The sequence below is a fragment of the Hanstruepera neustonica genome, from assembly GCF_002895005.1.
In the GTDB taxonomy this organism is placed as follows: domain Bacteria; phylum Bacteroidota; class Bacteroidia; order Flavobacteriales; family Flavobacteriaceae; genus Hanstruepera; species Hanstruepera neustonica.
The window spans coordinates 1-57671 of record NZ_POWF01000005.1 but is presented as its reverse complement, the minus strand read 5'-3'; the positions used below and the strand labels follow the sequence as shown (position 1 = coordinate 57671).

General features: G+C 35.1%; 56 protein-coding genes (1 of these 56 running past the window's edge). 33 read left to right on the top strand and 23 right to left on the bottom strand.

Annotated features, from left to right (window positions below; all coding sequences use genetic code 11):
• The 3 genes from C1T31_RS14075 to C1T31_RS09505 form a co-directional block, all read left to right on the top strand.
• The coding region annotated (locus tag C1T31_RS14075; RefSeq protein ID WP_207764275.1) for a T9SS type A sorting domain-containing protein crosses the window boundary (this coding region is incomplete at its 5' end): on the top strand, positions 1-331 show 331 of its 4537 nt. 4206 nt of the annotated region lie to the left of the window's left edge.
• A 168-nt stretch (positions 332-499) separates the two neighbouring features.
• Entirely contained in the window at positions 500-1447 is a 948-nt protein-coding gene (locus C1T31_RS09510; RefSeq protein WP_103052269.1) for an NAD(P)H-dependent flavin oxidoreductase, read from the top strand.
• A 160-nt stretch (positions 1448-1607) separates the two neighbouring features.
• The gene (locus C1T31_RS09505; RefSeq protein ID WP_165780098.1) at positions 1608-2600 is read left to right on the top strand and encodes a fasciclin domain-containing protein; all 993 of its coding nucleotides are present in this window, start codon (positions 1608-1610) and stop codon (positions 2598-2600) included.
• Positions 2601-2652: 52 nt separating this feature from the next.
• Here the strand turns inward: C1T31_RS09505 and C1T31_RS09500 are convergent, their stop codons facing one another.
• Positions 2653-3228 (bottom strand): GNAT family N-acetyltransferase, encoded by a 576-nt coding sequence (locus tag C1T31_RS09500; RefSeq protein ID WP_103052267.1) that lies wholly within the window; start codon positions 3226-3228, stop codon positions 2653-2655.
• A complete protein-coding gene (locus tag C1T31_RS09495; RefSeq protein WP_103052266.1) occupies positions 3228-3881 on the bottom strand; it encodes an alpha/beta hydrolase in 654 nt (217 codons plus the stop codon). Before C1T31_RS09495 ends, C1T31_RS09500 begins: the two co-directional genes overlap by 1 nt.
• Before the next feature lie 53 nt (positions 3882-3934).
• Here C1T31_RS09495 and C1T31_RS09490 point away from each other — a divergent pair, with 53 nt between their 5' ends.
• The 7 genes from C1T31_RS09490 (at position 3935) to C1T31_RS09460 (ending at position 10814) form a co-directional block, all read left to right on the top strand.
• Positions 3935-4360 (top strand): PaaI family thioesterase, encoded by a 426-nt coding sequence (locus C1T31_RS09490; protein WP_103052272.1) that lies wholly within the window; start codon positions 3935-3937, stop codon positions 4358-4360.
• 2 nt (positions 4361-4362) lie between these two features.
• Complete coding sequence (locus C1T31_RS09485) at positions 4363-5481, top strand: chorismate-binding protein (protein WP_103052265.1); 1119 nt, start codon at positions 4363-4365, stop codon at positions 5479-5481.
• Between the two features lie 51 nt (positions 5482-5532).
• A complete protein-coding gene (gene menD / locus C1T31_RS09480) occupies positions 5533-7293 on the top strand; it encodes a 2-succinyl-5-enolpyruvyl-6-hydroxy-3-cyclohexene-1-carboxylate synthase (protein ID WP_103052264.1) in 1761 nt (586 codons plus the stop codon).
• 35 nt (positions 7294-7328) lie between these two features.
• Positions 7329-8159: a CvfB family protein gene (locus C1T31_RS09475; RefSeq protein ID WP_103052263.1), complete on the top strand. Its 831-nt coding sequence runs from the start codon at positions 7329-7331 to the stop codon at positions 8157-8159.
• A 28-nt stretch (positions 8160-8187) separates the two neighbouring features.
• The gene (locus tag C1T31_RS09470; protein ID WP_103052262.1) at positions 8188-9027 is read left to right on the top strand and encodes a 1,4-dihydroxy-2-naphthoyl-CoA synthase; all 840 of its coding nucleotides are present in this window, start codon (positions 8188-8190) and stop codon (positions 9025-9027) included.
• Between the two features lie 9 nt (positions 9028-9036).
• On the top strand, positions 9037-9939 hold the full coding sequence (menA, locus tag C1T31_RS09465; protein WP_103052261.1) for a 1,4-dihydroxy-2-naphthoate octaprenyltransferase: 903 nt from the start codon (positions 9037-9039) through the stop codon (positions 9937-9939).
• Positions 9940-10136: 197 nt separating this feature from the next.
• Entirely contained in the window at positions 10137-10814 is a 678-nt protein-coding gene (locus tag C1T31_RS09460; protein WP_103052260.1) for a metal-dependent hydrolase, read from the top strand.
• On the opposite strand, the gene C1T31_RS09455 is transcribed toward C1T31_RS09460, so the two are convergent.
• Entirely contained in the window at positions 10815-11606 is a 792-nt protein-coding gene (locus C1T31_RS09455) for an SDR family oxidoreductase (protein WP_103052259.1), read from the bottom strand.
• A complete protein-coding gene (locus C1T31_RS09450) occupies positions 11596-12504 on the bottom strand; it encodes a sterol desaturase family protein (protein ID WP_103052258.1) in 909 nt (302 codons plus the stop codon). The genes C1T31_RS09455 and C1T31_RS09450 overlap by 11 nt, the downstream gene beginning before the upstream one ends.
• 87 nt (positions 12505-12591) lie before the next feature.
• On the opposite strand from C1T31_RS09450, the gene C1T31_RS09445 reads away from it, so the two are divergent.
• The 7 genes from C1T31_RS09445 to C1T31_RS09415 all read left to right on the top strand — a co-directional run bounded on the left by C1T31_RS09445 (position 12592) and on the right by C1T31_RS09415 (position 20841).
• The gene (locus tag C1T31_RS09445; protein ID WP_103052257.1) at positions 12592-13293 is read left to right on the top strand and encodes a DUF2490 domain-containing protein; all 702 of its coding nucleotides are present in this window, start codon (positions 12592-12594) and stop codon (positions 13291-13293) included.
• 6 nt (positions 13294-13299) lie between these two features.
• On the top strand, positions 13300-14337 hold the full coding sequence (locus tag C1T31_RS09440) for an o-succinylbenzoate synthase (RefSeq protein ID WP_103052256.1): 1038 nt from the start codon (positions 13300-13302) through the stop codon (positions 14335-14337).
• Position 14338: 1 nt separating this feature from the next.
• Complete coding sequence (locus C1T31_RS09435) at positions 14339-15295, top strand: CPBP family intramembrane glutamic endopeptidase (RefSeq protein ID WP_103052255.1); 957 nt, start codon at positions 14339-14341, stop codon at positions 15293-15295.
• Between the two features lie 6 nt (positions 15296-15301).
• A complete protein-coding gene (locus C1T31_RS09430) occupies positions 15302-16369 on the top strand; it encodes an AMP-binding protein (protein ID WP_103052254.1) in 1068 nt (355 codons plus the stop codon).
• Positions 16370-16514: 145 nt separating this feature from the next.
• Positions 16515-18128 carry a YfaP family protein gene (locus C1T31_RS09425; protein WP_103052253.1) on the top strand — a complete coding sequence of 538 codons (1614 nt, stop codon included), beginning with the start codon at positions 16515-16517 and terminating at the stop codon, positions 18126-18128.
• Positions 18129-18277: 149 nt separating this feature from the next.
• The gene (locus C1T31_RS09420; RefSeq protein ID WP_103052252.1) at positions 18278-18925 is read left to right on the top strand and encodes a vWA domain-containing protein; all 648 of its coding nucleotides are present in this window, start codon (positions 18278-18280) and stop codon (positions 18923-18925) included.
• A gap of 20 nt (positions 18926-18945) precedes the next feature.
• The gene (locus C1T31_RS09415) at positions 18946-20841 is read left to right on the top strand and encodes a vWA domain-containing protein (RefSeq protein WP_103052251.1); all 1896 of its coding nucleotides are present in this window, start codon (positions 18946-18948) and stop codon (positions 20839-20841) included.
• A 56-nt stretch (positions 20842-20897) separates the two neighbouring features.
• Here the strand turns inward: C1T31_RS09415 and C1T31_RS09410 are convergent, their stop codons facing one another.
• Entirely contained in the window at positions 20898-22541 is a 1644-nt protein-coding gene (locus tag C1T31_RS09410; protein WP_103052250.1) for an acyl-CoA carboxylase subunit beta, read from the bottom strand.
• A 262-nt stretch (positions 22542-22803) separates the two neighbouring features.
• Here C1T31_RS09410 and C1T31_RS09405 point away from each other — a divergent pair, with 262 nt between their 5' ends.
• From C1T31_RS09405 to ettA, 6 genes are all read left to right on the top strand, one after another.
• Positions 22804-23337 (top strand): NADPH-dependent FMN reductase, encoded by a 534-nt coding sequence (locus C1T31_RS09405; RefSeq protein WP_103052249.1) that lies wholly within the window; start codon positions 22804-22806, stop codon positions 23335-23337.
• A 2-nt stretch (positions 23338-23339) separates the two neighbouring features.
• A complete protein-coding gene (locus tag C1T31_RS09400) occupies positions 23340-23621 on the top strand; it encodes a GNAT family N-acetyltransferase (protein WP_103052248.1) in 282 nt (93 codons plus the stop codon).
• Positions 23622-23633: 12 nt separating this feature from the next.
• Positions 23634-24071 carry a MarR family winged helix-turn-helix transcriptional regulator gene (locus C1T31_RS09395; protein WP_103052247.1) on the top strand — a complete coding sequence of 146 codons (438 nt, stop codon included), beginning with the start codon at positions 23634-23636 and terminating at the stop codon, positions 24069-24071.
• A gap of 26 nt (positions 24072-24097) precedes the next feature.
• Positions 24098-24823: a pirin family protein gene (locus tag C1T31_RS09390; RefSeq protein ID WP_103052246.1), complete on the top strand. Its 726-nt coding sequence runs from the start codon at positions 24098-24100 to the stop codon at positions 24821-24823.
• A gap of 107 nt (positions 24824-24930) precedes the next feature.
• Positions 24931-25113, top strand: a complete 183-nt coding sequence (locus C1T31_RS09385; RefSeq protein WP_103052245.1) for a CAL67264 family membrane protein — start codon at positions 24931-24933, stop codon at positions 25111-25113.
• 2 nt (positions 25114-25115) lie between these two features.
• Entirely contained in the window at positions 25116-26807 is a 1692-nt protein-coding gene (gene ettA / locus C1T31_RS09380; RefSeq protein WP_103052244.1) for an energy-dependent translational throttle protein EttA, read from the top strand.
• Positions 26808-26835: 28 nt separating this feature from the next.
• On the opposite strand, the gene C1T31_RS09375 is transcribed toward ettA, so the two are convergent.
• The 4 genes from C1T31_RS09375 to C1T31_RS09360 all read right to left on the bottom strand — a co-directional run bounded on the left by C1T31_RS09375 (position 26836) and on the right by C1T31_RS09360 (position 29657).
• Positions 26836-27057, bottom strand: a complete 222-nt coding sequence (locus tag C1T31_RS09375) for a hypothetical protein (protein ID WP_243398922.1) — start codon at positions 27055-27057, stop codon at positions 26836-26838.
• A gap of 125 nt (positions 27058-27182) precedes the next feature.
• Entirely contained in the window at positions 27183-28106 is a 924-nt protein-coding gene (locus C1T31_RS09370; protein WP_243398921.1) for an MBL fold metallo-hydrolase, read from the bottom strand.
• Positions 28107-28183: 77 nt separating this feature from the next.
• Positions 28184-28648 (bottom strand): GNAT family N-acetyltransferase, encoded by a 465-nt coding sequence (locus C1T31_RS09365; protein ID WP_103052242.1) that lies wholly within the window; start codon positions 28646-28648, stop codon positions 28184-28186.
• Positions 28638-29657, bottom strand: coding sequence for a formimidoylglutamase (locus C1T31_RS09360; protein WP_103052241.1), 1020 nt, complete (start codon positions 29655-29657; stop codon positions 28638-28640). Before C1T31_RS09360 ends, C1T31_RS09365 begins: the two co-directional genes overlap by 11 nt.
• Before the next feature lie 109 nt (positions 29658-29766).
• On the opposite strand from C1T31_RS09360, the gene C1T31_RS09355 reads away from it, so the two are divergent.
• On the top strand, positions 29767-30651 hold the full coding sequence (locus C1T31_RS09355; RefSeq protein WP_103052240.1) for a chromosome partitioning protein ParA: 885 nt from the start codon (positions 29767-29769) through the stop codon (positions 30649-30651).
• Positions 30652-30755: 104 nt separating this feature from the next.
• On the opposite strand, the gene hutI is transcribed toward C1T31_RS09355, so the two are convergent.
• From hutI to fumC, 3 genes are all read right to left on the bottom strand, one after another.
• Positions 30756-31991, bottom strand: coding sequence for an imidazolonepropionase (gene hutI / locus C1T31_RS09350; protein WP_103052239.1), 1236 nt, complete (start codon positions 31989-31991; stop codon positions 30756-30758).
• Positions 31992-32083: 92 nt separating this feature from the next.
• On the bottom strand, positions 32084-33520 hold the full coding sequence (locus tag C1T31_RS09345; RefSeq protein WP_103052238.1) for a T9SS type A sorting domain-containing protein: 1437 nt from the start codon (positions 33518-33520) through the stop codon (positions 32084-32086).
• 79 nt (positions 33521-33599) lie between these two features.
• Positions 33600-34997 (bottom strand): class II fumarate hydratase, encoded by a 1398-nt coding sequence (fumC, locus tag C1T31_RS09340; protein WP_103052237.1) that lies wholly within the window; start codon positions 34995-34997, stop codon positions 33600-33602.
• Between the two features lie 181 nt (positions 34998-35178).
• On the opposite strand from fumC, the gene C1T31_RS14070 reads away from it, so the two are divergent.
• Entirely contained in the window at positions 35179-35346 is a 168-nt protein-coding gene (locus C1T31_RS14070) for a hypothetical protein (RefSeq protein WP_165780097.1), read from the top strand.
• Positions 35347-35414: 68 nt separating this feature from the next.
• On the opposite strand, the gene C1T31_RS09335 is transcribed toward C1T31_RS14070, so the two are convergent.
• The 3 genes from C1T31_RS09335 to prfB all read right to left on the bottom strand — a co-directional run bounded on the left by C1T31_RS09335 (position 35415) and on the right by prfB (position 39451).
• Entirely contained in the window at positions 35415-37874 is a 2460-nt protein-coding gene (locus C1T31_RS09335) for a TonB-dependent receptor domain-containing protein (protein ID WP_103052236.1), read from the bottom strand.
• Between the two features lie 112 nt (positions 37875-37986).
• Positions 37987-38328, bottom strand: coding sequence for an arsenate reductase (glutaredoxin) (gene arsC, locus C1T31_RS09330; RefSeq protein WP_103052235.1), 342 nt, complete (start codon positions 38326-38328; stop codon positions 37987-37989).
• A 12-nt stretch (positions 38329-38340) separates the two neighbouring features.
• Positions 38341-39451 (bottom strand): peptide chain release factor 2 gene (gene prfB / locus C1T31_RS09325; RefSeq protein ID WP_123912656.1). Its coding sequence is split into 2 segments (ribosomal slippage): positions 38341-39387 and positions 39389-39451, totalling 1110 coding nucleotides; the frame shifts between segments, so codons are not numbered across the junction.
• A gap of 99 nt (positions 39452-39550) precedes the next feature.
• Between prfB and C1T31_RS09320 the strand changes: the two genes are divergently transcribed.
• Positions 39551-40573 (top strand): threonine aldolase family protein, encoded by a 1023-nt coding sequence (locus C1T31_RS09320; protein WP_103052233.1) that lies wholly within the window; start codon positions 39551-39553, stop codon positions 40571-40573.
• Positions 40574-40624: 51 nt separating this feature from the next.
• Here the strand turns inward: C1T31_RS09320 and C1T31_RS09315 are convergent, their stop codons facing one another.
• Together C1T31_RS09315 and C1T31_RS09310 are read right to left on the bottom strand one after the other, a co-directional pair.
• Positions 40625-40954: a YegP family protein gene (locus C1T31_RS09315; protein WP_103052232.1), complete on the bottom strand. Its 330-nt coding sequence runs from the start codon at positions 40952-40954 to the stop codon at positions 40625-40627.
• Positions 40955-41052: 98 nt separating this feature from the next.
• The gene (locus tag C1T31_RS09310; RefSeq protein WP_103052231.1) at positions 41053-41376 is read right to left on the bottom strand and encodes a YbaB/EbfC family nucleoid-associated protein; all 324 of its coding nucleotides are present in this window, start codon (positions 41374-41376) and stop codon (positions 41053-41055) included.
• 70 nt (positions 41377-41446) lie between these two features.
• Here C1T31_RS09310 and C1T31_RS09305 point away from each other — a divergent pair, with 70 nt between their 5' ends.
• From C1T31_RS09305 to C1T31_RS09295, 3 genes are all read left to right on the top strand, one after another.
• The gene (locus C1T31_RS09305) at positions 41447-43504 is read left to right on the top strand and encodes a S9 family peptidase (RefSeq protein WP_103052230.1); all 2058 of its coding nucleotides are present in this window, start codon (positions 41447-41449) and stop codon (positions 43502-43504) included.
• 77 nt (positions 43505-43581) lie between these two features.
• Positions 43582-44622: a PLP-dependent cysteine synthase family protein gene (locus C1T31_RS09300; protein WP_103052229.1), complete on the top strand. Its 1041-nt coding sequence runs from the start codon at positions 43582-43584 to the stop codon at positions 44620-44622.
• A gap of 137 nt (positions 44623-44759) precedes the next feature.
• The gene (locus C1T31_RS09295) at positions 44760-46019 is read left to right on the top strand and encodes an aminotransferase class I/II-fold pyridoxal phosphate-dependent enzyme (protein WP_103052228.1); all 1260 of its coding nucleotides are present in this window, start codon (positions 44760-44762) and stop codon (positions 46017-46019) included.
• A 53-nt stretch (positions 46020-46072) separates the two neighbouring features.
• Here C1T31_RS09295 and C1T31_RS09290 read toward each other — a convergent pair whose 3' ends face one another.
• Positions 46073-47191 carry a GTP cyclohydrolase gene (locus C1T31_RS09290; protein ID WP_103052227.1) on the bottom strand — a complete coding sequence of 373 codons (1119 nt, stop codon included), beginning with the start codon at positions 47189-47191 and terminating at the stop codon, positions 46073-46075.
• Positions 47192-47206: 15 nt separating this feature from the next.
• Positions 47207-48208 carry a transporter gene (locus C1T31_RS09285; RefSeq protein WP_103052226.1) on the bottom strand — a complete coding sequence of 334 codons (1002 nt, stop codon included), beginning with the start codon at positions 48206-48208 and terminating at the stop codon, positions 47207-47209.
• A gap of 102 nt (positions 48209-48310) precedes the next feature.
• Here C1T31_RS09285 and C1T31_RS09280 point away from each other — a divergent pair, with 102 nt between their 5' ends.
• Genes C1T31_RS09280 through C1T31_RS09265 form a run of 4 tightly spaced genes read left to right on the top strand, consistent with a single transcriptional unit; the run spans position 48311 to position 53773 of the window.
• Positions 48311-48586 (top strand): DUF4834 family protein, encoded by a 276-nt coding sequence (locus tag C1T31_RS09280; protein WP_103052225.1) that lies wholly within the window; start codon positions 48311-48313, stop codon positions 48584-48586.
• A 29-nt stretch (positions 48587-48615) separates the two neighbouring features.
• Entirely contained in the window at positions 48616-51048 is a 2433-nt protein-coding gene (locus C1T31_RS09275) for a YfhO family protein (protein ID WP_103052224.1), read from the top strand.
• The gene (locus C1T31_RS09270) at positions 51038-52318 is read left to right on the top strand and encodes a glycosyltransferase (RefSeq protein WP_103052270.1); all 1281 of its coding nucleotides are present in this window, start codon (positions 51038-51040) and stop codon (positions 52316-52318) included. The genes C1T31_RS09275 and C1T31_RS09270 overlap by 11 nt, the downstream gene beginning before the upstream one ends.
• Positions 52319-53773 carry a lipopolysaccharide biosynthesis protein gene (locus C1T31_RS09265; RefSeq protein WP_103052223.1) on the top strand — a complete coding sequence of 485 codons (1455 nt, stop codon included), beginning with the start codon at positions 52319-52321 and terminating at the stop codon, positions 53771-53773.
• 74 nt (positions 53774-53847) lie between these two features.
• On the opposite strand, the gene C1T31_RS09260 is transcribed toward C1T31_RS09265, so the two are convergent.
• The 4 genes from C1T31_RS09260 to C1T31_RS09245 form a co-directional block, all read right to left on the bottom strand.
• On the bottom strand, positions 53848-54981 hold the full coding sequence (locus tag C1T31_RS09260) for a hypothetical protein (RefSeq protein ID WP_103052222.1): 1134 nt from the start codon (positions 54979-54981) through the stop codon (positions 53848-53850).
• A gap of 532 nt (positions 54982-55513) precedes the next feature.
• A complete protein-coding gene (locus C1T31_RS09255; RefSeq protein WP_103052221.1) occupies positions 55514-55705 on the bottom strand; it encodes a hypothetical protein in 192 nt (63 codons plus the stop codon).
• A gap of 261 nt (positions 55706-55966) precedes the next feature.
• Positions 55967-56605 carry a hypothetical protein gene (locus C1T31_RS09250; protein WP_123912655.1) on the bottom strand — a complete coding sequence of 213 codons (639 nt, stop codon included), beginning with the start codon at positions 56603-56605 and terminating at the stop codon, positions 55967-55969.
• Between the two features lie 212 nt (positions 56606-56817).
• Positions 56818-57384 carry a hypothetical protein gene (locus C1T31_RS09245; RefSeq protein WP_103052219.1) on the bottom strand — a complete coding sequence of 189 codons (567 nt, stop codon included), beginning with the start codon at positions 57382-57384 and terminating at the stop codon, positions 56818-56820.
• Positions 57385-57671 lie beyond the last annotated feature (287 nt).

The following is a 57671-nucleotide window of genomic DNA, read 5'->3' as shown; positions in this document are numbered from 1 at the left end:
TGTAGAATGCAGTGATCAAGACCCTTCAAGTAATGGCGGATTTACTGGTGCATACACATCATTCTCTAACTTTGGATTTAGAACATACCAAACAGTAAATACTAATACATTGAACGTTAATTACGAATTAGATATTGACAGTGATGTAACAGTAGAAGTCTTGAATATGCGTGGCATAATCTTGAAAAGAGAGATTAAACAGAATTATAAAGCTGGTACTGATGAGACTATGCAAATTGACATGTCTGAAGAATCAGATCATATTCTCTTCGTTAGAATGACAACCAAAAGTGGTGTCGATATTAAGAAGATTATTATGAAGAAAAACTAATTTAGATAGTTCATAAATTTAAAAAAGGTGGTCTTTGGACCACCTTTTTATTTTTAAGAATTTTCGAATTTATTAGTCATCCGATTCATTATTTTATCTTTTGTCATTTCGTTATTTTAATTATGCACGCATAATAAATTAGTTATATTTGCTGTAAATATTTCTTCTATGAAAACGAAACTCACCCAAATATTGAATATTAATTATCCCATTATTCAGGCTCCTATGTTTTTGGTTTCTAACACATCCATGGTTATTGAAGCTATGGAATCAGGGATTGCGGGTTGCATACCAGCATTAAATTATAGAACCTTACCTGAATTAAGAAATGCCATTAAGGAACTAAAGTCTGCAAAGGTTACAGGTGGGGCGTTTGGCTTTAATTTAATAGTCAATAAGTCAAATATTAAATATAAAGAACAATTGCAGGTTCTCTGTGAAGAAGGTTGTGATTTTATTATTACCTCATTAGGTAGTCCTGAAGAAACCATTAGGGAAGCTCATGCGGTAGGCATTAAAGTGTTTTGTGATGTTACTGATTTACACTTTGCAAGAAAAGTAGAACAATTGGGTGCAGATGCTGCCATTGCTGTCAATAATCAAGCTGGCGGACATCGAGGTAATTTGTCCCCAGAAGATTTAATAAAGCAATTAAAAAAGGAATTAACCATTCCAATAATTTCAGCTGGTGGTGTCGGATGTAAAGCAGATATAGACAAAATACTTGGTTACGGTGCTGATGGGGTTTCAGTTGGTAGTCCTTTCATTGCGTCAGTAGAGGCCAATGTTACTCAAGAATATAAGCAGGCATGTGTTGATTATGGAGAAAACGATATTGTTGTCACTGAACGTATTTCGGGAACGCCCTGTACAGTCATTAATACGCCTTATGTTCAAAAAATTGGTACAAAATCTCCTTGGATAGAAAGACTTTTAAACAAAAACCGAAAATTAAAAAAGTGGGTTAAAATGCTTCGTTTTTATATAGGTATGAAAGCAACAGAAAAAGCCGCCCTAAAAGCTACCTATAAAACGGTATGGGTTGCTGGCCCAAGTATTGAACATACTACTTCAATTTTACCAGTCAAAGACATCATAAAAAAACTAACGAACTAATTATTCGGCATTTTTGGAATTTATCATTCATAAAAATTATTCTTAAAATAAAATAATAAATTTTAGTTATGTTATTATAAGAATAAAATGTCTAACAAATATTTTATTTAGTTAGACAAAATTAGTATCTTGAGGAATATTAATAAAAATGCTAGATACTATGAAACCAATTAAGCTTTTCAAATTCCCCAATCTAAATTTATTTATTCCATTTTCTTTACTCACTCTTCTTCTGACTTTAAGTATAGTTTCATGTAGTACTGAAGAAACCGATGCAATAGAATTAAATACAACGGAACCGTCTATTGTAGAAGTACTAAAAAGTTATGATACGCCGGAAACAACCGACAGAAGAAATTCAAGACCTACTTTCAAGACCTTAAATGTTGCTTTGGCCAGAACCGGTTTAGCAGGAGTTGTTTCTTCTAATCGATTGACTGTTTTTGCTCCAACTGATGAAGCTTTTGAAGCTTTGGGTCTCAACCAAAGAAATATCACTACTGTTCCCAATTTGGAAGAAATACTGCTATATCATGTTTTGGGAGATATAGTATTCAGTAGTGATTTGATGAATGGGTTTGTTCCAACACTCAATGGAGCAGCCGTTCAAGTAAATTTAGAAAATGGCGTTATGATTAATGAATCAAATGTCATTGCTGCTGATGTTCAGGTAAGAAACGGTGTTATTCATGTTATAGATCAAGTTTTGTTGCCACCTTCTGATAATTTGTTGGAATTAGCTGAAAGTTTTGATCCAGAGTTTTCAATACTTGTTGATGTTTTAGAATTAACAGGTTTGGATACAGTTATAGCTAATAATGGACCTTACACGGTTTTTGCACCAACTAATGATGCCTTTGTTGCTGTGTTATCTGAATTAGATGGCTACGATAGTCTGGAGGATTTTGACACACCTGAAGATATTGAACTTTTGGCAAATGTATTGCTTTATCATGTTGTAGGCGGTCGTGTTTACTCAAGTGATTTATCTAGTGGTCCAGTAACGACTCTTAATGGAGACTTTCAACTAGATTTAATTACATTAACTTTAACCGATGCCAATAATCGAGAAGTTGGACTAGTTCCAGAATTACTTAATGTGCAAGCCACAAATGGTGTTGTACATGTTATTGATCGTGTCCTATTACCATAATACTTACGATGAAAAAGAAAAATTTAAGGCTATCTGAAAAAGATAGCCTTTTTTAATGTATATCTATAAATACCGTTGCTTTTAAATATTCCCATTCCTCTTTCAAGATACCATAACAACAGGTACTGCGCCTAAATCCATCGAGCATTAAGGTGTCTTTACGCAGAATACCTTCCAATGTGGCGCCAATTTTTTCTACAGCTTTACGTGATTTGATGTTGCGTTCATCAATTCTAAACTCTACTTTTTCAAACTTCATGGATTCAAACGCATATTGCAGCATTAAAAATTTCATGTGTTTATTCAAATCCGTTCCTTGAAAATCATGACCAATCCACGTCCAGCCAATGTGGAGTACTTTATTTTTCCAGTTTATTAATCCGTAACGGGTACTGCCAGCATGAGCCTGTTTGATTTTGTCATAAATCAAAAATGGAATGGTTGTCTGTTGGTAAAAACCATCCACAGCAATGGCTACATAGTCCTTTAGTTTTTCAGGAGTTGAAATATCAGAAGGCGAATAAAATATCAAATCCTTTTCATTGGCAATAGCAATCAAGTGTTTATAATTGCTCAAATCTAACAGCGATAGTTTCACGCGTTCGTTTTCTAACGTTATATCTTTCATTAGTTCGTTGAAAGTTGATTTGAAATGGATTTAATGAGGTTTGTATTCACAATATGTCCACCTTCAAATGGCATAATAGCTACCTTATCTCCAAAAAGTAATTTAGATTTTTCAATTTCTTGATCTATACGGTCTTGATTCAAATATTCATCACTATCCCCATAAACCAAATAAACGTCACCCTTAAAGTAACTAAAATCTTCAGATGTCAATTCAATGGGAATACCTCCTGAATGTAAAATTAATTGATCAGGTTGTAATTTTCTTTTGGCCATATAGCGCATAGCCACACTAACGCCTTGCGAATAACCTAAAATAATGAATTTTTTGTCGGATGGAATATTTTCAGATTCAAAAACAGCATCGAAATAGCGCATGACATTGTCAGTTTCTTTAGATGTATTTTCCTTGGTCAACCAACTGGCACCAACATGTCTGAATTTTGGGCCAATATAATATTTACTTGGAGCTTGAGGTGCAATAATATAATTTTCATCTGCGTTTAAGCTTTCAAAATACCGCAAAAAGTAGCGACTTAAATAGCCCATACCATGACAAACAAACCAGACTGTTTTGGTTTTTTTGGTAAGAGAATTTAGCGTGCTAAAACTGTTTGTGGTTTGATAGGATATTTCTTTTTCTGATAGGTGCATTCTTGGGTCTGGTTTCGTATTTTTACAATTCGTTTTAAAAATACATGAATTTTATGCAATTATCTAAAGAAGATAAATTAAAACAAATTAACGAAGTATGTAAGCATACCCTTATGGAAACGCTTGAAATATCCATTACAGATTTTGGTGATGATTATTTAGTAGCAAAAATGCCTGTCAATGAAAGAGTTTATCAGCCTGATGGTGTTTTACATGGTGGAGCCACTGCGGCTTTAGCTGAAAGTGTTGGTAGTTTTGCGTCACATCTATTTTCCAATTTGGAAGAAGTCTTTGTTCGCGGTATTGAAATTACAGCTAACCACCTGAAAAGTGTTAAAAACGGTCATGTATACGCCAAAGCTACTTTTTTACATAAAGGAAGAACCACCCAATTATTGGATATTCGAGTAACTGATGATCATGATAATTTAATTTCGGTTTGTAGGCTTTCAACGATATCCTTGCCACGCAATAAATAGCTATGGATTCAAACCTTTTCTTTAAGAAGTTAGAAAACCAATTTACAAATAAGTTACCGTTTGTTGCCTATAAAAAACCCAACGAGAATACACTTTTCAGTTTACTACAAAACACAGAGGCACTTCATATTTTAAGGGATTTTACTTCTAGTGGATTTGTATTGGCTCCTTTTGACAGTTCAAATGATACCGTTATTATTCCTTTGGAAGATTCTGAATGTATTCAAAGTGACTATCATAAATCAAATAATGTAGATGTTAATTCCCTAGAAAAAGGTGAATTATATGATAGCAACCAAAGAGACCATCACATTCAATTAGTTAGTAAAGGTATAAATACCATTAAGGAAGGTCATTTTGAAAAGGTGGTTTTGTCTCGAGTTGATATGGTGAAACTCCAAGAAAATAATCCCATTGAACTATTTAAACGCTTACTTGACAATTATTCTCAAGCTTTTGTTTATTGCTGGTTCCATCCCAAAGTAGGGTTGTGGTTGGGTGCCACACCGGAAACCTTAATAAAAATATCTAACAATTATTTTGAGACGATGTCATTGGCTGGAACTTTACAATCTCAAGTTAATTTGGCTCAATGGTCGGTTAAAGAAAAAAATGAACAACAAATTGTAACGGATTATATTGTATCTCAATTGCAGGACTCAACAGCAGCTTTACATGTGTCGGATCCAAAAACCGTACAAGCTGGCAATTTGGTACATTTAAAATCCTTAATTTATGGTACGCTTAAATCGAACAATTTGGAACACATAGTTAATGCCTTACATCCAACTCCAGCGGTTTGTGGTTTTCCTAAAGAACCAGCCAAGCAATTTATTTTAAAGGAGGAAGGTTATGATAGAGAATTTTACACGGGGTATTTAGGAGAGCTCAATTTTAAGGAACAGATTTCAAGAAATAGAAATAGGCAGAACATAGAAAACAATGCCTATTCAGCAATCCGAAACGTTTCTAACTTATTTGTCAATTTACGCTGTATGCAATTGAAAAATAATGAAGCACTCATTTATGTAGGAGGAGGAATCACTGGAGATTCTGAACCAGAACGAGAATGGCAGGAAACTGTCTCGAAGTCCATGACCATAAAAAAGGCACTTTACTAGTTTTAAATACTACTACTAATTAGTACCTTTACACAGAGAATTTAACTCTTTATGTTATACCCAAAAATCCCTCTTGCGCAATCGGTAATTCAGCTTTGTAAAGCCAAAAATATCAAGCATATAGTAATTTCTCCTGGTAGTCGTAATGCACCGCTTACTATTGGGTTTTCCAATGATGATTTTTTTACTTGTTATAGTATTGTTGATGAACGTTGTGCCGCATTTTTTGCTTTGGGAATGGCTCAACAATTGCAGCATCCAACAGCCTTGGTTTGTACTTCCGGAAGTGCTTTATTGAATTATTACCCTGCTATCGCTGAAGCTTTTTATAGTGGGATTCCTTTGGTGGTCCTTTCTGCAGATAGACCAAAGCATCTCATTGGAATTGGTGATGGACAAACAATCAATCAAAAAGATGTCTTTAAAAATCATATTCTTTATTCGGCCAATTTAAAATTAAATGTCGATGATGAATTTAATCCCAATGAAGAGGATGAACCTGCAATCTTTAAAAGTTTAGAAAATAAACTGGAACGGTTTTTAGGGATTAAACAGGAGTTACAACAAGATAATGAAACTGAAATAAACAAAGCCCTAAACAAAGCAATACAGAAAAACGGTCCGGTACATATTAATATTCCCTTTGATGAACCCTTGTATGAAGTGGTAGAAACCTTATCAGTAAAACCCAAAAATATACAACCTGAATTAAAACAGTCAAAAATTGACGATTATATTTTTAATGGCTGTTTGGATGATTGGAATCAAGCTACAAAAAAAATGATCTTGGTTGGTGTTAATCAACCTAATGATATTGATCAAAAATGGTTAGATGAATTGGCAAAGGATAATAGCGTAATTGTCTTTACTGAAACGACTTCAAATTTACATCATCAGGGCTTTTTTCCTAGTATAGATAAGATTATAGCACCTCTTGATGAAACAGATTTTAAGGAATTGCAGCCTGATATTTTAGTGACATTTGGTGGATTAATTGTTTCCAAAAAAATCAAAGCTTTCTTAAGAAAATATCAGCCAAAGCAACATTGGCATATTGATGAACATGATGCCAACGACACGTTTTTTTGTTTGGAAAAACATTTGCAAATCCATCCAAATCAGTTTTTTGAGAATTTTTTACCAAAAATCACCCATTTTGTAAAGAGTGATTATAAAACCAATTGGGAAGTAGTTAAGGATAAAAGGATAGAAAGACATAGTGACTATTTGAAACAAATACCATTTTGTGATTTTAAATTTTTTGAGAATACCCTAAAGGCTTTACCAAATAATTCTGTTTTACAATTGGGAAATAGTTCAACAGTTCGGTATGCGCAATTATTTGATATGAATAAAACCATTCAAGTTTTTTGTAATCGTGGAACTAGTGGAATAGACGGTAGTACATCCACAGCAATTGGATACTCGGTGGTTTCAGATAGGCAAACGACCCTAATTACGGGCGATTTAAGCTTCTTTTACGATAGTAATGCATTATGGAATAACTACATTCCCAATAATTTTAGGATTATAGTCATTAATAATCAAGGAGGCGGTATATTCAGAATTCTTCCAGGAAACAAAAATTCGGATTATTTTGACACCTATTTTGAAACGAGTCATAACTTAACTGCGAAACACCTTTGCAAAATGTTTGGTTTTGAGTATGACATGGCTTCAACGGAAAAACAACTCAAATTACAGCTTAAAACTTTTTTCGAGGCTTCTGAAACACCAAAATTGTTGGAGGTTTTTACACCCAGAACCGTAAATGATGAAGTACTTCTGGAATATTTCAAATTCATTAAATAAACACAAAGCTTATAGATTATCTTTACCTTTACCACATGATACAAATTGGAGAATATAATACACTCACCATTTTAAGAGACACAGAACCAGGTTTGTTTTTAGGTGATAATGAAGAAAACGAAGTGCTGTTGCCTAATCGTTATGTGCCAGCGTCGTTTGAAATTGGTGATTCACTGGAGGTTTTTGTGTATCTGGATAATGAAGAGCGTTTGGTTGCTGTAACCGACAAACCCTATATTAAAAGAGGTGATTTTGCCTTGCTGCGCTGCAATGCGGTTACTAAAATGGGGGCTTTTTTGGATTGGGGAATGGTTAAGGAATTATTCTGTCCGTTTAAGGAGCAAGCCTTTAAAATGAAAAAGGGCGGTTGGTATTTGGTGTATTGTTATTTGGATGAAAAAACCGATAGATTGGTAGCTTCAAGTAAAACCAATCGATTTTTGGATAACAAGGAATTGACTGTTAATCAGTTCGATGAAGTCGATTTAATCGTTTCGCATCCTTCAGAAATTGGCATGAATGTTATTGTTAACAAAAAACATTTAGGACTCATTTATAACGATAATATTTTTCAGGATATAAGTGTAGGAGATCGACTAAAAGGGGTTGTCAAAAAAATCCGATCTGGCAATAAATTGGATATTGCACTTGGTCAAGTTGGGTATAGAAACATCGAGCCGAACGCTGAATTAATCATGAAGGAACTTGAAGATAATAGTGGTTATTTAAACCTTTCTGACAAATCAGATCCTGATGACATAAAGCGTATGTTGCAGATGAGTAAAAAAAGTTTTAAAAAAGCTATTGGCTCATTATATAAACAAAAACTTATAGTCATTAAGGATGACGGAATTTATTTAAATTAAGATATTTACATTTGAAAAAAACAAAATAATGAGTGTTGCTAATTGGAAAACTGCTAAAGAATATCAAGATATCACATACATGAAGTGTGATGGTGTAGCTAGAATTGCTTTCAATAGACCAGACGTAAGAAATGCTTTTAGGCCAAAAACCACAAGCGAACTTTACGATGCCTTTTATGATGCTAACGAAGATACCAGTATTGGTGTGGTATTGCTTTCAGCTGAAGGTCCTTCAACTAAAGATGGTATCTGGAGTTTCTGTTCTGGTGGTGATCAAAAGGCTAGAGGTCATCAAGGTTATGTTGGTGACGATGGTTACCATCGATTGAATATTTTAGAAGTACAACGTCTTATTCGGTTTATGCCTAAAGCGGTTATAGCAGTTGTGCCTGGTTGGGCAGTTGGTGGCGGTCATAGTTTACATGTTGTTTGCGATTTAACGCTTGCCAGTAAAGAACATGCAATTTTTAAACAAACCGATGCTGACGTAACCAGTTTTGATGGTGGTTACGGATCTGCTTATCTAGCCAAAATGGTAGGTCAGAAAAAGGCTCGGGAAATTTTCTTTTTAGGAAGAAATTATTCTGCACAGGAAGCTTTTGAAATGGGTATGGTAAACGCCGTAATACCACATGCTGAATTAGAAGCTACGGCCTATGAATGGGCTCAAGAAATACTAGCTAAATCTCCGACGTCCATTAAAATGTTGAAGTTTGCTATGAATCTGACCGATGATGGTATGGTAGGCCAACAAGTATTTGCAGGAGAAGCAACCCGATTAGCCTATATGACAGATGAAGCTAAAGAAGGACGTGATGCATTTTTGGAAAAACGCAAACCAAACTTTCCTAAAAAGTGGATTCCATAATTTCGCACTATGAGCAATTTTAAGCATTGGGTTTCGGCAGCCAGACTACGAACCTTACCCTTATCGGTTTCTGGAATCATTCTCGCAGGTTGTTTTGCAGAATATAATGGTTTTTTTAATTGGATCGTATTTGCGTTGGCGATATTGACAACTTTGAGTTTACAAATACTATCCAATTTTGCTAACGATTATGGCGATGGTGTAAAAGGCACCGATAATAATCAGCGCATTGGTCCAGAACGTGCAATTCAAAGTGGTAAAATTTCTCCTTCAAGTATGTACAATGCCATAAAAATTAATATTCTCATTACTATCGCATTGGCTTTCTTTTTGATTTTAGCTGCATTTGGAGTGACTCATTTTTGGTATGCTGTGCTGTTTTTTGTTTTGGGAGGTATTTCAATTTATGCTTCAATCAAGTACACTATAGGCGATGATGCATATGGTTATAAGGGATTGGGGGATTTATATGTTTTTGTATTTTTTGGTTTGGTTAGCGTGCTAGGAGGTTACTTTTTATTTTCACGGCAAATTGACCATGTCGTTATACTACCGGCTGCCATCATTGGGCTTTTAAGTGTTGCAGTATTGAACTTAAATAATTTAAGGGATATTGAATCTGATTTGAAATCCAATAAAATTACGATAGCAGTAAGACTGGGATTTGAAAAAGCTAAAAAATATCATTACTTTCTCATTTTCAGCGCCATGGTCTTGTCGTTGGTTTTTGCAATTTTATACTATACCAATCCTTTCAATTTTATTTTCTTACTGGTTTTTATTCCATTAATCAAACATTTGAAAACAGTAAATACTGTCGATGAACCCGCATTATTAGATCCAGAATTGAAAAAAGTGGCACTTTCTACGTTTTTCATGGCTGTTTTAATGAGTATAGGTTATTTGATATAAAATGACTCTTAATCGATAAAGTTGGGTTTTTAACTACAAATATTTGAATTTCAATATAATAGCTGTAATTTAATGTTGTTGAAGAGAATATTCAACATCAAGAAGCTATTAACCAGTTTCAATTATCGGGATAGAAAACTCAAGTAAATTTTAAAATTTACTTGAGTTTTTTTGTATTTTGAATCAAAATTTAATTTATGAAAATCACGTTTTATGGGCATGCCAGTCTAGGCATAGAAGTTAATGATGTTCACATATTGGTTGATCCCTTTATTAGTGCCAATGAGAAAGCTTCTCATATAGATATCCATTCATTAAAAGCAGATTATATTTTATTGACTCATGCGCATCAAGATCATATTTTGGATGTTGAAAGTATTGCAAAACGAACAGACGCCGTTATTATTTCAAATTTTGAAATTGTGACCCATTTCCAGAATAAAGGCCTTGAAGGACATCCTATGAACCACGGTGGAAACTGGGATTTTGAGTTTGGTAATGTAAAGTATGTTAATGCCATTCACACATCATCATTTCCAGATGGTAGCTATGGTGGTCAACCTGGGGGTTTTGTCATTGAAGGGGAGCACAAAAACATATATATAGCTGGTGATACTGCGTTGACCATGGATATGAAGTTAATACCATTGCAGACTCAATTGGATTTAGCAATTCTACCTATAGGTGATAATTTTACCATGGGAATTGATGATGCCATATTAGCAAGTGATTTTGTGCAATGCGATAAGGTTTTGGGTTACCACTATGATACCTTTGGGTACATTGAAATTGACCACGAAGAAGCCAAACGCAAGTTTTTTGATAAAAATAAGGACTTGATGCTTTTGGAAATAGGAGAGAGCCTAGAACTATAATTACCTAACACGGCTTTTCAGCACCAATTTATGTAATAATTTAGGAGAAAGCCGTTTTACAAACACGCCAAATTTTTCAAACTTTCCAATATAGGCTTCGTATTTTTCTTTTTCAATGGCTCTAACCATGCGTTTTACAAATACGTTAACAGGTAAACCATTCTCTGTCATGTTATCCTGATAGCCTTGTTTACTACCGTCTGCTGTTAAAGCATTTCTAGCTACATTGGTATTTACAAATCCAGGACAAATCATCGTGACTTTTATATTGTCTTTGTCATGCTCCAATCTTAAGGCATCAAAAAAACCATGTAGGGCATGCTTGGCTCCGCAATAAGCAGACCTAAAAGGCGAACTAAACTTGCCCATTAGACTCGATACTACAACATAATGACCAGATTGGTTTTCAATAAAATGCGTTAGTAGTGCTTTAGATAATGCCACGGTTCCTAAATAGTCAACTTCCATAAGTTTTTTATCAACTTCAATAGTCGTATCGATAATTGGCGATCGCTGACTGATACCGCCATTATTAATTAAAAGGTCTATTTTGCCAAAAGCTTTAACAGCATCTTCAACAATAGTTTTCATATTGGCATAATGGCTTAAATCAAAAGCTAAAACCTTTATGTTTTCAGTATTATTACATGCAGATTTTACCCGCTCTAATTCGTCCTTTCGCCTTGATGAAAGAATCAAGTTGCAATTAGTTTTTGATAATGTCAAAGCTAATTCCTTGCCAATACCACTACTAGCTCCTGTAATCCAAACAACTTTATTTTCAAACGTCATAATGTTGTTGTTTTAACCATTCATTACGTAAATCATCACTTACTTTTCCGGTACCATCGTGTTTCCAGCCTGGAGGTTTAGTAATATAATTCCAACGATCTTTAAACGATTTTTTCCCAGAGAGCGCATCTTTAAACATATTATACCATTCAATAAATGCAATTTTTACCGGGTTATAGGTGTTAATGTTTTTGACCAATCCGTATTGCACGCTCTCATTTTCAAGTTCTGGTTGAAAAGTACCAAATAACTTATCCCAAATAATTAAAATACCAGCGTGATTTCTATCCAAATAAATAGGGTTACTACCATGATGCACTCTGTGATGTGATGGCGTGTTAAAGACAGCCTCAAACCATTTAGGCATTTTATCAATAGCCTCCGTATGAATCCAGAATTGATAGAGTAGGCTAATTGACATCTGCAACAAAATCATGGCAGGGTGAAACCCAACCAATGGCATCCATAACCAAAAAATGAACGAATAGAATCCACCAGACCAAGTTTGACGTAAAGCGGTACTTAAATTGTAGTACTGCGAAGAATGATGCACCACATGCGATGCCCAAAACAAGCGACACTCATGCGATATTCTATGGAACCAGTAATATGATATGTCATCTGCAAAGAAAATTAATATGAAACTCCACCATGCAATAGGAATCGTAAAAATCCTGAAATTTTCATAAATCAATACAAAAGCCCCAAGTACTAAAGCTTTACTTAAAAAACCCAAAAAGACATTGCCCAAACCCATAGCAATGGAAGCAAAGGCGTCTTTGGTTTCATAGCCTTTGGTTTCTTTAAATTTGTCGCGAGTCGTTACATATAATTCCAATAACATGGATAGTATAAAAAAGGGAATGGCGAAGTGTATGATATTTGGAAATTCAGGCATTAAATAGGATATTTGTGCTTTTAAAAATAATGCTTTTTTTTAAAATCCAACTTCTGGATTTAAATCATTCAAAAGAAAAATTCAACTATGTCAAAAACGGTACGTTTTTTATTTATTTTCATTTTTTTTACCATTTTTTCATTTCAGAGGGCTCAAGCGCAAAACCCTAATCAAATGGGAGCTTGGTATATGTATTTTTTTGACACCAACTTTGGAGAAAGCCAATTTGGAATACAAGGAGATATGCAATATCGTAATTGGAACATCATGGGAGACTTGGAACAGTTGCTTTTGCGTTCGGGATTTACCTTTAGCCCCAAGAATGCAAACATAAAACTAACGCTCGGTTATGCCCATATTACCTCTGGTGCTTTGGGAGAAAGTAATGATACATCTTTTGAAAACAGAATTTATCAAGAAGCATTGCTGCCTCAAAAAGTTGGAGGACGTATTTATTTAACCCATCGTTTTAGATATGAGCAACGGTTCGTGGAAGATCAAGATTTTAGAACTCGTTACCGTTACAACTTGTTTATGAATATTCCTTTCAATAAAAAAACTTTCAAAAAAAACACGTTTTATGCAGCATTGTATAACGAACTTTTTATAAATGGGGAGCAAAATATTGGTGGAGGTCAGTCAGTTGAGTTTTTTGATAGAAACCGAACCTATTTAGGGGTTGGTTATGTATTAAATCCAAAAATAAAATTTCAACTGGGTTGGATGAATCAAAAGACTAATTCACAAGGAAAGGGACAATTACAAGTCAGTATGCATCATAATTTTTAGCGTGCTATGAAAGCCACCTATCACAAATACATTCTTCATTTCAAACAGCCAAGCGGGACCTCAAGAGGGATACTTAAAACAAAGGAAACCTGGTTTATCATTCTTGAATCTAATGGAAAAAAGGGAATTGGAGAATGTGGCATTTTGAGAGGCTTAAGTGCTGATGACAGACCAGATTATGAAGCCAAACTACAGTGGACTTGTGACAATATTCATCTAGGTTTAGAAGTTCTTTACGCAAAAAATATTGAGTTTCCGAGTATTCAGTTCGGACTAGAAGTGGCATTTAAATCTTTGGAAAGCAATAATCCCTTCCAATTATTTCCATCTGATTTCACTAGGGGCAATGACAGTATTCTTATCAATGGTTTGATTTGGATGGGAAGTGAAGCCTTTATGAAACAACAGATTAAAGAAAAAATTCAATCAGGTTTTTCTTGTATTAAAATGAAAATTGGTGCCATCGATTTTCAAACGGAATTAAATTTATTAAAATCCATTAGAAAAGAATTCTCGGTCAACGATATTGAATTACGCGTAGATGCCAATGGTGCTTTTTTACCCAATGAAGTTCTGGAAAAATTAAAGCGTTTGTCTGAACTGGATTTGCATTCCATAGAGCAACCCATTAAACCAGGACAACCACAGGAAATGGCCAGGTTATGCGAGGAAACTTATTTACCTATTGCTTTGGATGAAGAATTAATAGGTGTTTTTGATGTAACAAAAAAACAGGAATTACTACAAACTATCAAACCACAATTTATTATTTTGAAGCCTAGTTTTATAGGCGGTTGGCATGGAAGTGCGGAATGGATAAATATTTCACAAAAAGAAAATATAGGATGGTGGATTACCAGTGCCTTGGAGAGTAATGTCGGGTTGAATGCCATTGCCCAATGGACATATACATTAAACACCGAAATGCCACAAGGATTGGGAACAGGAGGCTTATTTGAAAATAATTTTGATAGTCCCTTACTGGTTAAAAGAGGTACTTTGCAATATGATATAAATAATGATTGGAAATTTAATTTAGAATAATATGTATATAGCGCAAGCTTTTAATGTGTTGCACGATTGGTGGCGATATCTAGTCGGAGTTCTTTTAATTGTTTTTGCTGTCATTATTGGGCAAATACCGTTTACTGTGGCCGTAATGATGAAGGCAGTTAAAGATGATATGAATGTTTTTGAAATGGATGAAACAGCTATGATGTCTATTTTGGAACCTAATTTAAATTTATTTTTAATGCTCTTATCCTTTGCTGTGGGATTGGTCGGTGTTTTTTTGGCGGTAAAATTTTTCCACAAACAAACCATTGTTTCGATTACAACATCTAGACCAAAAATTGATTGGAGCCGCATATGGTTTGCCTTTATTTTTTGGGGCATTATCTCTTCTGGTTTTATAGCTTTGGATTATTACATGGCACCAGAAGATTATGTCTATAATTTTAAACTGATGCCGTTTTTAATCTTGTGCCTCATTGCCGTGATTTTTGTTCCATTACAGACTAGCTTTGAAGAATATTTGTTCCGAGGTTATTTGATGCAAGGAATAGGTGTGGTAACCAAATATAAATGGATTCCTTTAATATCTACATCTTTAGTTTTTGGATTGTTACATATAGCTAATCCTGAAATTGAACAATTAGGCTATGTACTAATGGTCTATTATATTGGAACAGGCTTGTTTTTGGGAATAATAACCCTTATGGATGAAGGCATGGAGTTGGCTTTAGGCTTTCATGCGGCAAATAATTTATTTACAGCACTTTTGGTAACGGCCGATTGGACAGCCTTTCAAACACATTCCATTTTGAAGGATATATCAAAACCTGAAACCGCTGGTTTTTTTGATGTATTTATGCCTGTTTTTATTGTGTTCCCTATCGTCCTATATATTTTTGCAAAAAAATATAAATGGACTAATTGGAAGGATAAGTTATTTGGTCGGGTGATTGAACCACCAAAAGAAGATTACAAAATATTAGAATAGTGTTTCATGATTCCATCTTTTGATAAAGTACATAATAGGTTTAAGTTAAACGGTATTTCTTTTGATAGAAATGGCCTCAAGGAATTGGCCTATAGTTTTATAAAAGAAGGTGAACCATTTGAAAGGGTAATTGGTAATTTCATTTCCGATTGGTTAGATTCCAATGATTACGTATTAAGTAAAACGTCTGGTTCAACAGGAAAGCCCAAAACCATTAAAATAAAAAAACAGGCTATGGTACATTCGGCTATAGCTACAGGGGATTTTTTTAAATTGAAGCCTACTGATAGTGCATTGTCGTGTTTACCAGCGCAGGCCATTTCAGGTAGAATGATGCTGGTTAGAGCCATGATTCTTGGTTTGGAGCTCGATGCCATTAAACCTTCTAAAACCTTGGATATTGACCAAGAAAAAAGATACACCTTTACGGCATTCACGCCTATGCAACTTGCGAATAATCTGGACAAAATTAAAAACATCAAAACCATCATTGTTGGTGGTGCGCCTGTTTCTTATAGTTTAAAGGAAAATATAAAGGATTTTAAAGTTCAGATTTTTGAAACCTATGGCATGACAGAAACCGTGAGTCATATTGCTGTAAAAAAATTGAATGGCTTTAAGGCATCTAAACCTGATGCTGTTTTTAAAGTGTTACCTGGAATTAACATTTCAAAAGATGACAGGGATTGCCTTGTGATAGATGCCCCAAATATAACTTCTGAAAAAGTAGTAACAAACGATATTGTCAGATTAACTGGAGAAGGTTGTTTTGAATGGTTAGGACGATTTGATAATGTTATTAATTCGGGCGGAATTAAATTAAATCCAGAAATCATTGAGTCAAAACTTCAAGGTTTAATATCTGACCGGTTTTTTGTATCTTCTATACCTGACGAAGAGCTAGGAGAGAAGGTTGTGTTGGTTCTGGAAAATTCAAAAGTAAATGTTGATTTTTCAGTTTTCAAGGTATTGGATAAATATGAAGCACCAAAAGAGGTATTAGCTGTTCCAAAATTTAAGGAGACGCAATCTGGCAAAATCCAACGGCATAAAACATTGGAATTATTGAAATAGACCTTTCCTAATTAAGAGGATGGTCTTACTCATCCAAAAGGACTGTTTACTCAAAGTAATATTACGAAACACAATGTTATTAATACCTTTATAAGAGATGCCAAAAAAGCAGGCATTGTAAGTATTAATCTAAAAACCAATAGTTATGAAAAAGATTTTACCATTAATTGTTATTTTTTTGATGAGTATGTCATCGTGGTCTCAAAATGATTCAGATAAGGTCATCGGAACGGTCTATGATAGCGATAAACAAGCTCTTCCTAATGTCAGTATTGCTAAAATGGGATCAAAAAAAAGTTATAAAACTGACAAAAACGGAAATTTTTCAATCCGTGCTAAAGCCAACGATACCCTTATTTTTACACATGATGGTTATATGCAAAGCATAACACCTATTTCAGGAAGTGAGGAAATTGTTGTTGTGATGAATGAGAATTTGCTCGGAAGTAAAAATAAAATAGAAGGTGCATTGGGATTAAAAAAGAATAAAGATGAAGTCACAACGGCCTATGGAGTTATAGAAGCAGATGATTTAAACATTGCCAATAGTAATAATAATATTCAAGGTTTTCAAGGCAAAGTTAGTGGTTTAAATGTCAACAATGATAAGGTATACTTGAGAGGTATTCGATCAATTCAAGCCAACAATTCAGCTTTAGTTGTTATTGATGGTGTGATTTCAACATACGAATATTTGCAAACAATTGATTACAACTTGATAGAATCTGTGACTGTTCATAAAGGTGCTAATGGCGCAGCTTTGTATGGTAGCCAAGCAGCAAATGGTGCTATTATTGTAAAAACCAAAAAATCACTGTCCAATGTGAAAAGTAATAATGTTGGTGCTTCTAAAGAAGATGTTTATAAATATAACAAAAGGTTAAAAGTTAAAGTTAGTAATACGACTCCAGAATACATCTCTGAATTTGAAAAAATGGATTCTAATACAGCTGTTCTAGAGAACTATCGATTAATGATGGAAAAATATGCATCTTCACCATCATACCATTTGGATGTTTACGATTTTTTTGAAAATACAAATGATTCTGAAAATAGTAAAGCAGTATTGAATGATGTCATTAGTTCTGAAACAATTTCTGGTGAGCAATTACGTGCATTCGCTTATAGACTAACTGAACAAGGTAAAATAGAAGAAGCCAATGTGTTAAATAATAAAATTCTAAAAAAACTACCTAATGATGTAAAATCATATAGAGATCTGGCATTAGGTTACACTCAAGTGGGCAAGGGTCAAATTGCTTTTAATACATTGAGCACTTTTTTAGATACGGATTTGGGTGAGACTAACGGGTCTAGTTTTAAAACAATCACATTACATGAAGTTAACCATATGATTCAAAAAGAGCCTTCAATTCGAACAAATGATTTGGCTTCTCATAATATTATTGAAACGGAATATGATTTGAGAATTGTAGTGGATTGGAATCGAGACGATATCAATTTGAACGTAAAAATAGTTGATCCGTTTACAGAGTTTGCCTCTGCTGAAAATCCAATAACAAGAATTGGTGGCGAGTTTTCAGGTATTTTGGGGCTTAATGAATATGTTATAAGACATGCCAAAAAAGGAGATTATTACGTTGTTGTCAATAATGACAGTGATGTACCTGAATCTATAACCTATGTTAAGGTGACTACCTATAAAAACTATGGACGTTCCAATGAAGAAAAAGAAGTCACAACCTTTAAATTAGAACCTCAAAAAAAGGATCAGGTTATAGCACAAGTAAAGATTTAATTTAATTTTTTTCAATTAAGAAGCTGGGCAGAAATGTCCAGCTTTTTTTTGTTCAATTCTCCCTCATTCAGAGTGTTAGTTAACTCATTGGTGGTTTTTTGTAAGGTATTTAGGTATTAGGTTTATATCAAACTTAAAATCTATGAATTATGAAATCACTAACAATCATTTTAGTAATTAGTCTATTCCATTTAAAAGGCTATACACAAGAGCAACAGGTAGAAACAAAGTCTGTGCTATTAGACGATTTTATCTCATTTATTGCAGAGAATTATGAACTGCCCAGCATGAAATCTGAAGAGGATTTGGATGAAGAGGAAGACGTTGAACCGATTCCTCACAATATTGTATTCCTCATTGAAACTACCAATAAAAATCCATCACAAGAGGATATTATTTTATTAAAACAAGCTTTTCGATTTTTGGCTAAAAGACTTTCCAAAAATGATCATGTATCTATTATCGCTTATTCTGGAATGAACGGTTTGGTATTAGATAAAACAGATCCAACAGATACAAAAAAAACATTATATGCCTTGGATGACATCAAAGGGCAGATTGATAAAAGTTGTAGAGATGGGATAGCATTCGCCTATGAATACGTAAAAAAAGCATTCGAATCAGATTCAAATAACTCGGTAGTCATGATTCGTAATCCCAATGCGGCCAATCAACATTATAAATCATCGGTAACCTCGGTGAGTCAAGACAATATAAAACCAAAAGGCAATGGAACAGCCATTGTTTTAACGGCCATTACACTGTTACCAGAATTAATAGCCGTGATAAAAGATTAACAAATTAAAAACTATAAATCATGAAAAATCTATTACAAATTATTTTAGTTATGTTATTAACTCTTCAAACTAATGCTCAAGAAAAAACGATTTCAGGAAAGATTTCTGATGAAAATGGATTACCGCTTCCTGGCGTTAACATTATTGTTAAAGGAACTACTATTGGAACTCAAACTGATTTTGATGGTATTTATGAAATTAAAGCCCAAATAGGTGATATATTAACTTTTTCATATATAGGTTATATTACCGAAGAAAAAGTAATTGGAGGTAGCATTAACATTAGTTTCGCCATGCAAATTGATTCTTCGGCATTAGAAGAGGTTGTGATTACGGCATATGGTATCAAAAGAAGAAAAGCAGAAATCACAACAGCTGTACAGCAAGTTAGGAGTGAGCAACTATTGAATCAAAATCCGAACGTAGTTCAAAGTTTAGCAGGCAGAGTAAGTGGTTTGCAAATAAATCATTCAAAAAAATCATCAATTAAAAACCTTCACAAAACAAGCAATAAAACACGTGAATCGTACAAGGGAATAGTCGAAAACCAATTCAAAAATGTCATGACTTCTCCGTATTCCACGTTCTCTATTGATGTTGATAAAGCATCATATAGTAATATTCGACGTATGATAAATAATGGGCAAGAAATTCCAATTGATGCCGTAAAAATAGAAGAAATGATTAATTATTTCAGCTATCAATATCCACAACCTACAGATAATCACCCATTTTCAATTAATACTGAATTTATTCAAACTCCTTGGAATTCAGATACCCAATTGTTAAGAATAGGGCTGCAGGGAAAAACATATTTGAATGAGGATTTACCACCATCAAATTTAACTTTTCTAATTGATGTATCGGGCTCGATGTCTTCACCAAATAAATTGCCATTACTGAAATCAGCGTTCAAATTATTGGTAAATCAGTTAAGACAGCAAGACAAAGTTTCCATTGTTGTGTATGCTGGTGCGGCAGGTGTCGTAATAGAGCCAACGTCAGGTAATAATAAAGAAAAAATCATGAATGCCTTAAATCAATTAGAGTCTGGAGGTTCAACAGCTGGTGGCGCAGGCATAGAATTAGCCTATAAATTAGCCGAAAAGAATTATAAAAAGAACGGTAATAATCGTGTTATTCTTGCTACTGATGGAGACTTTAATGTTGGTGCATCAAGTGATATAGCTATGAAAGATTTAATTGAACAGAAGCGAAAATCTGGTGTATTTTTGTCGGTTTTAGGATTTGGATACGGAAATTATAAAGATTCAAAATTAGAAATACTTGCTGATAAAGGCAATGGCAACCATGCTTATATTGACACCATGCAGGAAGCTCAAAAAGTGTTTGGCAAAGAATTTGGCGGAACATTGTACACTATTGCTAAAGATGTAAAAATACAGGTAGAGTTTAATCCGCAAAAAGTTCAAGCATATCGATTGATAGGTTATGAAAATAGATTATTGGCTGATGAAGATTTTAAAGATGATACTATAGATGCCGGAGAATTGGGAAGTGGCCATACCGTTACTGCTTTATATGAAGTAATACCAGTGGGTGCAAAAAGCAAGTATTTAAAGGATATTGATGATTTAAAATACTCTATTACTTCTTTGAGTTCCAATTATTCTGATGAACTACTAACCGTAAAATTTCGATATAAAAAACCTGATGGTAAAAAAAGTATTGAAATGATACATATACAAGAGGATGTTGTTCAGTTGCCAACTCCAGACATGAATTTTGCTTCGGCAGTTGCTTTATTTGGTATGCAGTTACGGGATTCAAAATATCACAATGATTCAAAAATCAAGGATGTTTTAGAATTGGCAGATTTAGGACGCGGTCAAGATATTGATGGCTATAGGTCAGAGTTTATAAGATTGGTAGACTCTTCGAGAAGTTTACAGTAAGCACTAAATTAAAAAAGCGACCAAATAGGTCGCTTTTTTGTATCATATTTTATTATTTATACCTGTAAAACACCCAAGTTAAATGGTTTTTCAATAGGAGCGTGGTTGGCAGCTTCAATTCCCATACTAATCCAAGTTCGAGTATCTAAGGGATCGATTACGGCATCTGTCCATAACCTAGCTGCCGCATAATAGGGAGATACTTGATTGTCGTAGCGTGCTTTAATTTTATTGTATAACTCATCTTCTTTTTCCTTGGTGAATTTTTCACCTTGCTTTTCCAATGATGCTTTTTCGATTTGTAATAAAACTTTGGCAGCAGAATTACCACTCATAACCGCAAGTTCGGCACTTGGCCAGGCAAAAATAAGTCTAGGGTCGTAAGCTTTACCACACATAGCATAATTACCAGCTCCATAACTGTTACCAATGACAACAGTAAATTTAGGCACCACACTATTACTCACGGCATTAACCATTTTAGCGCCATCTTTTATAATTCCCGAATGCTCACTTTTACTTCCTACCATAAAACCAGTCACATCCTGAAGGAAAACTAAAGGAATTTTCTTTTGATTACAATTGGCAATAAAACGAGTGGCCTTATCCGCTGAATCGTTATAAATAACGCCGCCAAATTGCATTTCAGCAGGTTTGGTCTTGGCTCCGGTAGTTTTCACGATATGACGTTGATTGGCCACAATACCAACTGCCCAACCATCTATTCTGGCATAACAGGTAATAATGGTTTTTCCATACCCCGCTTTATATTCTTCAAATTCACTATTATCAACAAGTCGCTTTATAATTTCATACACGTCATATTGATCAGCTCGACTTTTTGGTAAAATACCATAAATATCTTCCGGGTTTTCTTTTGGTTTTTTGGCATCAACCCGGTTAAAGCCAGCTTTATCAAAATCACCTATTTTGTCAACGATATTTTTGATTTTATCCAAAGCATCTTTGTCATCTTTAGCTTTATAATCCGTAACACCACTGATTTCACTATGTGTGGTAGCACCACCAAGTGTTTCGTTGTCAATACTTTCTCCAATGGCAGCTTTTACCAAATAGCTACCCGCTAGAAAAATGCTTCCTGTTTTATCAACAATAAGAGCTTCGTCGCTCATAATGGGTAAATAAGCACCACCAGCTACGCAACTTCCCATAACTGCCGCAATTTGCGTAATGCCCATACTACTCATAACCGCATTATTTCTAAAAATACGCCCAAAATGCTCCTTGTCTGGAAAAATCTCATCTTGCATAGGTAAATAAACACCAGCACTGTCAACCAAATAGATAATAGGTAATCGGTTTTCAATGGCTATTTCTTGGGCTCTTAAATTCTTTTTTCCTGTTATAGGGAACCAGGCGCCAGCTTTTACGGTTGCATCATTGGCAACAACAATGCATTGCTTACCTTTAATGTAGCCTATTTTAACCACAACACCACCAGATGGACAACCACCATGTTCTTTGTACATATCATCACCGGCAAAGGCTCCAATCTCAATACTTTTGGCTTTACTATCCAGTAAATAATTAATGCGTTCTCTGGCTGTCATTTTACCTTTGGCATGATGCTTTTCAATGCCTTTTTCGCCACCACCAAGTTTTACTTTGGCTAGTCGTTTCTTGAGGTCTGAAACCAATAATTTATTATGATCTTCGTTTTTGTTGAAGTTTAAATCCATTTGGTATGTATTGTTTAATTAGTGCGTTTCCACGCAATGACATGGTCAGGTTTTTCACTTTATCTCCCTAGAATAGGAGGATGTCACTGCAACCCCTAACGCAACTTGTTATTGCAGGCTAAAAATACAAAACTTAACCTTGTCACGAAAACGTTGTAATGTAAAAGCTATGTTAAAAAAATAACCATGTAAATAGTTTCCTTGGAAAATAAAATTATTTATCATATATTTGCCATGGAAAATAAATATAGAGGAATAAAGTATGAAACATATCATCGCGTTCGCGGGAAGCAATAGTAAAATATCCATAAACAAACAACTTGTTACGTATACAGTAAATTTGATTGAAGATACCAAAGCTGAAATTTTAGATTTAAACGATTTTGATGTACCAATGTTTGGTGTTGATCTTGAGAAAAGTATGGATGGACAACCTGAAAATGCCCATAAGTTATTGAATAAATTAAAGAAAGCTGATGGCGTCGTGATTTCATTGGCAGAGCATAATGGCGCCTATACCGCAGTCTTTAAAAACCTATTTGATTGGATGTCTAGAATAGAGGGTAAGACTTTTTATGGAAAACCGATGCTACTCATGGCAACATCACCTGGAGCAAGAGGTGGACAATCGGTTTTAACGATTGCCCAAGACCGTTTTCCAAGACACGACGCCCATGTGGTTGCCGTGTTTTCTTTGCCAAAATTTGGTGATAATTTTTCAGAAGGAAAGATAATCAACAAAGAATTGAACAACCAACTTCTAGCTGAAGTTGATAAATTTCAAAATGCATTATAACAATGAATATTCAACAGGAAGACAATACCAAAAAAGGCGTGTTTTATATTGAGCAAGATGGTAGCCGGATAGCTCAAATGACCTACACTTATGCTGGTCCAAATAAAATAATCATTGACCATACAGAGGTAGATGAATCTTTAAAAGGTCAGGGTGTTGGCTATAAATTAGTAGACGCAGCTGTTAGTTTTATGAGAGAAAATGATTTAAAGGTTATACCGCTTTGTCCTTTTGCAGCTTCAGTTTTCAAGAAAAAGACGGAATATTCAGATAGGTTATTTTAAATACATAGGATCATGGGAGATATAGCTAAAGATGTCAATTCTAAATTTGCCAACAATAAAGTTAAAGCCTTGGTTAACATTCTCTACACGGCCAATTGGATAACAAGTTATCAGAACACTTTTTTCAAGGCCTATGGTATTTCGCCACAACAGTATAATATTTTGCGAATTTTAAGAGGAGCCCAAGAGGCATTAACCATGCAAACCGTTAAATCGAGAATGATTGATCGTTCACCAAATGCCACTCGTTTAACGGATAAACTTTGTGCTAAAGACTTAATAAAACGGATACCTTGCCCAGATGACAGGCGTGTAGTCAAGGTTACCATTACAAAAACAGGAATATCACTTTTGGAGTCCATTTCAGATAATTTTAATGAAGATCTTTTAGAAAATATTACTGATAATGAAGCAAGACAATTAAGTGATTTACTGGATAAAATGAGATAATAATAAAAGGAGAAAGGATTTTTAAAATGAAAACAATAATTCATAAAGCAGAAGATAGAGGATTTGCTAACCATGGATGGTTGCAAGCCAATCATTCATTTAGTTTTGCTGGTTGGTATAATCCAGAAAAGGTACATTTTGGTGCTTTAAGGGTATTGAATGATGATGTTATTGCCCCTAAAATGGGTTTTGGTACGCATCCTCATGATAATATGGAAATCATCACCATACCCTTAAAAGGTGTTTTGAAACATCGAGACAATATGCATGACGAATGGCAGCCTGTTTTACCAGGTGAAGTCCAGGTTATGAGCGCTGGAACAGGTGTCCAACATTCTGAAATTAATGGTTCGGTGGATGAATATTTAAGTTTGTTTCAAATTTGGATTATACCAGAAAAGCAAGGTGTAGCGCCTCGTTACGATCAAAAACAATTTGATGCCGAAGCGCGCAAAGGTAAATTACAGCTTTTGGTAAGTTCGTTTGACGATAGCGATTCTGAAAGCTTGAAAATTCATCAAGACGCCAGGTTATCACGAATTGATTTAAGCAACGGCGAAACATTTACCTATAAGCTGAAAAGCAATGAACACGGAGTTTATGTTATGAATATTTCTGGTAATGCTGATATTGATGATAATATATTGGAAACTCGAGATGCTATTGGTATTTCAGAAACTGAATCTTTTGAAATTCATGCTAAAGATGACCTGGAATTGTTATTTATTGAAGTTCCCATGATGAACCTTTAGATATCAAATACGCTTAAAACTAAAGCATCACATTTGTGATGCTTTTTTGTTTTAAAAACACGATATTTGTATGGACTAACTATCTAATAAAAAATTAAGAACAAATTATGGCAATGAATAAAAACACAGTGTTGGCCTGGGCCACATGGATAATGATTTTTGTAGGATTAGGTTTAATAGGATTAGGAGCTTTCCGCTATGACGATGTTGCGGGTTGGGGATTTGCTGCTGTTGGATTTGGATTTTTCTGTATTGCATGGGTGTTTAATGCATTAAAAGGACGAGTATAATTATGAGCGACGATAAAAAAGTAATTTTTTCAATGTCTGGTGTAACCAAGACATTCCAATCGGCAAATACGCCAGTACTAAAAAATATTTATTTAAGCTTTTTTTACGGAGCCAAAATAGGCATTTTAGGTCTGAATGGTTCTGGTAAGTCTACTTTGTTAAAGATTATCGCCGGAGTTGATAAAAATTATCAGGGCGATGTGGTTTTTTCACCGGGATATACCGTTGGTTATCTGGAACAAGAACCTGAATTAGATGATGAAAAAACCGTGATGGAAGTTGTTCGTGAGGGTGCTGCTGAAACGGTAGCAATTCTTGATGAATACAACAAAATCAACGATATGTTTGGTTTGGAAGAAGTTTATAGTAATCCTGATAAAATGGAAAAACTAATGAACCGTCAGGCCGAACTTCAAGACCAAATAGATGCGTCCAATGCATGGGAATTAGATACCAAATTAGAAATCGCAATGGATGCGTTGCGTACCCCAGAAGGCGATAAGAAAATTGGCGTATTGTCTGGTGGTGAGCGTCGTCGGGTAGCTTTATGCCGTTTGTTACTGAAAGAGCCAGATGTGTTACTTCTTGATGAACCTACCAACCATTTGGATGCCGAATCGGTTCATTGGTTAGAGCATCATTTGGCACAATACAAAGGAACTGTTATTGCTGTTACCCACGATAGATATTTCTTGGATAACGTAGCTGGTTGGATTTTAGAATTGGATCGAGGTGAAGGTATTCCGTGGAAAGGAAATTATTCATCATGGTTAGATCAAAAGTCTAAACGTATGGCTCAAGAAGGAAAAGCAGCTTCAAAGCGTCAAAAAACTTTGGAACGTGAGTTGGAATGGGTGAGACAAGGCGCCAAGGGTCGTCAAACAAAGCAAAAGGCACGTTTGAAGAATTACGACAAGCTTATGAGTCAAGACCAAAAACAATTAGATGAAAAGCTTGAAATATACATTCCAAATGGACCTAGGTTGGGAACCAATGTTATTGAAGCAAAAGGGGTTAGCAAGGGTTATGGCGATAAATTATTATATGAAGATTTAAACTTTAATTTGCCCCAAGCAGGAATTGTTGGTGTTATTGGTCCTAATGGTGCGGGTAAAACCACAATTTTCAGAATGATCATGGGTGAAGAAACACCTGATAAGGGTGAGTTTATTGTAGGAGATACAGCCAAGATTGCCTACGTCGACCAAAGTCACTCCAATATTGATCCCAATAAAACCATTTGGCAAAACTTTAGTGATGGACAAGAATTAATCATGATGGGAGGTAAGCAGGTGAATTCTAGAGCGTATTTAAGCCGTTTTAATTTTTCTGGAAGTGAACAAAATAAGAAAGTTTCATTGCTATCAGGTGGGGAACGTAACCGTTTACATTTAGCCATGACACTGAAAGAAGAAGGAAACGTATTGCTTTTGGATGAGCCAACAAACGACCTTGATGTAAACACTTTAAGAGCGCTTGAAGAAGGTCTGGAGAATTTTGCAGGTTGTGCTGTGGTCATTTCTCACGACCGTTGGTTTTTAGATAGAATCTGCACCCATATATTAGCTTTTGAAGGTGATAGTCAAGTGTATTTCTTTGAAGGTAGCTTTAGTGATTATGAAGAAAATAAAAAGAAACGCTTGGGTGGCGATTTAATGCCAAAACGAATTAAGTATAAAAAATTAGTACGATAAAAATAAATCCCGCTAGATGCGGGATTTTTTATTCTTTAGAAGTGCTACTGTTATTATTTTGATAAAGATGCCCTTCAGTAAAATCGGTATAGGGCTTATTATCATCATCTTCAAATGATGTATTTAATGCGTTTAGCCGATCGTTTTCCTTTTTGAGTTTATATGATTTTCTGATTCCCAAAATAAGCAATATTAAGAAGAAAACAACGGTAATCGCCAGCATGGTTACTATGCTCGATTGTTCAATCAAAAAGTGTGATTTAAAAGACACAATGTTAAAATTCAGAAACATAGTAGGTAAATCATTTGGGTTTATAGTACAGTAAATATAGCTTATTTTTTATTATGGATGTTAAAATAAATTTTTAAAAACTATTAATACCACTGTAATTGCACAACTTTAATTCTACTATTGCCATTATTTACAAGCTGTTTAAAACGTTTTACATCGCTTAAACCATTGGTGCCTCTATAATGATAAGGCAACACTTTTTTAGGTTTAAAATCCAAAACAGCACTAGCGGCACTTTCAACGGTCATGGTATAGGGTAAATTCATACAGACTAAAGCAACATCAATGTTCTTCAAATGTCTCATTTCAAACGTATCTTCCGTATCTCCAGATATGTATATACGCTTACCATTTAAGTTTAGAATATATCCTAGTCCGCGTCCTTTAGGATGATACTGTTTGGCTTCCTCTCGGAGATTGTACATAGCAACACCTTCAATATCCAATGACATTTTGGAAGTTGAAAAGCCGCGACTCAGCCCACTAAATAGGGTTGTGAAATTTCCTTGTAATGATGATGGTAGCTTTTCCTTAACGGCTTTTGGTCCAATAATGATGGTATTTGCAGTATTAATAGCCTCCAGAGTCTCAACATTTAAGTGGTCACCATGTATATCGGTTATCAGAATAAAATTTGGCGGTCCAAACCCTTTAAAAGCTTCAGGGCCACCAACAGGATCGACATAAATATTGTAACCATTGTACGATATCACCAAAGTTCCATGTTCTACAGGTGCAATCTTTATATCCGATTCCATTAGATAATTCTCAACAATTTTCGGTTCCTTTGGTTTAGAAACAGGTTTTTTTGCAGGTGGCTTAACTTCCTGAATTTCTTCAACCACCGGAATGGTATCTTCAATTATTTCAGGAATGCTATCTATTTCAATTTCAGGAATAGAATCTTCAACAATGACAGGTTCCGGTTCCACAACAGGTTGTTTCTTGTCTGATTTGCAACTATATAAGCAGATGAGTACTAAAAATACGATAAGATTGGATTTCATATTATAAATGTTTTGTTGCTATAAATATAGTCTGCATTTACAACAAAACATAATTTATAACGACTTATCAATTTACACTATAATTTTAATTCCATTTTAATATCACTACGTTTGTATGGAGAGTCTATTTCCAGTGGTAATTCAACAAACCCATACTTTCTATATATATAAATAGCATTCTTTAGCTTGGTATTGGAGTAGAGCATGAGTGCTCTAAAGTTATTTTGTTTTGCAAAGTCTATACAATGCTGCATCAGTTTTTGACCAGTTTGTTGTCCTCTAAATCTAGGAGATATAGCCATTTTTGTCAACTCAAAGACCAAAGCTTCATGAGTAGGCATGAGTGCTACAGTCCCTATTACCATACCATTAAATTTAGCGAAGAAAATATGGCCACCTTTATTAATGATGTAAGCCTCTGGTTTACTCAAAACTTCCCTGTCAAAATCTTCGACATAAAAATAGGTTTCCAACCATTCAATGTTTAAATCATAGAAGTTTTGAACATACTGGTTTTCAAATGGAATAATTTCAATGCTCATGTGCACGTATAAAATCAGTAATGAGGTATGTAATTAATTTACCAATTTGTGATTCATTTTCTTGAGTTGGAGCCGCTTCACATATATGAAGATAGGTAGCCCCACTTTGTCTAGCAAAATAATCAACAAACATTCGAGCCTTAACAACCTGAAAACCACTTGGCGTCATGGCACTACTGGAAATATTTTGAATGGCATCACAATCTATTTCTATACCAAAGGGTCTGGATTCCACATGAAAATAAGCACGCTTTAGTTCAGCCTTATATTTCAACTGTTTTCTGACAGCTAGAGATTCATAGGTGTTATATTCTAAATTCGAGTTTGTGTCAAGTGTTTTAAATATTTGGCTCGATGTGTAATTTTCGTGAAGACCAAACATAAAATACTTATCTAAAAATCCTTCAGAATAAGCATATGAAAAACCATTCCCACTATGCCTACCTTCCTCTTTTCTAAAATCGGTGTGGGCATCAAAATTCACAGCATTTATTGGTTTTTTTAGCGCCAAAGAGGAACCTTTTATATTGCCATAGGCATTATTGTGTCCTCCACCAATGATAATAGGCTTTTTACCAGCTTTTACAATATTGTAAACAAGTTCTGTGACATGCACATCTATTTTTGAAACCAGTTTTCTGGCTTTAGTAATGTCTTTTTTATTGGTTTGTTTTAAAGCTGCCAGTTTCTCTAGATAAGAGCCAAAGTCTAAATAGCCTAAAATTAAAACCTTATTTGCTCGGGTAAAGTCATTACTCTGTATGTTTAACAAAATTTTAATGGCTGCTTGCCAAGCATGTGAAGTGCCTGATTTACCGTAGTTTGCAAACACACCAATATCTTCAGGAATACCAAAAATGACATAGTCGACATCTAAATTATTAAGTTGTGCGTATATATCTGTAACTTGGGGTAACAGCTTAACGTGTTCTCCAAATTTGGATTCACCAGTGCGTTTATTTAAAAGCGTTTTTAAATGTGATTCGGTAAAAAGAACTAGTTTATCCATTAAAATAAGTATCGTTATATGAGAATATAAAAATACTTTTAATTATTGAAAACATTAAAAAATTAAAAAACAAAAATTAGTTTATACTTAAACCTTAAAACAAGCAAACATGGAAAATAACAAAAGTAGCATCGGTTTAAAAGTTGCCCTAGGAATTGCTTTGGCACTTTTTATTGGAACAGGTTTTTATACATCAAAATTGTATAAAGAAAAGAACGAACAAGAAGTACAGCTTACCAAAGAGAAAGAATTGGTGATGAACGATTTGAGCAATATGGCAAAACAATACGATTTAGCCATTGGCGAAAATGAAGTTGCCAATGCCAAATTGGTTGAGGCTAAAGCACGTATTGAAGGATTGATAGATTCTTTAAAAGTATCTGAAGCCAATGTAAAGAGCCTATGGAGATATAAATCTAAATATGCAGCACTTCAAAAGGAAATGGATGTTCTTTTAGCTGAAAATGATAAGTTAAAAGTTGAAAATGAATTATTGGCTACCTCCTTAGATAGTACTAAAGTACGTCTTGAGGAAAGAACCATGTTCACAGATTCTTTATTGGTTCAAAATACAGCTTTGGCAGAAGTGGTTGAAAATGCAGCAGTTTTATCGACTGTAGGATTAAAAGGATTTGGTGTCATTGAAAGAACTTCTGGAAAATTAATCCCAACAGAGCGTGCTAGTAGAGCTGACAAAATCCGTGTGTGCTTTACAGTGGCTAAAAACAGTTTAGTGCAGGCTGGCGATCAAGAGTTATATGTTCAGGTTATAGATCCTAATAACAATACCTTGGGTGTAAACGAACAAGTTGCCTTTGGAGAAAAAGTTTTAAACTACAGTTTGGTTAGTAAATTCAATTACGAAAATGCCAACCTGAATGTTTGTGAATTTGTATTGCCAAAAGGTGATAGTAAATTTGAAAAAGGCCGCTATCGCGTGAATGTTTTCAATGAAAAAGACTTGGTGTCTTCTTCTGAATTCACTTTAAAATAATTACATTATATAGTACATTATCCATAGAACTATTATAATGAAAAGCCCGAAGTAACTTCGGGCTTTTGTTATTTTACACGGTTGTGAGATAAGATTATTAGTTTTTATTGAATATTGCCATTGATTAAAACCTGATCTATGTGATTGTCGCCAAACGCATAGGGCAAGTAATTGTAACTGGGCACTTCTTTAGTTATCATAATATTGGCCTTTTTGCCTTTTGTAATACTACCGTACATATTACTAATACCCATAGCATAAGCACCATTTATTGTGGCTGCGTTAATGGCTTCTTCGGGTGTCATTTTCATTTTAATACAGGCGGTACTGATTACAAAATTCATGTTACCACTTGGTGTAGAGCCTGGATTATAATCGGTTGCCAATGCCAATGGCAAACCAGCATCTATAATTTTTCTGGCTGGTGTATAGGGAATACTTAAAAAATAAGAACAGGAGGGAAGCGCGACTGGAATAGTGTGACTACCTTTTAATGCTTGAATATCATCATCATTCAATTCTTCTAAATGATCAACGGAAAGGGCATTATATTTAACACCCAAACCAACGCCTCCAAAGGCATTAAATTGATTGACATGTATTTTAGGGATCAAATTATAATTTGATGCTGCTTTTAAAATAAGCTCTGTATCATTTAAGTCAAAATACCCTTTTTCACAAAACACATCAATGTAATTAGCCAACTGTAATTTGCCTACTTGTGGTATCAATTCATCAATAACCAGATTTACAAAGGCTTCTTTATTGTTTTTATATTCTTTGGGAATAGCGTGTGCACCTAAAAGTGTCGCCTTAATTTTAACTGGAAAATCCTTTTTCAGCCTTTTAATAACCCGCAACATTTTTAATTCGGCCTCAACTGTTAAACCATAACCAGATTTAATCTCTATGGCTCCAGTTCCCAATTTAATGACCTCTTTTAATCTTTTTGCCGATTGTAGATACAGGTCATCTTCAGAAGTATTTTGAAGTTTTTCTGCTGAATTCAGAATACCACCACCTCTGTTGGCAATATCTTCATAGCTTAATCCATTAATTCTATCAACAAACTCCTGTTCTCTGTTACCTGCAAAAACGATATGCGTATGAGAGTCACACCAAGTTGGCAAAACCAATTTCCCAGTTGCATCTATGGTATTATCAGTTTCGATACCTCTTAAATCTTTCATTTCACCGTAGTCAACAATCGTATCGTGGTCAATCAATAAATAGGCATTTTTAATGGTTGGCAGGCGCTTCATATCCTTACCAGTAATTAACTTATGATCAGTTTCTCTTACTTGAAGAAGCTCTTTGATATTGGTAATTAGTGTTGTCAAGATCGAATTTTTGTCAAAGTTGCCTATTTTTTTGGTAATAAAAAAACGCCCACAAATTATCGTGGACGTTTTAAAGAAATATGCTTTTAAGTTTAATGTTTTATAAACTTGATGGTTTCATGATTATTATCCATTTTAATGGTGTATAAGCCAGGTTCTAATTGAGAAACATCCAATTGATTATTATTTGCATTCAGATTGCCCGACATAACTTTTTTGCCAAGAACGTCAAAAAAGGTAACCTGTAATTCTTCAGAGCTGAACCCTTTAAAGTTTACAACATCGCTTGATGGATTTGGGTAAATACTAATTTCAGAAAAATTATTAGTCTCAACACCTAGAGTGTTCAATTCATTTTCATACCAACCTAGTGTGTCATTCTGATTTCCTAAAAAGGCAATATCCAAATCACCATCTGCATCATAATCATCAACAGTGATAGCAAAGTTCTGATAATTATTGTTATCAATCAATGTTGGAGTAGCGCTAGGACTAGCATTATTAGCCCCTTTGAACCAAATGATGGCATCATCGGCAACTCCTGAATCCGTTAAAATAACATCATTAAAGGTGTCACCATCAATATCAGCAATAGCAATGGCTCCTGGTCTTGCTATTATGGCAGATGTAGAAATGGTATTGGCTACTGAAGAGCCATTGATTGTTTTATTATACCATTCAACTTCTCCTGTAACATTATCCACTTTAACGACATCCATTGTGCCATCATTATTGACATCAGCAAATTTGGTAGCTAAAAAATAAGAATTTCCTGAATCGACTGTAACGGCATCTTTTACCCAAGAAACCGTATTGGTACCACTTTCAATATATTGATTATAATATATTTCTATAGTTCCTGAATTGTAGAATCCAACGACAGCATCCATATCTGTATCGCCGTCAAAATCACCCAATTCCAAAGTAAATGGACCATCTGTATTACTATTTTCTATTATTTGTTCAGTACCAAAATTACCTGAACCATCTCCAGCAAACCAAACGACTTTGTTTACATCATAAGCAACAGTTGCTAAATCAGTATGACCATCATTGTTAATATCGGTAGCAAAAACCTGTCCAGCTCCTGTAATGGCATTACTCACAACCACCTCTGACCCAAAACCTCCAGAACCATCACTTAAATAATAAACCAATTTACTTTGGTCAGCAGATGTAGCAACAATATCCAATCCAAATTGCCCATCTATATTGGCAACTGTTAAACCATCAACATAAAATATTGTTGATGATACAACCGAAGTACTTGGAATGGAAAAGTTTCCAGAACCATCGTTTTCGTACCATTTGATATAGTCTTGTGTAGGAGTTCCGAAACCAGTAAACCAATATGTAGCCATAACAAGATCGATGTCACCATCATTGTCTAAATCGCCAGATGCCAATTCATAAGGCTCTTCTCCTGTATTAGGATCAATATTTTGAATAGGTGTAACAAAGGTAGTTTGCGCCAAACATAAATGGCTAAAAACTAAAATGTTAAATAAAGCAAGTAATGTTTTTTTCATAATACATAGATTTGTTTATCAAATATAAACTTTTTATTTAAAAAAGCGTTATATGTCGAAAAAATTAAACACTTTATCGTTATTTTAGGCTTCCAACCATATCTTCTGGTTTCACCCAATCATCATATTCTTCAGCAGTAACATACCCTAAATTAATAGCTTCTTCTTTCAGAGTAGTCCCGTTTTTATGTGCTGTATTGGCAATTTCGGCAGCTTTGTAATAACCAATTTTCGTGTTTAAGGCCGTAACCAACATTAAAGAATTATTCAACAATTGTTTGATGACTTCATGGTTGGGTTCAATACCGGATGCACAATGTTCATCAAAACTCACACAGGCATCTCCCAGTAATTGTGCTGATTGTAAAATATTGGCTGCCATCATCGGTTTGAAAACATTTAATTCATAATGCCCTTGAGTCCCACCAACAGAAATGGCTACATCATTACCCATTACTTGAGCACAAACCATAGTCATGGCTTCACATTGTGTTGGGTTGACCTTTCCTGGCATAATAGAACTACCTGGCTCATTGGCAGGAATGATGATTTCTCCAATTCCAGACCTAGGACCTGAAGCCATCATACGGATGTCATTAGCTATTTTGTTTAAAGACACAGCTAATTGCTTGAGTGCTCCATGGGTTTCAACTAAAGCATCATGAGCTGCCAAGGCTTCAAACTTATTGGTAGCTGAAACAAAAGGGAGATTGGTAAATTCAGCAATATATTTTGCCACCAAATCAGCATAACCATCAGGTGTATTGAGTCCAGTTCCTACCGCAGTTCCTCCCAAAGCTAATTCTGATAAATGTGGCAAAGTGTTTTCCAATGCTTTTAGCCCATGGTCTAATTGTGAAACATAACCCGAAAATTCTTGGCCTAATGTCAGTGGTGTGGCATCCATTAAATGGGTGCGTCCAATTTTGACAACATCTTTAAATGCGATGGACTTACTATGTAATGTATTTCTCAATTTAATGACTCCTGGAATAGTTGTCTCAACTACTTTTTTATAGGCTGCAATGTGCATGCCAGTGGGAAATGTATCATTTGAAGATTGTGATTTATTGACATCATCATTCGGCTGAATGGTTTTGTCTCCTTCACCAATAACTTTTCCGGCAATTTGATGCGCTCTGTTTGCAATTACCTCGTTGACATTCATATTACTTTGTGTACCAGAACCCGTTTGCCAAATAACCAAAGGGAATTGGTCATCATGCTGGCCATCCAATATCTCATCACAAACTTGAGCAATTAAGTCACGCTTTTCTTCTGATAAAACACCCAAATCACAATTGGTGTAAGCAGCCGCTTTTTTAAGGTATGCAAAACCATACACAATTTCTAAAGGCATGGATGCTGGAGAACCAATTTTAAAATTATTTCTGGAACGTTCTGTCTGCGCTCCCCAAAGCTTGTCTGCAGGGACTTTGACGTCTCCCATAGTGTCTTTTTCTATTCTAAAAGTCATGATGTTGTTTAAATTATTTGATCTCACAAATTTAAGGTTTTGCGTGTGTAATTTAGATAAAAGGGATAAGTTTTTTTAGTGGTAACTATTTTGATAACCTTGTTAATAAAATGGAAATAGCTATTGTAAAACAAAACTCTTTATTATATCTTTGCCATAATTAATAGTAAATACTCCAATCATGTTTGATTTTGACCAATATTTAGGATTTTTAGCATTTTTAACTATTTTGACCATAGGCTTTTGGTTAATGATTTTTTTATTAACCTTTGTTATTCCGTATTGGATTGGAGGAGCCTTAATTGAGCGTATGAAAGAAATGCGTGAAGAGCGAAAAGGAAGACAATAAGAAATTAATATTTATATAAAACATAAAAGGAAGCCTAGAGCTTCCTTTTTTTATTTGTAATGTTATTTTTAACCTTCAAAATCAAAATCACCACCACCATTATCTCCTCGGTTTCTATCTTGACGCTGTTTTTGTTGATTGAAACGGTACGTAAACGATAGCGTAAAACTGCGTTCGCGCCATTGAAATTCAGAATTACTCATAAATGTTGGCGTATTGGTTTCTGAAAGTCGCTTTCTGCTATTAAATAAATCACTGATGTTAAATGCAATTGAAGCATTATCATTTAATAAGTCTTTACTAAAGGCCATATTGGTTGAAAAAACACCCTCACGTTTATTTTGGGCATCGGCCGATGGGCCTCTATAATTCAAACTTGTTTGCCATTCAATGTTCAATGGTAAGGTATATTTGTTATTTATTCTTGCAAACCAACTGGTGTTGTCATTATCTAATGACAGTCCATTTGGAGTGGTGCCTCTAGTAGATTGTTGAAAAATGTTAAAGTTGGCATTGACATTCCACTTTCTAGATTGATTATATGTGAGTGTAAATTCAAAGCCAAAACGATTTTCTTCTGCTAAATTTATTGGAGAACGTTCAATTATAGCCAAATTTTGCCCACCAACATTGACGGTTTGTCCAGTATCGTAGCTTATAAAACTAAATGCGTCTGTAGCATGTTGGTAGTATGCCGAGGTGTTTAATGAAACCTTGCCAAACTTTTTGTAATAACCAACATCAAACAAACCAGAGTAACTAGGCGCCAGCTCTGGATTACCTCTAAAGATACTGGTTACACTTGACCGTGAAGGAAACGGATTAATAAACCAAGAACGTGGTCTTTGAATTCGTCTACTGTAGCCTAATGTAACATTTTCATTTTCATTTATTTCGTAGCTTAAATTTACGGTTGGGAACAATCCTAAATAGTTGTTACGGTTAAAGTCACCACTTGTGGGCTGATCGATTGTAATACGAGTTTCTTCAAGACGCAACCCTAACAAATAAGAAAATTTTTCACCTATTTTACTTCCAAACTGGGTATAAGCAGCATTAACATATTCTCTATAATTTAGGAAGTTTGAGAGGTTGGTGTTTAATTCAAAGTCATTGTTATCCTGATTTAAAAACCAAACCTTATAATCAGTGCCTTGATCGTTGAAATTACCGCGATAACCTGCCTCAAATTGACTGCGTTCACCTATAGGTAACACATAATCTGCTTGAAGCAATATGCGTTGTTGATCTTCAATTGTTGATACACGCTCTGTATTAATGCCCTCTAACAATACCTCTGAAAACTCATCTTCTGAATTGTCTTCGTATTGGAAATCCATAGTCAATTTGTGCCCGCCATCATCAAAATCTTTTTGAAAGTTCAAAGAGTACTGAATAACTTTATCATCTTCGAGTTCTGGGTCAAATCGGTTTCTTTGTGATTCAAAGGCACCATTTGTATCGTATTGTGTCAATATATTGGTGGTATTACTTTCGTTATTACCATCTCTGTAGGAAATGGCTCCAGTTAATGAAGCTGAATCAGTGATATACCATTCTACACCAAAGTTAGTGCTTAAACCCTTTCGAACCCGATCGTAATCATTGCTTTCATCAGCATAAGTATCTGGGTTGTCAACAACCAAATTACCGTTATCATCAAATACTTTATTAAAATATTGTGTATAGGACGATGAATTTCCAGGTACTTCACGATAGTTATAGCTTGTGGTGTTAAATATATTCACATCACCTGTTCTATAGTTGACATTACCAGAAATTCCGGCTGATTTAGGATATCCAGTACTTGCGGTTACAGCTCCATTGAAACCTTGTAACTTGCTGCGTCTTAAAATAATATTTAAAATACCGGCTGTACCTTCTGCATCATAACGTGCAGAGGGAGAGGTAATCACTTCAACTCGTTCTATAGATTCAGCTGGTAATTGACGTAGTGCATCAGTTGAATTTAAGCCAACTAATCCAGACGGTTTTCCGTTAATTAATATTCGAACATTATCATTACCTCTTAATGATACGTTTCCTTCTACATCAACAGCAACTGAAGGCACGTTGTCTAAAACATCACTAACTGTTCCGCCACGTACGGTTAAATCTTTACCAACATTATAAATTTTCTTATCTAGTTTTATATCCACAGTTGTGGTTTCAGCTATAATTTCCACTTCATCTAAAGCCTGCGCGTTTTCAGCAAGACCAATTGTCCCCAAGTTTCTGTCGGCAGTTAATGATTGGCCCGGAATAGTTAGCTTATCAAAACCAATAAATTCAACAGTTATATCATAAGTACCAGCTGGCACAGGAATACTAAAAGCCCCTTCCATGTCGGTAATGCCACCAGTTTCAACTCTGTTTTCAGCTTTGTTAAAAAATGCAACAGTTGCATACTCTAGAGGTTGATTAGTAGTTTTGTCAAAAACTTTACCAGTTATGGTAACATCTTTATTTTGGGAGAATGAGGTTAATGAAACGGTAAATAAGATAAGGGTCAGTAAAAGTTTGTTCATTCTTCTAGTTTTACATAATAGGACTGCAAAAATAACCTTTGGCTTAGACCACTTTGGTTAAAACTATGTTAAATAAAAAAGCTTCAATTTTTGGTAATTGAAGCTTAAGGGTTTAAATGATTTCTAATATCTTTTCCGGTGGCCTACCTATTGTGGCTTTATTGCCATTGATAACTACGGGTCGCTCTATCAGTTTAGGATTATCAACCATAGCTTTAATAACCTGTGCATCGGTCAAATCTTTATTTTTAAAGCTTTCTTTCCAAATGGTTTCATTTTTTCTGACCAAATCTATGGGTTTGATACCTAATTTGGATAAGAGGTTCTTCAATTCAGATTCCGAAAGTGTGTCTTCCAGATATTTTCTAATTTCAAAAGGTTTACCTGAACGCTCAAGAATGCCCAGCCCTTCACGTGATTTTCTGCAACGATTATTATGGTAAATAGTTATCATATTAATTATAGTTTATAAGGTTTCAGATTCAGATTCTTTTTGTCCCATCATCATTAAGTAGGCTTTTAAAAAGGGTTCAATATGCCCATCCATTACGGCATCCACATTACCTGTTTCATGACTGGTTCTAACATCTTTAACCAATTTGTAGGGATGCATCACATAATTTCGGATTTGGCTTCCCCATTCAATTTTCATTTTTTCGGCTTCAATATCTTCACGTTGTGCCATTTGCTTTTGCAATTCAATTTCATACAATTGAGATTTTAGCATCTGTAGGGCACGTGCTCGGTTATCATGCTGTGAGCGTGTTTCAGAACATTGAATTTGAATGCCAGATGGTTTGTGCAATAGTTGAACTTTGGTTTCAACCTTGTTGACATTCTGTCCGCCGGCGCCACTGGATCGGGCTGTGGTTATTTCAATGTCAGCAGGATTTATTTCAATTTCAATAGAGTCGTCAACTAAAGGATATACGTAAACCGATGCAAAACTGGTATGACGTTTGGCATTACTATCAAAAGGAGAAATCCGGACCAATCGGTGCACGCCATTTTCACCTTTAAGCCAACCAAATGCGAAATCGCCTTCAATTTCGAGCGTTACGGTTTTTATACCAGCAACATCGCCTTCCTGAAAGTTTAATTCCTTAACCTTAAAACCGCTTTTTTCTGCAAACATCAAATACATACGCATAAGCATACTGGCCCAATCACAGCTTTCGGTACCACCAGCTCCGGCAGTTATTTGCAATACAGCACTTAAATTATCGCCTTCTTCAGAAAGCATATTCTTAAACTCTAAATTCTCAATTAGGGTTTTGGCAGATTCAAAACGTTTTTCAACATCTTCGGCAGTTGATTCACCTTCTTTATAAAACTCGTAAATGACCTCTAAATCCTCAACAAGTTCTTTGGCTTTATTGTAATCTTCGACCCATTTTTTCTTGCCGCGCAAGGATTGCATAACGGCTTCGGCAGCTTTGGAGTCATTCCAAAAATTGGGATCAAAAGTCTGTTCTTCTTCGTTTTGAATTTCTATAAGTTTGGCATCTATGTCAAAGATAGTGCCGTAGCTTCACTAGGCGTGTATTAAGATCTTTTATTTGATCTGAAGTAATCATAAATGGTATTGTTTTTATGGACTACAAAATTAAAAATTAAAATAGTTTCTTAAAATTTAACGTGATTTATTTTATAGATTTATACTTTAAAAGTTAATAATGATAATAGATTTAAGAAGTGATACTGTTACAAGACCATCTAAAGGCATGTTAGAGGCCATGATGCAGGCCAAAGTTGGCGATGATGTTTTTGATGAAGACCCTACAGTTAAGGTTTTGGAACAGCGTTTAGCCAATATGTTTGGTAAACCAAGGGCTTTGTTTTTTCCTAGTGGTAGCATGGCCAATCAAACCGCTTTAAAATTGCATACACAGCCAGGTGAACAGGTTATTTGTGATAAAACAGCGCACATTTATAATTATGAAGCTGGTGGAGCGTCATTTAATAGCGGAATCTCTTGTAAATTGTTGGATGGCAAACGTGGTATGTTTACTGCAAAGCAAGTAGAGGAAGCTATTAACCCTGATGCTTTTTATTATGCTAAAACAACCTTGGTTGAAGTAGAAAATACGGCAAATAGAGGTGGTGGTTCTTGTTGGGATTTTGAAGAAATTAAAAAAATCAGAAAAGTCTGTGACAAACATGAATTAGGTTTTCATTTAGATGGCGCCCGAATTTGGAATGCTTTGGTTGAAAAAAACGAATCCCCAAAGCAATATGGAGAGCTGTTTGATACCATTTCAGTCTGTTTAAGTAAAGGTCTAGGTTGTCCAATAGGTTCCGTTTTGATAGGTGATGAGGAAATTATGAAAGATGCGGTGCGAATTCGGAAAGTTTTTGGTGGTAATATGCGCCAAGTAGGATATTTGGCAGCTTCAGGATTGTATGCATTGGATAATAATATAAATCGATTAACCGAAGATCATAAGCGCGCTAAGGAAATTGGTGCGGTTTTAATTAATCAGTCATACATAAAATCTGTTGAACCCATAGAAACCAATATCATTATTTTTGAATTGAATGATACTGTCAATGAGGATCAATTCATTTCATCACTAGACAAAGAAGGTATCAAGTTAATTGGTATGGGTAGTGGCAAACTGCGTATCGTGACCCATTTGGATTATACCGACACGATGCATAGCAAGTTTCTGTCTATTTTAAAAGAACTTACTTTTTAAACAAAAAAACACCTATGGTAGGTGCTTTTAAAAAAAATAAGGTATTTTCATTTAGGCGGTTTTATCCTCAACATCAGCTCCAGGAGCGTTTGTTTTTACTGACTCAATGCCGTTTTCCATACCTGATTCGCCTGCATACATTTGACTGCTCCCAATAATTTGACCATTGGCCGCCTTTATGTTGAAATGAAACTTACCATTTGATGCCGTTTTGCGTTCAAATTTACTGTCATCTGAACAATTTTTTTTAACAGACTCAATGCCGTTTTTGGCTCCTGCCTTATCAGCATAGCCTTGGCTAGATAAAATGATTTGACCGTTTTTAGCCTTTAAATTGAAATAAAATTTTTGGTTGTTTTCACTTTGAAATAGTTCGAACATAGTTTTAAAGATTTAATATTAAAATTCAGACTTAAAATACCACTTTTTAAGCAGTTATTTAGCTTGTTCAATATGAAATTTCTGTTAAAACTTTGGCTTTACTTAAACATATCCATACCTGGAATGTTAGGCATGCCATCTTTAGCGACTGCTGCGATCTCCCTTTCGTGAACTTCGGTTGCTCGTTCGATAGCTTTGTTTAAAGTCAGTATCAAATAGTCTTCCAATTGTTCTTTATCCTGAAATAATTCTTCGTCAATTGAAATATCTTTAAGAGTTCTATTGGCAGTAATGGTCACTTGTAATTTTCCATCATTACTGGACTGATCAATTAATACAGTATCTAAACGTTTTTTGGTTTCTTCTACTTTTTTTTGGGTCTCCTTCAATTTGCCCATCATTCCCATTAAATCTCCAAACATAATTTATTCTTTTTTATTGATTACAAAGCTATTAATTTTTATATTTTTGACGCCTTGTAAATTTCTTTTTTTGAAAAAATCAGTCATAGCACCCGTTGCAAAAAAACAACCTCACAAACTAGAGAAACATGGCGATGTACGTGTAGATGACTACTTTTGGCTTAACGAACGTGAAAACCCAGAAGTTAGAGCCTATCTAGAAGCTGAAAACGCGTATACGGAATCCATTTTAAAGCACACGGAACCACTTCAAAAGGCTCTTTTTGAAGAAATGAAATCAAGAATCAAAGAAGACGATTCTTCGGTACCTTATTTTTACAATGGATATTGGTATATCACCAGATATGAAACGGGTAAGGATTATCCAATTTATGCCCGAAAAAAGGGAACTTTGAGTGCTGCTGAAGAGATTATGTTTGATTGCAATATCATGGCACAAGATTTCGCCTATTTTAAATTGGGAGGGATTTCTATCAGTCCTAATAATCAATATGCTGCTTTTTCAGTTGACACAGTCAGTAGACGACAGTATACTATTCAAATCAAGGATTTAATTACTGGTGAAATTTTTGAGAATAAAATTGAAAACACCACTGGTAGCTGTACATGGGCAAATGATAATAAAACCTTGTTCTATTCCAGAAAGGACAAAGTAACGCTTCGTGCACACAAAATCTACAAGCATGTGTTGCAATCGAATCCGGAGCTTGATGTTCCGGTATATCATGAAAAAGATGAAACTTTCAATACCTATGTTTATAAAACCAAGTCTCGAAAATATATTGTAATCGGCTCTTCAAGTACATTAACTTCAGAGTATCGAATTTTGAATGCGGATACTCCAAACAAGGAGTTTTCCGTTTTCCAAGAACGAATTAGAAGTGTTGAGTATGCCATCTCACATTATCAGGATTCATTTTATATTATTACCAATCGCGATGGTTGTAGCAATTTTAAATTGCAAAAGACCCATGAAAATGCCACTGGAATTGAAAACTGGAAAGATGTACTTCCTTATAGGGATAATGTACTAATTGAAGATATTGAAATATTTAAGGATTATTATGTTTTAAACGAACGTGAAAACGGACTCAATAAATTACGGGTTATCAGTTGGGATGGTCAGGAAGATTACTATTTGCCTTTTAATAGTGAAACCTACACGGCCTATGTAGGCAACAATCCCGAGTTTAACAGTGATGTCTTGCGATACTCGTTTAACTCCCTAACGACCCCAAGTTCAGTAATTGATTACAACTTTAAAACCAAAGAAAGTATTGTTCAAAAAGAACAGGAGGTGCTAGGGGATTTTAATAAAGCAGATTATCAGTCAGAGCGTATATGGGCTGTAGCTAGAGACGGAGTCAAAGTTCCTATATCACTAGTCTACAAAAAGGGTATGAAAAAGAATGCTAACAATCCCTTTTTATTATATGCCTATGGATCTTATGGGTCTACTATTGATCCTTATTTTTCAACTATTAGATTGAGTTTGCTGAACAGAGGCTTTATTTATGCTATCGCACACATTCGTGGCGGAGAATATTTAGGTCGCGATTGGTACGAAAATGGAAAGTTATTAACAAAAGTAAATACATTCCATGATTTCATCGATTGCTCAAAATTCTTGATCGAACAAGGTTATACCTCTTGCGAGCATCTTTATGCTTATGGAGGTTCAGCTGGAGGATTATTGATGGGTGCCGTAATAAACATGGAGCCGAAGCTATATAAAGGGGTTATTGCAGCGGTCCCATTTGTTGATGTTGTTACCACGATGCTAGATGATAGTATTCCGCTGACGACTGGTGAGTACGATGAATGGGGGAATCCCAATGATAAGGTCTATTACGATTACATGAAATCCTATTCTCCTTACGATAATGTTTCAAAACAAGAATACCCGCATTTGTTAGTAACAACGGGAATACATGACTCACAGGTTCAATACTGGGAACCTGCCAAATGGGTGGCCAAATTAAGAGACCTAAAAACCAATGATAACAAATTGTTACTGCATGTTGATATGGATACAGGACACGGTGGAGCTTCTGGTCGATTTGAGAGTTTGAAGGAAGTTGCTCTTGAGTATGCTTTTTTATTGGATTTGGAAGGAATTTATAGCTAGTTAAAAAAAAATTGTATTTTTGCGAGGTTTTGGGCCGTATTTTAAATAAATTTAAAAACGCTCACTAAAAAACTTTTATGGGACGAAAAAATCAAGTTTTTGACAACGTATTGGATTTGGTAGGAAACACACCACTTATTAGATTAAATACTATCACAAAACCATTTAAAGGGAATTATTACGCTAAAGTTGAAGCATTTAATCCCGGACACTCTTCAAAAGACAGAATTGCACTCTACATTATAGAACAAGCCGAAAAGCAAGGTATTATAAAACCTGGTGACACCATTATTGAAACAACTTCAGGTAATACTGGTTTCAGTATAGCCATGGTAAGCATCATTAAAGGTTACAATTGCATTTTAGCAGTGAGTTCAAAATCATCTTTAGATAAAATAGACATGTTGAAAACCATGGGAGCCAAGGTTTATGTGTGTCCTGCCCATGTTAGTGCAGACGATCCAAGATCGTATTACGAAGTAGCTAAACGTTTACATCAAGAAATCAAAGGTTCGGTTTATATCAACCAGTATTTCAATCAATTAAATATCGATGCACATTATGCATCAACAGGTCCTGAAATTTGGAAACAAACAGAAGGAAAAATAACGCATTTGGTTGCTTGCAGTGGTACGGGTGGAACAATTTCCGGTACAGCCAAATATTTAAAAGAACAAAACCCTAACATTAAAGTAATTGGTGTTGATGCCTATGGTTCGGTTATAAAGAAATACCATGAAACCAGAGAATTTGATGAAAAGGAAATATATCCATACCGAATTGAAGGTTTAGGTAAAAACTTAATTCCAACCGCTACCGAGTTTGATGTCATTGATGAATTTGTTAAGGTAACGGATGAAGAGAGTGCCCATACAGCTAGAGAAATTGCCAAAACTGAAGGATTATTTGTTGGGTATACTTCTGGAGCAGCCATGCAGGCAATTAAGCAATTGAACGAAGAAGGTGCATTTGAAAAAGATGCCAATGTGGTGGTGGTATTCCCAGATCATGGTTCACGTTACATGAGTAAGATTTACAGTGATAAATGGATGAATGAACAAGGTTTCTTTGACAGTATAAATGAAGAAGCTTTAGAAAGTATTGAGTTTATAAAGTAGTTTAAAAAAAATATATGTGATAGCTAGCTTTTCTTTAAAAGTTAGCTATCTTTTTTGTTAATAACAGTGTCAAAAATTATTATGCTGGGATTTTATAAATATTTAATTTTGTAGCATCTAACTAGATTAATGGCTTTATGAAAGATTTATTTGATAAAATATATAGAGATAAAGGACCTCTAGGGAAATGGGCCTCTCAAGCCGAGGGCTATTTTGTTTTCCCAAAACTGGAAGGCGAAATATCCAATCGTATGAAATTTCAAGGTAAAGAAGTTATTACCTGGAGTATCAACGATTATTTAGGATTAGCCAATAACCCTGAAGTTCGAAAAGTGGATGCCGAAGCAGCAGCCAAATATGGATCTGCTTATCCAATGGGAGCCAGAATGATGTCTGGTCATACCGATTTGCACGAGCAACTACAAAATGAGTTGGCAGCATTTGTGAATAAAGAAGCCGCCTATCTACTAAATTTTGGATATCAAGGTATGGTATCAACCATTGATGCGTTGGTATCTAAAGACGATATTATTGTATATGATGTTGATGCGCATGCTTGTATTATTGATGGTGTGCGTTTACACATGGGTAAGCGTTTTACCTACAAACACAATGATGTTGAAAGTTTAGAAAAAAACTTGGAGCGTGCCACTAAAATGGCTGAACAGACTGGTGGTGGTATTTTAGTGATATCTGAAGGTGTGTTTGGTATGCGAGGAGAGCAAGGTCGCCTAAAAGAAATAGTAGCGCTTAAGGAAAAATATAACTTCCGCTTTTTTGTTGATGATGCGCATGGTTTTGGAACTTTAGGAGCAACAGGAGCAGGAGCGGGTGAGGAACAAGGTGTACAGGATGGCATTGATGTGTATTTTGCCACTTTTGCGAAGTCTATGGCTAGTACGGGAGCATTTATTGCTGCCGATAAGGAAATTATAGATTACTTGAAATATAATTTAAGGTCACAGATGTTTGCAAAATCACTGCAAATGCAATTGGTGGTTGGTGCTTTAAAACGTTTGGACATGTTACGTACCATGCCGGAACTCAAAAAGAATTTATGGACCATTGTTGATGCTTTGCAATCAGGATTAAAGGAGCGAGGTTTTGATATAGGAACGACCCAAAGTTGCGTAACACCGGTATATCTACAAGGTAGTATTCCTGAAGCTATGGCACTGGTAAAAGACTTACGTGAAAATTATGGAATATTCTGTTCTATAGTGGTTTACCCTGTGATACCTAAAGGACTAATTTTACTACGAATGATTCCTACTGCAACGCATACATTGGAAGATGTAAGGGAAACTTTAGATGCCTTTGATGCTATTCGTAACCGATTGGAAAATGGTACTTACAAGCGCTTGTCAGCTTCAGTTTCGGCTGCTATGGGTGAGTAAAAATATCTAATAAAGAATTGATTAAAAAGCCTATTCAATTGAATAGGCTTTTTTTATAATAGTTTTTTAAATGTAGCCCGTCTTTTAATGACTTGTGCATTAAAATCCTTCCATATCTGATGCGATGCATGATTGTCTGCCAATTCTGGTAATCTAATGCAAGTGTCAATACCATTTTTGGATAGTGATTTATGGAATTCTTCAAAAATAATAGCGGTAACCCCTTTATTTTGATAGTGCGGATCAACGCCTATTAAATAAAATAAGGCCGTTTTGCTATTTTTTTTAGCTTTCAATAGTTTTAAAAATCCAAAAGGAAACAACTTACCCTTGACCTCTTGCAAGGCCTTTGAGAAGGAAGGTAATACGATGGCAAAAGCAACCATGTTATCATTGGAATCCAAAACAAACTTGATATATTCGGGATTAATAAAACTAATGAATTTCTTCTTTAAGTATTCTTGTTGTTTGCCTGAAATAGGGACGAAGGTTGATAGTTTGGAATAAGAACGATTAAACAAGGCAAACATATCATCTAAATAGGGAATGATGTCTTTAGAATTGGTAAAATTGGCAGGTTTTAAATTATAGCGCTCTTTAATTAATGTATTAACTCTTTTAAAACGATCAACTGGCGCTTTTTTAAAATCGAATTTACTTTCTATATATTCCTTTTCGATGGACAGTCCATATTTTTTAAAATGATCTATATAATAAGCGTGATTGTACCAGGTTGCCATGGTTCCAATATGATCAAAACCTTCAGTTAAAGCACCATTCTTATCTAAATTAGAAAATCCAACAGGGCCTTCTATAAATTTTAAATTATGGGATTTGCCTATTTCGGTAACTTTGTCCAACAACATTTTTGAAACCTCAAAATCATCAATGACATCAAACCATCCAAAGCGCATTTTTTTAACCTGTTGTTCTTTAACTTCGGTCCAGTTTATAATTGCTGCTACGCGACCAGCAATAGCGCCATTTTTTTTAGCTAAATACAAATGGACATCGGCATGTTCCAAAGCCGGATTTTTATCTTTGGTAAAAGTCGCCATCTCATCAGTGATGATAGGTGGTACCCAATATTTGGAACCAGCATATAAATTGAAAGGGAAGGTAACAAAGGATTTAAGTTCCTTTTTGCTTTTAACTTCTAAAAGTTCTATCATAAATCGTTTCTGCTACTAATTTAGGCCGTCATCAAAATCATTGCCTTTTCGTTTTTTTCTTTTTCGTTCTTTTCGGTTTGGGGCTTCTTGATTGGTGCGTCGTTCCAACTCTTCTTCAGCTGAAGTCCCATCGCTTTCTTCCTTGTCTTTATGAAAATCCAATCGGTAAGAAGCGCCCAAAGTCACACCAAATACTGAAGGGGTATCTTTCGTATTAAATGTTAATGCTGTATCTAATTGAAAATTCTTGTGCCATAAATAAGCACCGCCAAAACGAATTAAATTATCCGCATAATAATCACTGCTAATGCCTTGGGTTTCACCAAAAACAACCCATTGGTCTGTGATAGACTTGGTTAGGGTTAAAATGTAAGTGAAATCAGATCGGTCAGTACCGATTCTGTCTTTTATAAAATTAGTTACAAATACCCAGCCGCCCGCAAAATTATTTTGGGTAGCCACCATGATTTTAGGGCTGAAGCCTTCAATTCCGCCCGGCGGATCTAAAAATGGATTATCTTTTATATCGTAATTGGCGCCAGCATATACGGCTACAGCTGGAATAAGATGCTTCCATTTAAAGCTATGATTGGCTTTCCAGCTATACAAGTTTGGTTTTTCCTCTTCAGCGTTTTTATAAGGGTCGTAAACCAAGTATTTTGCACCAATGGTTAGTGTTTTAAAGTTGCTAAACGTTTCATCGTTAGCAATAGAGCCAGTAAATTCTCTTTTAGTTGATTGGAATGTTCCTCGAACATTCAATTCCAACTGTGGCCATAATAAGCCATAACGTCCTTCAAAATCAACGCCAATGCTCTTATCATCTCTTCTCAAAGGGCGGTGTTCTTCATTGAGCATATAAGGGCCAACTTCCAACTGAATGACATTAGTTCCCACTGAAAAGGCACTGCTTGAAACACCAGGTCTATTGGAATTGATAACTTCAGTATATTGGGAAAAGGAGTAGGACGTTGTAAGTGAAACAAGTACAACTAAAATAGTTTTAATGGGTTTCATAAGTTAAGCTTTGGAACCAAATATAGATATTTTATATTTTTTTTAAGTATATAAAGCCATATTTAACCACTAGGAATCGTATTTTTGTTAAAAATTAATATTATGCTGCAAACAGCTTCTTTTACTGGCTTGTTGAAAACCATATTAATAATTATGTTGGTGTATTATGGCATCAAAATCCTATCCCGGATTTTTGCTCCAGCATTGTTACGATATGTTACTAAAAAGGCTGAAAAGCAATTCGGGCAGCAATTTAATCAATACAATCGGCAAGAGCCCCAAAAAAAGGAAGGGGAAACGGTTATTGATAAAATGCCACAATCCAAAACTTCAAATAAAAACGTTGGTGAATATGTAGATTACGAAGAAATTGATTAATTTTCGCAATCATTGATTAACACCGATTCATGCAATTTTCTATTAAAAAGTGCTTACCTCACATCTGGGTTCTTATTGGGTTTATTTGTATTTCACTCGCTTATTTTAGCCCTGTTTTAAAAGGAAAAGAGATATTTCAAAACGATATTAAACACTATATCGGAATGTCTAAACAACAAAAGGATTTCAAAGCCAAAACAGGCCAAGAAACCTATTGGACCAACAGTGCCTTTGGTGGGATGCCTACTTATCAATTAGGTGCAAAATATCCCAATAACTATATCAAACAATTGGATTTAGCCTTACGGTTTTTACCAAGACCAGCCGATTATTTATTTCTGTATTTTCTGGGGTTCTATGTGTTATTACTGGTGCTTAAAGTGGATTTTAAGTTGGCCGCATTGGGTTCTTTGGCCTTTGGATTCTCAACCTATCTCATTATTATTTTGGGAGTAGGGCACAACAGTAAGGCGCATGCAATTGCCTATATGCCCTTGGTTTTAAGTGGTATCATTCTCACATTTAGGAAAAAATATGTTACAGGGTTTCTACTGACTGTCTTGGCGTTGGCACTGGAATTGGTTGCCAACCACCCACAGATGACCTACTATTTGATGTTGCTGGTTATCATATTAGGAGTGGCTTATTTGGTAGATGCTTATAAAAAACAAGTGCTACCACATTATTTTAAATCAGTTGGTATTTTAATAGTTGCAGTCGTTTTAGCAGTTGGTTTAAATGCCACAGGGTTTTTAGCCACTCAAGAATATGCTAAAGAAAGCACAAGAAGTAAAAGTGAACTGACTATAAACCCTGATGGTAGTCCCAAAGAGGTTACCGATGGCTTAAGCAAGGACTATATTACAGAATACAGCTATGGGTTTTTGGAAACATTCAATCTGTATATCCCACGATTTATGGGTGGCGGAAGCTATGAAGATGTGGGAAAAGATTCGGCATCCTATGACTATTTTTTGAGTTTAGGTGCGACGCCATTGCAAGCATTGGAACAAACGAAACAAATACCAACTTATTGGGGTGATCAGCCCATTGTAGAAGCGCCGGCTTACGTTGGAGCTGTAGTAATATTCTTGTTTGTACTAGCCTTGTTTTTAGTGAAAGGCCGTTTGAAATGGTGGCTGGTTGGAGGTACTATTATGTCGCTATTGTTGTCCTATGGCAAAAACTTGGGGTTTTTAACGGACTTCTTTATTGACTATGTACCGCTATACAATAAGTTTAGGGCTGTGAGTTCCATTCAGGTCATCTTGGAGTTCTGTATTCCCGTTTTGGGGGTTATTGGTCTTGTGAGATTATTCAATAATTATGAGAATGAACAAACCAAATTAAAAGCATTAAAGTATGCTGTAGGTATTACGGCTGGTTTTGCCTTAATAGTATTCTTATTGAAATCGACATTATTCGATTTTGTTGGTGTTAACGATGGGTTTTATAGACAAAATTATGGGCAACCATTCATTGATGCTGTTAAGGCCGATAGAAAAATGATTTTTTCGCAGGATAGTCTACGAACTCTTATTTTAGTAATCTTGGCAGCAGGCGTTGTTTGGTTGTTTATTAAAAAGAAAGTATCCGAAACCATAGCCATAGTATCATTCTCTGTATTGATTTTATTTGATTTGGTAGGAGTGGACCGTCGTTATGTTAACAATGATGATTTCGTTTCATCAATTCAGGTGAACAGACCCTTTAGTCCCAATCAAGCGGATACTGAAATTTTAAAAGACAAAACCCACTTTAGGGTCTTTGATTTAACTTCTGGAGGTGCGCGAGCAGCTTATTTCCATAATTCATTGGGTGGTTATCATGCCGCCAAACTCAAGCGTTTTAATGAATTGAATGATTTTCACATTTCCAAAAACAATATCAATGTACTTAACATGTTAAATACCAAGTATATTATTGCTGAAGATGAAGAAGGTCAAGTGGTTCCATATACCAACACCGATGCCAATGGTAATGCATGGTTTGTCAAGGAACTTAAGTTGGTGGATTCCGCCAACGAAGAGATGATGCTTTTGGACAGTTTGAACACCAAGACCAAAGCGATATACACCAAAACCAGTGATGAGGAAGCGCTAGGTAACAAAGTCTATCAAGTGGATTCAACGGCACAATTGGCTGTAGTCGATTACAAGCCTAACTACATAAAATATGAATCGACCAACTCAAAAGAAGGTTTCGCAGTGTTTTCTGAAATATATTACGGCGAAGGGTGGCAGTCCTTTATTGATGGGGAACCAGTGCCACATATCCGCGTAAACTATGTGTTGCGTGGTATGGAAGTGCCCGCAGGCAAGCATACTATCGAGTTTAAGTTTGACCCACAGGTGGTTAAAACGGGGAGTCAAATTTCATTGGCGAGCAGTATCATTTTTATGATATTGTTAGTTGGAGGCTTATTTTACAAGTTCAAGAAAACCTCAAAACATAGTGCCTAAAAAAGTACTCATCATAACCTATTATTGGCCACCAGCTGGAGGGCCTGGAGTGCAACGTTGGTTGAAGTTTGTTAAATATTTGCCTCAATATGATATTGCGCCTGTAGTGTATATTCCTTCAAATGCCCATTATCCTATTGTGGATGAAAGCCTAATTGATGAAGTTCCAGAAGATGTTACCATAATTAAACAAGCCATAAGAGAGCCTTATAAGTGGGCAGGAATATTATCCAAAAAGAAATCAAAAACAATCAGTAAGGGTATCATTCCTAAAGATAAATCACAATCTATTATTGATAAATTCCTCTTATTTATTAGGGGCAATTTGTTTATTCCTGATGCCAGAAAGCAATGGGTAAGTCCTTCTGTTCAATATTTGAGCACGTATATTGATGATTTTAATATTGAAACCGTTATAACAACTGGTCCCCCACATAGTTTACATCTCATTGGTTTAAAACTACAGGCGCTCAAAGGAATTCCATGGATAGCTGATTTCAGAGACCCTTGGACAACCATAGGTTACCACAAACAGCTGCGATTAACGAACATGGCTAAAAAAAAGCATTTGGAATTGGAAAACCAGGTACTTAAAAAAGCCGATCAATTAATTGTTACTAGCGAGGTTACAAAACGCGAGTTTACACAGAAAACCAATCGGCCGATTACGGTAATTACCAATGGTTATGATGTGAATAAAGTAAAGCAACCCCCTTTGGACTCAAAGTTTTCGATGGCGCATATTGGTTCCTTGCTTTCTGAAAGAAATCCAGAAAACCTGTGGTTGGTACTTAAGGAATTGATTGATGAAAACACAGATTTTGCAGCTGATTTCGAACTCATTTTTGTAGGTTCAGTTAGTGACGAGGTCTTAAAGTCTATTGAATCTTACGGTATAAGTAGTTATGTAAGTAACATAGGTTATGTATCACATAATGAGTCTATTGTATATCAAAAAAAATCGCAGGTTTTAGTTTTGGTTGAAATAGATAATGACGACACCAAATGCATAATTCCTGGTAAGTTATTCGAGTATATGGTTTCCAATAGACCTATTGTGGCGTTGGGGCCTAAAGGTTCGGATGTTGAGGGCATTTTAAGGGAAACCAATACAGGCCAATATTTTTACTATGATGCGCATCAAGCATTAAAAGATGTAATTTATAAGCATTATTTGAGTTATAAAGAGGGTAAGCTTCAATCATACGGTATTGGCTTACAAAAATATAGTAGAGAGACATTAACCAAAACTTTAGCAGAACTCTTATAAATGGGTATTGTTGTTAACCAATCAATTAAAAACACTATTATCACCTATCTCGGGTTTGGTATAGGCGCTATTAACGTCTTGTTTTTATTCACCCAGTTTTTAAGTGATGAGTATTTTGGTTTGATTACCTATATTTTGTCTACTGCCAATGTGATGATGCCTATTTTGGCATTTGGGGTTCATAATACCATTATTAAATTCTATTCGTCTTATAAAACTCGTCAGACACAAAATAGCTTTTTGATGTTGATGCTGTTTTTACCATTTGCTATCATCATTCCTTTGGGGATAATTGGGTATTTGGCTTTTGATGGTATTAGTCAGTGGTTTATAGGAAACAATGCCATAGTGGGTAATTATGTATGGCTCATTTTTGTTACGGCCATTTGTTTTTCGTATTTCGAAGTCTTTTATGCATGGTCAAGAGTGCAAATGCAGAGTGTATTTGGCAATTTTATGAAAGAAGTCTTTCATAGGGTTGGCACAACTATATTGTTACTGTGCTTATTTATGAATTGGATTACAGTCGAGCAATTGATTTATGGTATTACGGGTGTATATTTCTTGCGCATGGTCATTATGAAACTCTATGCTTACAGTTTAAGATTCCCTTCATTTAAAATTACTAAAATTCCCAATTTATCATCGGTTTTAAAGTACACCTCATTGATTATCATTGCTGGATCGGTAGCCAATATTATTTTGGAAATTGATAAGTTTATGCTCAATCGGTATGTGGCTATTGAAAACGTGGCCTATTATGGTGTGGCAATTTACATTGCATCAGTTATTAGTGTGCCTAGTCGGTCTATGCACCAGATTGTAAGCCCTTTAACGGCAAAACTTTTAAATGAGAATAACAAATATGAGTTAAAATTACTCTATCAAAAGAGTTCACTTAATCTGTTTATTATTAGCGGATTTATATTTTTATTAATTATTCTCAACATCAATGAATTGTACAAGCTAATCAACGACAGTTATGTGGATGGATTACTGATAGTTTTTATCATAGGCGTTTCCAAACTTATCGATAGTTTGTTGGGTAATAATAACGCCATTTTATTTAATAGCGATTACTACCGCATGGTTTTGATACTGGGTGTTTTTTTAGCAATTTTAACGATTGTGCTCAATATAATTTTTATTCCATTATACGGTATCAATGGGGCAGCAGCAGCCACTTTTATGGCAGTACTGTTATACAATTTGGCTAAAATATGGTTTGTGAATTTCAAGTTTAAAATGTTGCCGTTTACCTTCAGTACGACCAAAGTTATGATCCTGATAATTGTGAGTTTGGGTATCTTCTATTTCTGGGATTTTGGTTTTCACCCCTTGGTGAATATCACTTTTAAATCTATTCTCATTTCAGCGTTTTATGGATTCATCGTGTATGCACTTAATTTTTCTGAAGACATTACCGCTATTATGAATAAACTGCTGAAGCGTTAAAACGAGAAAATCCCACGAATGTGCTTTGAGGCATACTATTCGCAGGACTTTCTAACTAACCAACCAAAAAATTTTTATCGTCCTCTACCAGATTGCGATCTTGAATTGGCGCCTCTGGTAGTTGTTTTATTTCCTTTATTAGATATACGAGAATTTGTAGCTTTTGGTTTTCCAAAAGTGTTATTTTTTCTATAAGTCGCTGTTTTTCCTGTAGCATTACGGTTAGTACCCGAATATCTCACTGGGTTACTTCTAGAATTACGTACTTGCGCTTTTTGGGTGGGCTTTGTAGTACGTGGTTTCACTTGCTCGCTATTTCTATTAGGTTTACCCATACTATTTACAGTCCCTCTGTTTCTTGGGGTACTTGCCGTGCTTTTAACCTGATTATTTCTTTCTGAACCTTGCGACATTGCCGAACGGTTATTACGGGTCGCTCTGTCAGAGTTAGTACTCATCTCACGTCTTGCTGAACGTGCCGTGTTGACAATGGCATCATTACGTCTTCCATCTCCACGGCGTACGGTAGCCAAATCGCGACTTCTATAAACGGTGTTCCCGCGTCTACTGGCAACAGCTGTTGTACGTCTATAATTATTACGGTATGGTGTGGTATAGGCGTATCTAACAGGTGTGTAATACTGTCTATAAGGTCTGTTGTAAACCACGCAATGGTTTATGGCCGGAATTCTATAATAAGTATGCCATGGTCTAAAAACGTACACGCGATTAAACGGATTGATAAACCCCGTACAATATGAGAATCTATTAAAACGGTTGTAGTGTACATAAAGTCCACCTACACGCGAAATATAACCCAGCGAATTGTAGTTGATAAAAATATCACCTACTTGAATAACCCGTCCATAAAAGTCATAAAACACAGGCACATGTTCTATTTGGATAATCGCACCAAATTCGTCATACTGTACATAAGGATTGTAGTTATAACCAGAATTAAAACTAATACTCACGCCTGGCGAATTAATGGCGACGTTGACATTAGGGCCATAATGGGGCATATAAAAATCAAATTGACCATCAGGGAAGACGGAAAACTCAATACCACCCTCAACAAAGATGAAATTTTCACCATAACCTCGGTAGGTTGTATTCTCTAAACTAGTATCTGCTTTGGTGGTTGTAGCGGCATTAACACCGGTACTGGTAACCAATAGCGCTGTTAATAGATAGATTATTTTTTTCATAATGTCAGGGTTTTAATTAAACTCACTTCATTAAAAACAAACAACGTGCCAAAGATGAAAACGGGTTATTTTTAATTAGTTGATTTTGGGGTTTGGCTGTTTGTTTATGGGGCTTTTAATAAGAAGTTTGGAACAACTGATCAAAACTCTGGAATGACCAAACACTGAACTGGAATGACTAATAACGCAACTGGAACGACCAATAACTTAAGTGTACCAACCAATCAATGAAATGTTCCTACCAATAACTCAAGTGTACCACTCAATAACGGAAGTGTAACGTCTAATCACTTGAGTGTACCACTTAATCACGCAGGTGTACCAACCAATCATTGAAATGTTCCTACCAATAACTGAAGTGTACCACTCAATCACTGAAGTGCGGTAACCAATAACGGAAGTGTTGTACCCAATAACGCAAATGTTGTAAGTAATAACTAAAGTAACATGGGTAATTAGAAGTTGGGAATAGATAAAATAATTAAACTAATATTAGCCGCAATGAGCTATACAGGGTGCTACCAAAAGTTTTTTAACCTATAGTACCACTATTGAACCAATCACCTGGCTCAATTCTTTCATTCTTTTTATCAGTACGCTTCTTTACCTCTCCAAATTTTTTATGATAAGGAAGTGGTCCGTCATACGTCTTATCCACGTCGTCTAGCACTATATTTCTGAACCACGAGTTTATCTTGTTGAATATATTTTTTATTTGGTTCATTTTTCTGCGCTTTCTATTTACTTTTCTGATAGGTTTTAAGTTAGTTGCCCTTTCTTTTTATTCGCCATATATTAAAATTATTGCCAACGGTCTCGTATAACCGTCAATTACGGGATTAAAGTTAAAAATTTTTGGTTAAGAACTGACGTTAGCAAACCTTTAGGTTCAGCGCAGCTAATTCCGAGTAGATTCTAGCCTACCTTGAGCGCAGCGAACTGGCGGAGCAAATGCGGTTATCCATTGTTGTGTGTTCGTTTTTTGTCAGATTATTATATTACTCATTTTTAAAAATGTTAATTTGGAATTCTCTATAAACTCTTTTAATTCAGTGTTTTTATCAGCATTTTCGTTAGTTAACTCAATCATATATTCTCTAGCATTTGTAGTTTTTGGAAACATTACCCAAAATCTAAATCTTTTAATTTTCGGTGATTCAGATAGAAACTTAAGTTCTTCCAAATTAGATATTGTAAGATTGTCGCCTCTGCTCATTTCGTAAAAAGCTCTGTCTGAAACAGAAAGAGAATCAAGTTCATTATCAGATTTACGTAGTTCAGTTGAGAAACCACTAAATAATTGAGGATATAATATGCCTTTTTTTAAAATCAATTTGAGGGTTTCGTTTTTTTCATAAATTTTGAATGATTTGTCATCATATATAAATTTTGTTTCATTAACCCACTCAATTTCATCAATGGTAATTTCTTTAATCTCTTTAGGGTAAATCGAGTAAGATTGTTTCTCATAAATTCTTTTAAAAAACTCTTGAATCCGATAATTTTCTTGCTCTTTTGAACTATTAATAGTTTGTTTTAATTCGGTTCTTTTTTGGTTGGATTTACTTTGGGATTTGCAACCAAGAACAAGCATTAAGAGTAATGTTATAACAAATAATTTCATTTTTTAAATAAGGTTCTCAAATATCTTTCAATATTTTTAATCACAAAATTTATAATGAGTGAACAATGGTTTTTGTTGAGTAACGAGTTTTCTCAAAATGACACACAACGGTTTGGCTATGATTCCGTTGCGGAGAAAATCCGTAGGATTTTGCTTCGCCAGTTCGCACTTTGTGCTCGTGCCGGACGTAGTCGAATCCGCCGTAATTACGGTTATACATTGTTTTGGTTAGTTTTTTTATTTCCAAAATTCCACCATTTTTTAGGTTCAACGTAATTATATGAATCCGCATAACCATTATAATTCAGAACCATTTTGGCGTGGTGAGCAACCAAGTCATATTTGTGGTTAACGTATTTTTCAATCCGTTCACTTATTCTTGGGCTGTTGAATTTTATTAAGTCCATAAAAATCCAGCCTTGCACAGCATAAATGAATTCCAACTTTTCAAATTGTTCAAAAGCTATTTTTTCCATTTCGGAATCTCCCTTTTTGAGGTCATTTATTAGAGCAGCCCACGTAATTTTCTCAAAATGAGAATCTTTTTGTTCGAGTCGTTTAGCCAGAACTGGCAGAGCATTTTCGGATTTCATATCGACCAACGTTTGCCCAATCAATAGGTCATCCTTTTCATTCAGTTCCTCAATTAATCTTTTTTCAACTTCTAAAAACTCCTCTTTGTTTAGTCCCGCAATGATTTTGTCATTTGTAAATCCTTCCCTTTCCTCGCGAGTTGGCGGTGGAATAATTTCCTTAATTAATTTTTCAATATCTCTCATTCTTGAAATTGGGCACAACGTATTTGTGTATGGCTCGTTGCGGGAAATCCGCTAGGATTTTGCTTCGCCAATTCGCATTTCATACTCGTGCCCGCCGTGACCGAAAGATAGCAAATTTGCGAGGACTTTCCGCAAGGAAAGTCTAAAGGAATTATAGCCGTCTTAAGTTTACAAATCACTAAATTTATTATATAATCAGAAAGAACAAAAGAGAGGAATAAGGTTAATATAGCCGTAGAACATTTAAGTTCGTCAACATTGATAATCCCCTCTCTTTTCTACTTAAA

Excerpts from the sequence above, each read along its gene's own strand:
- C1T31_RS09460 (WP_103052260.1), top strand. The coding sequence starts at position 10,137 with ATGAAAATCACGTTTTATGGGCATGCCAGTCTAGGCATAGAAGTTAAT.
- C1T31_RS09420 (WP_103052252.1), top strand. The coding sequence starts at position 18,278 with ATGAAATCACTAACAATCATTTTAGTAATTAGTCTATTCCATTTAAAA.
- C1T31_RS09315 (WP_103052232.1), bottom strand. The coding sequence starts at position 40,954 with ATGTTCGAACTATTTCAAAGTGAAAACAACCAAAAATTTTATTTCAAT.
- C1T31_RS09490 (WP_103052272.1), top strand. The coding sequence starts at position 3,935 with ATGCAATTATCTAAAGAAGATAAATTAAAACAAATTAACGAAGTATGT.
- C1T31_RS09345 (WP_103052238.1), bottom strand. The coding sequence starts at position 33,520 with ATGAAAAAAACATTACTTGCTTTATTTAACATTTTAGTTTTTAGCCAT.
- C1T31_RS09425 (WP_103052253.1), top strand. The coding sequence starts at position 16,515 with ATGAAAAAGATTTTACCATTAATTGTTATTTTTTTGATGAGTATGTCA.
- C1T31_RS09275 (WP_103052224.1), top strand. The coding sequence starts at position 48,616 with ATGCAATTTTCTATTAAAAAGTGCTTACCTCACATCTGGGTTCTTATT.
- C1T31_RS09435 (WP_103052255.1), top strand. The coding sequence starts at position 14,339 with ATGTATATAGCGCAAGCTTTTAATGTGTTGCACGATTGGTGGCGATAT.
- C1T31_RS09260 (WP_103052222.1), bottom strand. The coding sequence starts at position 54,981 with ATGAAAAAAATAATCTATCTATTAACAGCGCTATTGGTTACCAGTACC.
- C1T31_RS09285 (WP_103052226.1), bottom strand. The coding sequence starts at position 48,208 with ATGAAACCCATTAAAACTATTTTAGTTGTACTTGTTTCACTTACAACG.
- C1T31_RS09455 (WP_103052259.1), bottom strand. The coding sequence starts at position 11,606 with ATGACGTTTGAAAATAAAGTTGTTTGGATTACAGGAGCTAGTAGTGGT.
- menA (WP_103052261.1), top strand. The coding sequence starts at position 9,037 with ATGAGCAATTTTAAGCATTGGGTTTCGGCAGCCAGACTACGAACCTTA.
- C1T31_RS09510 (WP_103052269.1), top strand. The coding sequence starts at position 500 with ATGAAAACGAAACTCACCCAAATATTGAATATTAATTATCCCATTATT.
- C1T31_RS09250 (WP_123912655.1), bottom strand. The coding sequence starts at position 56,605 with ATGAAATTATTTGTTATAACATTACTCTTAATGCTTGTTCTTGGTTGC.
- C1T31_RS09475 (WP_103052263.1), top strand. The coding sequence starts at position 7,329 with ATGATACAAATTGGAGAATATAATACACTCACCATTTTAAGAGACACA.
- C1T31_RS09430 (WP_103052254.1), top strand. The coding sequence starts at position 15,302 with ATGATTCCATCTTTTGATAAAGTACATAATAGGTTTAAGTTAAACGGT.
- C1T31_RS09290 (WP_103052227.1), bottom strand. The coding sequence starts at position 47,191 with ATGATAGAACTTTTAGAAGTTAAAAGCAAAAAGGAACTTAAATCCTTT.
- C1T31_RS09255 (WP_103052221.1), bottom strand. The coding sequence starts at position 55,705 with ATGAACCAAATAAAAAATATATTCAACAAGATAAACTCGTGGTTCAGA.
- C1T31_RS09365 (WP_103052242.1), bottom strand. The coding sequence starts at position 28,648 with ATGAGCATTGAAATTATTCCATTTGAAAACCAGTATGTTCAAAACTTC.
- C1T31_RS09440 (WP_103052256.1), top strand. The coding sequence starts at position 13,300 with ATGAAAGCCACCTATCACAAATACATTCTTCATTTCAAACAGCCAAGC.
- C1T31_RS09335 (WP_103052236.1), bottom strand. The coding sequence starts at position 37,874 with ATGAACAAACTTTTACTGACCCTTATCTTATTTACCGTTTCATTAACC.
- C1T31_RS09295 (WP_103052228.1), top strand. The coding sequence starts at position 44,760 with ATGAAAGATTTATTTGATAAAATATATAGAGATAAAGGACCTCTAGGG.
- C1T31_RS09370 (WP_243398921.1), bottom strand. The coding sequence starts at position 28,106 with ATGAAATCCAATCTTATCGTATTTTTAGTACTCATCTGCTTATATAGT.
- C1T31_RS09400 (WP_103052248.1), top strand. The coding sequence starts at position 23,340 with ATGAATATTCAACAGGAAGACAATACCAAAAAAGGCGTGTTTTATATT.
- C1T31_RS09485 (WP_103052265.1), top strand. The coding sequence starts at position 4,363 with ATGGATTCAAACCTTTTCTTTAAGAAGTTAGAAAACCAATTTACAAAT.
- C1T31_RS09390 (WP_103052246.1), top strand. The coding sequence starts at position 24,098 with ATGAAAACAATAATTCATAAAGCAGAAGATAGAGGATTTGCTAACCAT.
- arsC (WP_103052235.1), bottom strand. The coding sequence starts at position 38,328 with ATGATAACTATTTACCATAATAATCGTTGCAGAAAATCACGTGAAGGG.
- C1T31_RS09385 (WP_103052245.1), top strand. The coding sequence starts at position 24,931 with ATGGCAATGAATAAAAACACAGTGTTGGCCTGGGCCACATGGATAATG.
- C1T31_RS09415 (WP_103052251.1), top strand. The coding sequence starts at position 18,946 with ATGAAAAATCTATTACAAATTATTTTAGTTATGTTATTAACTCTTCAA.
- C1T31_RS09320 (WP_103052233.1), top strand. The coding sequence starts at position 39,551 with ATGATAATAGATTTAAGAAGTGATACTGTTACAAGACCATCTAAAGGC.
- C1T31_RS09280 (WP_103052225.1), top strand. The coding sequence starts at position 48,311 with ATGCTGCAAACAGCTTCTTTTACTGGCTTGTTGAAAACCATATTAATA.
- C1T31_RS09360 (WP_103052241.1), bottom strand. The coding sequence starts at position 29,657 with ATGGATAAACTAGTTCTTTTTACCGAATCACATTTAAAAACGCTTTTA.
- C1T31_RS09355 (WP_103052240.1), top strand. The coding sequence starts at position 29,767 with ATGGAAAATAACAAAAGTAGCATCGGTTTAAAAGTTGCCCTAGGAATT.
- fumC (WP_103052237.1), bottom strand. The coding sequence starts at position 34,997 with ATGACTTTTAGAATAGAAAAAGACACTATGGGAGACGTCAAAGTCCCT.
- C1T31_RS09300 (WP_103052229.1), top strand. The coding sequence starts at position 43,582 with ATGGGACGAAAAAATCAAGTTTTTGACAACGTATTGGATTTGGTAGGA.
- C1T31_RS09265 (WP_103052223.1), top strand. The coding sequence starts at position 52,319 with ATGGGTATTGTTGTTAACCAATCAATTAAAAACACTATTATCACCTAT.
- C1T31_RS09500 (WP_103052267.1), bottom strand. The coding sequence starts at position 3,228 with ATGAAAGATATAACGTTAGAAAACGAACGCGTGAAACTATCGCTGTTA.
- C1T31_RS09450 (WP_103052258.1), bottom strand. The coding sequence starts at position 12,504 with ATGCCTGAATTTCCAAATATCATACACTTCGCCATTCCCTTTTTTATA.
- C1T31_RS09310 (WP_103052231.1), bottom strand. The coding sequence starts at position 41,376 with ATGTTTGGAGATTTAATGGGAATGATGGGCAAATTGAAGGAGACCCAA.
- C1T31_RS09395 (WP_103052247.1), top strand. The coding sequence starts at position 23,634 with ATGGGAGATATAGCTAAAGATGTCAATTCTAAATTTGCCAACAATAAA.
- C1T31_RS09470 (WP_103052262.1), top strand. The coding sequence starts at position 8,188 with ATGAGTGTTGCTAATTGGAAAACTGCTAAAGAATATCAAGATATCACA.
- ettA (WP_103052244.1), top strand. The coding sequence starts at position 25,116 with ATGAGCGACGATAAAAAAGTAATTTTTTCAATGTCTGGTGTAACCAAG.
- C1T31_RS09245 (WP_103052219.1), bottom strand. The coding sequence starts at position 57,384 with ATGAGAGATATTGAAAAATTAATTAAGGAAATTATTCCACCGCCAACT.
- C1T31_RS09495 (WP_103052266.1), bottom strand. The coding sequence starts at position 3,881 with ATGCACCTATCAGAAAAAGAAATATCCTATCAAACCACAAACAGTTTT.
- C1T31_RS14070 (WP_165780097.1), top strand. The coding sequence starts at position 35,179 with ATGTTTGATTTTGACCAATATTTAGGATTTTTAGCATTTTTAACTATT.
- C1T31_RS09445 (WP_103052257.1), top strand. The coding sequence starts at position 12,592 with ATGTCAAAAACGGTACGTTTTTTATTTATTTTCATTTTTTTTACCATT.
- menD (WP_103052264.1), top strand. The coding sequence starts at position 5,533 with ATGTTATACCCAAAAATCCCTCTTGCGCAATCGGTAATTCAGCTTTGT.
- C1T31_RS09505 (WP_165780098.1), top strand. The coding sequence starts at position 1,608 with ATGAAACCAATTAAGCTTTTCAAATTCCCCAATCTAAATTTATTTATT.
- C1T31_RS09410 (WP_103052250.1), bottom strand. The coding sequence starts at position 22,541 with ATGGATTTAAACTTCAACAAAAACGAAGATCATAATAAATTATTGGTT.
- C1T31_RS09405 (WP_103052249.1), top strand. The coding sequence starts at position 22,804 with ATGAAACATATCATCGCGTTCGCGGGAAGCAATAGTAAAATATCCATA.